53 protein-coding genes and 1 pseudogene (2 of these 54 cut by a window edge) are annotated in these 57671 nt (G+C 56.7%); 19 read left to right on the top strand and 35 right to left on the bottom strand.

What is annotated here, in order from left to right:
- Positions 1–127, top strand: partial view of an AAA family ATPase gene (locus Q0778_RS00550; RefSeq protein ID WP_298333269.1) — the 3' end only. Its footprint begins 419 nt before the window's first position; the window shows 127 of its 546 coding nt (coding positions 420–546); the start codon falls outside the window, past its left edge; its stop codon occupies positions 125–127.
- Here the strand turns inward: Q0778_RS00550 and Q0778_RS00545 are convergent.
- From Q0778_RS00545 to Q0778_RS00500, 10 genes are all read right to left on the bottom strand, one after another.
- Positions 124–387 carry a hypothetical protein gene (locus Q0778_RS00545; RefSeq protein ID WP_298302888.1) on the bottom strand — a complete coding sequence of 88 codons (264 nt, stop codon included), beginning with the start codon at positions 385–387 and terminating at the stop codon, positions 124–126. The genes Q0778_RS00550 and Q0778_RS00545 overlap by 4 nt on opposite strands.
- Positions 388–587: 200 nt before the next feature.
- Positions 588–2624, bottom strand: coding sequence for an acetyl/propionyl/methylcrotonyl-CoA carboxylase subunit alpha (locus Q0778_RS00540; protein WP_298302882.1), 2037 nt, complete (start codon positions 2622–2624; stop codon positions 588–590).
- Between the two features lie 15 nt (positions 2625–2639).
- On the bottom strand, positions 2640–3431 hold the full coding sequence (locus Q0778_RS00535) for a DUF3445 domain-containing protein (RefSeq protein ID WP_298333267.1): 792 nt from the start codon (positions 3429–3431) through the stop codon (positions 2640–2642).
- Position 3432: 1 nt separating this feature from the next.
- Positions 3433–4443 carry a biotin synthase BioB gene (bioB, locus tag Q0778_RS00530; RefSeq protein WP_298333265.1) on the bottom strand — a complete coding sequence of 337 codons (1011 nt, stop codon included), beginning with the start codon at positions 4441–4443 and terminating at the stop codon, positions 3433–3435.
- A 119-nt stretch (positions 4444–4562) separates the two neighbouring features.
- Positions 4563–6809, bottom strand: a complete 2247-nt coding sequence (scpA, locus tag Q0778_RS00525; protein WP_298333262.1) for a methylmalonyl-CoA mutase — start codon at positions 6807–6809, stop codon at positions 4563–4565.
- A 65-nt stretch (positions 6810–6874) separates the two neighbouring features.
- On the bottom strand, positions 6875–7672 hold the full coding sequence (locus tag Q0778_RS00520) for an enoyl-CoA hydratase-related protein (protein ID WP_298333260.1): 798 nt from the start codon (positions 7670–7672) through the stop codon (positions 6875–6877).
- Positions 7673–7790: 118 nt separating this feature from the next.
- A complete protein-coding gene (mce, locus tag Q0778_RS00515) occupies positions 7791–8228 on the bottom strand; it encodes a methylmalonyl-CoA epimerase (RefSeq protein WP_298333258.1) in 438 nt (145 codons plus the stop codon).
- Positions 8229–8244: 16 nt separating this feature from the next.
- Positions 8245–8472, bottom strand: a complete 228-nt coding sequence (locus Q0778_RS00510) for a hypothetical protein (protein WP_298333256.1) — start codon at positions 8470–8472, stop codon at positions 8245–8247.
- A gap of 210 nt (positions 8473–8682) precedes the next feature.
- Positions 8683–10215 carry an acyl-CoA carboxylase subunit beta gene (locus tag Q0778_RS00505; RefSeq protein ID WP_298333254.1) on the bottom strand — a complete coding sequence of 511 codons (1533 nt, stop codon included), beginning with the start codon at positions 10213–10215 and terminating at the stop codon, positions 8683–8685.
- 63 nt (positions 10216–10278) lie between these two features.
- Positions 10279–11304, bottom strand: a complete 1026-nt coding sequence (locus Q0778_RS00500; RefSeq protein WP_298333252.1) for an NAD-dependent epimerase/dehydratase family protein — start codon at positions 11302–11304, stop codon at positions 10279–10281.
- 61 nt (positions 11305–11365) lie between these two features.
- On the opposite strand from Q0778_RS00500, the gene Q0778_RS00495 reads away from it, so the two are divergent.
- On the top strand, positions 11366–12520 hold the full coding sequence (locus tag Q0778_RS00495; RefSeq protein WP_298333250.1) for an FAD-dependent oxidoreductase: 1155 nt from the start codon (positions 11366–11368) through the stop codon (positions 12518–12520).
- Here Q0778_RS00495 and gorA read toward each other — a convergent pair.
- From gorA to Q0778_RS00480, 3 genes are all read right to left on the bottom strand, one after another.
- A complete protein-coding gene (gene gorA / locus Q0778_RS00490; protein WP_298333248.1) occupies positions 12513–13868 on the bottom strand; it encodes a glutathione-disulfide reductase in 1356 nt (451 codons plus the stop codon). The two genes, Q0778_RS00495 and gorA, sit on opposite strands and share 8 nt — an antisense overlap.
- Before the next feature lie 62 nt (positions 13869–13930).
- Entirely contained in the window at positions 13931–14959 is a 1029-nt protein-coding gene (locus Q0778_RS00485; protein WP_298302846.1) for a hypothetical protein, read from the bottom strand.
- 123 nt (positions 14960–15082) lie between these two features.
- Positions 15083–16519: a DEAD/DEAH box helicase gene (locus Q0778_RS00480; RefSeq protein ID WP_298333246.1), complete on the bottom strand. Its 1437-nt coding sequence runs from the start codon at positions 16517–16519 to the stop codon at positions 15083–15085.
- Positions 16520–16814: 295 nt separating this feature from the next.
- Here Q0778_RS00480 and Q0778_RS00475 point away from each other — a divergent pair, with 295 nt between their 5' ends.
- Positions 16815–17102, top strand: coding sequence for a GIY-YIG nuclease family protein (locus Q0778_RS00475; protein WP_298333244.1), 288 nt, complete (start codon positions 16815–16817; stop codon positions 17100–17102).
- A 49-nt stretch (positions 17103–17151) separates the two neighbouring features.
- On the opposite strand, the gene Q0778_RS00470 is transcribed toward Q0778_RS00475, so the two are convergent.
- Entirely contained in the window at positions 17152–17520 is a 369-nt protein-coding gene (locus tag Q0778_RS00470; RefSeq protein ID WP_298302836.1) for a hypothetical protein, read from the bottom strand.
- Positions 17521–17537: 17 nt separating this feature from the next.
- Positions 17538–19100 (bottom strand): glucose-6-phosphate isomerase, encoded by a 1563-nt coding sequence (pgi, locus tag Q0778_RS00465; protein ID WP_298333242.1) that lies wholly within the window; start codon positions 19098–19100, stop codon positions 17538–17540.
- Between pgi and lepB the strand changes: the two genes are divergently transcribed.
- Genes lepB through era form a run of 3 tightly spaced genes read left to right on the top strand, consistent with a single transcriptional unit; the run spans position 19066 to position 21680 of the window.
- Positions 19066–20019: a signal peptidase I gene (lepB, locus tag Q0778_RS00460; RefSeq protein WP_298333240.1), complete on the top strand. Its 954-nt coding sequence runs from the start codon at positions 19066–19068 to the stop codon at positions 20017–20019. The two genes, pgi and lepB, sit on opposite strands and share 35 nt — an antisense overlap.
- Positions 20016–20711 (top strand): ribonuclease III, encoded by a 696-nt coding sequence (gene rnc / locus Q0778_RS00455; RefSeq protein ID WP_298333238.1) that lies wholly within the window; start codon positions 20016–20018, stop codon positions 20709–20711. Before lepB ends, rnc begins: the two co-directional genes overlap by 4 nt.
- A 42-nt stretch (positions 20712–20753) precedes the next feature.
- Positions 20754–21680: a GTPase Era gene (era, locus tag Q0778_RS00450; protein ID WP_298333236.1), complete on the top strand. Its 927-nt coding sequence runs from the start codon at positions 20754–20756 to the stop codon at positions 21678–21680.
- A gap of 10 nt (positions 21681–21690) precedes the next feature.
- Here the strand turns inward: era and Q0778_RS00445 are convergent, their stop codons facing one another.
- The 3 genes from Q0778_RS00445 to Q0778_RS00435 all read right to left on the bottom strand — a co-directional run bounded on the left by Q0778_RS00445 (position 21691) and on the right by Q0778_RS00435 (position 23221).
- The gene (locus Q0778_RS00445) at positions 21691–22113 is read right to left on the bottom strand and encodes a hypothetical protein (protein WP_298333234.1); all 423 of its coding nucleotides are present in this window, start codon (positions 22111–22113) and stop codon (positions 21691–21693) included.
- 143 nt (positions 22114–22256) lie between these two features.
- A complete protein-coding gene (locus Q0778_RS00440) occupies positions 22257–22763 on the bottom strand; it encodes a response regulator (protein ID WP_366519506.1) in 507 nt (168 codons plus the stop codon).
- Between the two features lie 128 nt (positions 22764–22891).
- Positions 22892–23221: a hypothetical protein gene (locus tag Q0778_RS00435; RefSeq protein ID WP_298302819.1), complete on the bottom strand. Its 330-nt coding sequence runs from the start codon at positions 23219–23221 to the stop codon at positions 22892–22894.
- 184 nt (positions 23222–23405) lie between these two features.
- Here Q0778_RS00435 and Q0778_RS00430 point away from each other — a divergent pair, with 184 nt between their 5' ends.
- The gene (locus Q0778_RS00430) at positions 23406–23573 is read left to right on the top strand and encodes a hypothetical protein (protein ID WP_298302817.1); all 168 of its coding nucleotides are present in this window, start codon (positions 23406–23408) and stop codon (positions 23571–23573) included.
- Positions 23574–23615: 42 nt separating this feature from the next.
- Here the strand turns inward: Q0778_RS00430 and topA are convergent, their stop codons facing one another.
- From topA to plsY, 4 genes and pseudogenes are all read right to left on the bottom strand, one after another.
- Positions 23616–26180, bottom strand: a complete 2565-nt coding sequence (gene topA, locus Q0778_RS00425; protein WP_298333232.1) for a type I DNA topoisomerase — start codon at positions 26178–26180, stop codon at positions 23616–23618.
- Positions 26181–26289: 109 nt separating this feature from the next.
- Positions 26290–27822, bottom strand: a complete 1533-nt coding sequence (locus Q0778_RS00420) for a vWA domain-containing protein (RefSeq protein ID WP_298333230.1) — start codon at positions 27820–27822, stop codon at positions 26290–26292.
- Positions 27823–27903: 81 nt separating this feature from the next.
- A pseudogene (gene dprA / locus Q0778_RS00415) lies at positions 27904–29033 on the bottom strand (DNA-processing protein DprA).
- Positions 29030–29626, bottom strand: coding sequence for a glycerol-3-phosphate 1-O-acyltransferase PlsY (gene plsY, locus Q0778_RS00410; protein WP_298333228.1), 597 nt, complete (start codon positions 29624–29626; stop codon positions 29030–29032). Before plsY ends, dprA begins: the two are co-directional and overlap by 4 nt.
- A gap of 105 nt (positions 29627–29731) precedes the next feature.
- On the opposite strand from plsY, the gene murI reads away from it, so the two are divergent.
- From murI to Q0778_RS00385, 5 genes are all read left to right on the top strand, one after another.
- On the top strand, positions 29732–30553 hold the full coding sequence (murI, locus tag Q0778_RS00405) for a glutamate racemase (protein ID WP_298333226.1): 822 nt from the start codon (positions 29732–29734) through the stop codon (positions 30551–30553).
- A 169-nt stretch (positions 30554–30722) separates the two neighbouring features.
- On the top strand, positions 30723–31943 hold the full coding sequence (hemA, locus tag Q0778_RS00400) for a 5-aminolevulinate synthase (RefSeq protein WP_298302803.1): 1221 nt from the start codon (positions 30723–30725) through the stop codon (positions 31941–31943).
- Positions 31944–31981: 38 nt separating this feature from the next.
- Positions 31982–32839, top strand: coding sequence for a TauD/TfdA family dioxygenase (locus Q0778_RS00395; protein WP_298333224.1), 858 nt, complete (start codon positions 31982–31984; stop codon positions 32837–32839).
- Positions 32840–32940: 101 nt separating this feature from the next.
- Positions 32941–33978, top strand: coding sequence for a hypothetical protein (locus Q0778_RS00390; RefSeq protein ID WP_298333222.1), 1038 nt, complete (start codon positions 32941–32943; stop codon positions 33976–33978).
- An 80-nt stretch (positions 33979–34058) separates the two neighbouring features.
- Positions 34059–34760 (top strand): nitroreductase, encoded by a 702-nt coding sequence (locus Q0778_RS00385; protein ID WP_298302797.1) that lies wholly within the window; start codon positions 34059–34061, stop codon positions 34758–34760.
- A 5-nt stretch (positions 34761–34765) separates the two neighbouring features.
- Here the strand turns inward: Q0778_RS00385 and Q0778_RS00380 are convergent, their stop codons facing one another.
- Positions 34766–35713 (bottom strand): carbon-nitrogen hydrolase family protein, encoded by a 948-nt coding sequence (locus tag Q0778_RS00380; protein WP_298333220.1) that lies wholly within the window; start codon positions 35711–35713, stop codon positions 34766–34768.
- Positions 35714–35920: 207 nt separating this feature from the next.
- On the opposite strand from Q0778_RS00380, the gene Q0778_RS00375 reads away from it, so the two are divergent.
- On the top strand, positions 35921–36304 hold the full coding sequence (locus tag Q0778_RS00375; RefSeq protein WP_298333218.1) for a hypothetical protein: 384 nt from the start codon (positions 35921–35923) through the stop codon (positions 36302–36304).
- Positions 36301–36987 carry a glutathione S-transferase family protein gene (locus Q0778_RS00370; RefSeq protein ID WP_298333216.1) on the top strand — a complete coding sequence of 229 codons (687 nt, stop codon included), beginning with the start codon at positions 36301–36303 and terminating at the stop codon, positions 36985–36987. The genes Q0778_RS00375 and Q0778_RS00370 overlap by 4 nt, the downstream gene beginning before the upstream one ends.
- Positions 36988–37076: 89 nt before the next feature.
- Here the strand turns inward: Q0778_RS00370 and Q0778_RS00365 are convergent, their stop codons facing one another.
- A complete protein-coding gene (locus tag Q0778_RS00365) occupies positions 37077–38282 on the bottom strand; it encodes a type III PLP-dependent enzyme (RefSeq protein ID WP_298333215.1) in 1206 nt (401 codons plus the stop codon).
- A gap of 169 nt (positions 38283–38451) precedes the next feature.
- Positions 38452–39027 (bottom strand): LemA family protein, encoded by a 576-nt coding sequence (locus Q0778_RS00360; protein WP_298302776.1) that lies wholly within the window; start codon positions 39025–39027, stop codon positions 38452–38454.
- 74 nt (positions 39028–39101) lie between these two features.
- Here Q0778_RS00360 and Q0778_RS00355 point away from each other — a divergent pair, with 74 nt between their 5' ends.
- Positions 39102–40151: a DUF3137 domain-containing protein gene (locus tag Q0778_RS00355; protein ID WP_298333213.1), complete on the top strand. Its 1050-nt coding sequence runs from the start codon at positions 39102–39104 to the stop codon at positions 40149–40151.
- Here the strand turns inward: Q0778_RS00355 and Q0778_RS00350 are convergent, their stop codons facing one another.
- From Q0778_RS00350 to Q0778_RS00340, 3 genes are all read right to left on the bottom strand, one after another.
- Positions 40152–41327 (bottom strand): carboxynorspermidine decarboxylase, encoded by a 1176-nt coding sequence (locus tag Q0778_RS00350; RefSeq protein WP_298333211.1) that lies wholly within the window; start codon positions 41325–41327, stop codon positions 40152–40154.
- Positions 41328–41392: 65 nt separating this feature from the next.
- Positions 41393–41779 carry a GxxExxY protein gene (locus tag Q0778_RS00345; protein ID WP_298302765.1) on the bottom strand — a complete coding sequence of 129 codons (387 nt, stop codon included), beginning with the start codon at positions 41777–41779 and terminating at the stop codon, positions 41393–41395.
- Positions 41780–41842: 63 nt separating this feature from the next.
- Positions 41843–43054 (bottom strand): saccharopine dehydrogenase family protein, encoded by a 1212-nt coding sequence (locus Q0778_RS00340; protein ID WP_298302762.1) that lies wholly within the window; start codon positions 43052–43054, stop codon positions 41843–41845.
- 215 nt (positions 43055–43269) lie between these two features.
- Here Q0778_RS00340 and Q0778_RS00335 point away from each other — a divergent pair, with 215 nt between their 5' ends.
- The 3 genes from Q0778_RS00335 to Q0778_RS00325 all read left to right on the top strand — a co-directional run bounded on the left by Q0778_RS00335 (position 43270) and on the right by Q0778_RS00325 (position 45263).
- Positions 43270–44244: a pyridoxal-phosphate dependent enzyme gene (locus Q0778_RS00335; protein ID WP_298333209.1), complete on the top strand. Its 975-nt coding sequence runs from the start codon at positions 43270–43272 to the stop codon at positions 44242–44244.
- 104 nt (positions 44245–44348) lie between these two features.
- Entirely contained in the window at positions 44349–44804 is a 456-nt protein-coding gene (locus Q0778_RS00330) for an MAPEG family protein (RefSeq protein ID WP_298302756.1), read from the top strand.
- 21 nt (positions 44805–44825) lie between these two features.
- Positions 44826–45263 carry an MAPEG family protein gene (locus tag Q0778_RS00325; RefSeq protein WP_298302753.1) on the top strand — a complete coding sequence of 146 codons (438 nt, stop codon included), beginning with the start codon at positions 44826–44828 and terminating at the stop codon, positions 45261–45263.
- A 36-nt stretch (positions 45264–45299) separates the two neighbouring features.
- Here Q0778_RS00325 and trxB read toward each other — a convergent pair whose 3' ends face one another.
- Together trxB and Q0778_RS00315 are read right to left on the bottom strand one after the other, a co-directional pair.
- The gene (gene trxB / locus Q0778_RS00320) at positions 45300–46265 is read right to left on the bottom strand and encodes a thioredoxin-disulfide reductase (RefSeq protein ID WP_298302751.1); all 966 of its coding nucleotides are present in this window, start codon (positions 46263–46265) and stop codon (positions 45300–45302) included.
- A gap of 63 nt (positions 46266–46328) precedes the next feature.
- Complete coding sequence (locus Q0778_RS00315) at positions 46329–47120, bottom strand: tyrosine-protein phosphatase (RefSeq protein WP_298333207.1); 792 nt, start codon at positions 47118–47120, stop codon at positions 46329–46331.
- A 161-nt stretch (positions 47121–47281) separates the two neighbouring features.
- Between Q0778_RS00315 and Q0778_RS00310 the strand changes: the two genes are divergently transcribed.
- Positions 47282–47740, top strand: a complete 459-nt coding sequence (locus Q0778_RS00310; RefSeq protein ID WP_298333206.1) for a response regulator — start codon at positions 47282–47284, stop codon at positions 47738–47740.
- Here Q0778_RS00310 and Q0778_RS00305 read toward each other — a convergent pair.
- The 5 genes from Q0778_RS00305 to Q0778_RS00285 form a co-directional block, all read right to left on the bottom strand.
- Positions 47737–49128: a trehalose-6-phosphate synthase gene (locus Q0778_RS00305; protein ID WP_298334825.1), complete on the bottom strand. Its 1392-nt coding sequence runs from the start codon at positions 49126–49128 to the stop codon at positions 47737–47739. The two genes, Q0778_RS00310 and Q0778_RS00305, sit on opposite strands and share 4 nt — an antisense overlap.
- Positions 49125–50921, bottom strand: a complete 1797-nt coding sequence (locus Q0778_RS00300; protein ID WP_298333204.1) for a glycoside hydrolase family 15 protein — start codon at positions 50919–50921, stop codon at positions 49125–49127. Before Q0778_RS00300 ends, Q0778_RS00305 begins: the two co-directional genes overlap by 4 nt.
- A 4-nt stretch (positions 50922–50925) precedes the next feature.
- Positions 50926–51669 carry a trehalose-phosphatase gene (otsB, locus tag Q0778_RS00295; RefSeq protein WP_298333202.1) on the bottom strand — a complete coding sequence of 248 codons (744 nt, stop codon included), beginning with the start codon at positions 51667–51669 and terminating at the stop codon, positions 50926–50928.
- Between the two features lie 77 nt (positions 51670–51746).
- Complete coding sequence (locus tag Q0778_RS00290; RefSeq protein WP_298333199.1) at positions 51747–54038, bottom strand: DUF11 domain-containing protein; 2292 nt, start codon at positions 54036–54038, stop codon at positions 51747–51749.
- Positions 54035–57671 carry the 3' portion of an isopeptide-forming domain-containing fimbrial protein gene (locus Q0778_RS00285; protein WP_298333197.1) on the bottom strand. The gene runs 1598 nt beyond the window's last position, so only the last 3637 of its 5235 coding nucleotides appear in the window; its start codon lies off the right edge, out of view; the stop codon is at positions 54035–54037. Before Q0778_RS00285 ends, Q0778_RS00290 begins: the two co-directional genes overlap by 4 nt.

Raw genomic sequence — 57671 nt, 5'->3', positions numbered from 1 at the left:
GCTGATTGGTCTCGCGCGCGAGCAATCACCGCGCATTCACGCGGGCATCGAATACGATTTGGAAGTGGACACACACTCAGAAACGCCCGACGCGTTGGCGCGCCGTGTCCTGGAGAGCATATCCTAGCTCGCTGGACGCGGCAGTTTCGTAACTTTGCTGGAAGTGTCCTCGCTCGACTCTTCGGCTTCCATCATCGCGTCATGCTCCGCAAAAAGCCGCTCGATCTCAGCACGCTTTTCCAAGAGCGTTTGAGCGATCCCGGGAGCCAAACTCTCGCCATCGCCGATTTGTCCGAGCAATCCAGCAATATCGCTCACCGTCGCCTCGCGGCCAGTTTTGAAGAACTGGCCTCGTCGGTCGAAATATCCAGTGCCCTTTCGTGCCACGACATAATCCCTTCAGTTTTTCCGCACGGTATAATCCCGAGTCGGAGATTGGATGATTCAACAATCGCATGAAGAGTGCCAGAACAACTGTGTAAAATTACATCAAATGACCTATTAAGGAACAACTGCTAGCGAAAAGTTTCCAGCAAGCCTTAGCTTATGTCTTTGGCACGAAGCTTGGTTGTCGTTAACGCCGAAAGCTATTCGAGCTCCAAGATGACTGCATCCACTGCAAGACTCTCGCCTTCTGCGGCGTTAACCTTTGCAATAACCGCTTCTTTTTCAGCACGAAGAATGTTTTCCATTTTCATCGCTTCAACCGTTGCCAGCGGCTGTCCGGGCTGAACCGTTTCGCCTTCGCTCACATGCAGCTTTACCAACATGCCAGGCATTGGGCAGATGAGCATTTTGGAAAGGTCAGGCGGCTGTTTCTCGATCATATGCCCTTCGTGGGCAGTAAGACGAGCAGGCAGCACCAAAGCCTGATGTGAAGCGCCGCGTGTGGTGATGCGCCAGCGTACGCCATCGCGTTCCACTTGGATCACCATTTCATTATCGCCAGTGACGTTTGCAAAGGTCTGACCCACGCTCCAATCCCAGGTGCCGTTCAACCGAACACCATCGACGGTAGCGCCGCCTTCTTCGAGCATCACGTCAAAGCTTTGGCTGCCGATCTTGACCATCCAATGCGATGGCGGATTGCCGACACCAGCGAGTTTTCCAGAGATCTTGCCCGCCCGCACTTGAGTGTCGAACTCGGCCCCCGCGAAGAGCGCGGCCAATTGACGCAAGTGCTCATCGCTCGCAGGGGCTCCTGTGAATCCTTCGGGATACTCCTCAGCAATAAAGCCCGTCGTGAGTTCTCCCGAACGGAACCGCTCATGCTGCATGATTGCGCTTAGGAAATCGACGTTGTGACCAAGCCCTTTAATGCGGAAACTATCAAGCGCTTCGATCTGAAGGTCAGCAGCCTCTTCGCGTGTTGGGGCCCACGTGATGAGCTTTGCGATCATTGGATCGTAGAACATCGATACCTCGCCGCCTTCAAAGACGCCGTCATCGACGCGCACGCTGCCATTACCACGCGCCACACCGCGGCGCGGCTTTCCAGCGACTTCACCATCGTCGCTCCAGCCTTCGATCGAGGGCGAATACTCAATTAGGCGACCGGTTGACGGTAAGAACCCGCGATAGGGGTCTTCGGCATAGACGCGGTTCTCAATCGACCAACCGTCAATGCCAATGTCGTCCTGCGTCATCTCAAGCTTCTCACCCGCTGCCACCCGGATCATCTGCTCTACCAGATCGACACCCGTGATCGCTTCGGTCACCGGATGCTCCACCTGAAGGCGCGTATTCATTTCAAGGAAGTAGAAGCTCTCCCCGGTCTTATCCGCACCTGAGACAATCAGCTCGACCGTACCAGCGGAATGGTAATCCACCGCCTTGGAAAGAGCGACACATTGCTCGCCCATGGCTTTGCGCATTTTCTCTGTGACAAAGGGCGACGGAGCCTCTTCGACAACCTTTTGGTGGCGACGCTGGATCGAGCATTCCCGCTCGTTCAGATAGAGCGTGTTGCCATGCTTATCGCCGAGGATCTGGATTTCGATATGGCGCGGGTTCTCGATGAATTTCTCAATGAAAACACGGTCATCGCCAAAGGAATTAAGGCCTTCGCGCTTCGTGGCTTCAAACCCTTCGCGCACGTCTTTCTCAGACCACGCCAGCCGCATACCCTTGCCCCCGCCGCCAGCGGAAGCCTTCATCATTACAGGGTAGCCAATATCATCGGAAATCTCGACCGCATGATCGGTGTCGCGGATTTCTCCGACGAAGCCGGGGACGACGTTGACGCCCGCCTCTTTGGCGAGCTTCTTCGATTCAATCTTATCGCCCATTGCGGCGATTGCGCCTGCTGGCGGGCCGATAAAGGCGATGTTCTCTGCCTCAAGCGCTTCCACAAAGCTCGCGCGCTCTGAGAGGAAGCCGTATCCAGGGTGCACTGCCTCAGCGCCAGTTTCCTTACACGCCGCGATGATCTTTTCAGGGATCAAATAGCTTTCCGCCGCAGGCGAGGCACCGATATGCACCGCTTCGTCCGCCATACGCACAAATGGCGCATTACGATCCGCGTCGGAATACACCGCAACCGTCGCAATCCCCATCTTGCGAGCGGTCTGAAACACACGGCAAGCGATCTCGCCGCGATTGGCCACCAGTATCTTTGAAAACATATCAGCCTTTGAAATTCATCTCTCTTGAACGTCCGCATAGCCGATTAACGCCTCCGCGTAAGCCCCCACACCGCGTCTTTCGCTCTCACCCCTTACGAGAGTGCCAACCGCCTCAGCCAAAGACTCAAGATTTGTAGCGTTCAGTGCCTTCAACGGTTCCACATAAATCCCGATTGTGAAGAGAATTGCGCCGGTTTGCGGGAGGCGGCGAAGGGTTTGCCTCTCTGAGCGAACAAACAGCGCGTCCCCCGCATTCTCGGCAGTCACATGGGCAAACTGCTCTTGCGGTCCACCGGCTGCGAGCCAACGGCGGTCACCGGTCGCAGCAATAAACCAATTGCAGCGACCGTAGATTGCGCCGGGTTTGAGCGTCTCCATAAAGCGGTCCACCCCGGTCGCGAGTTGTTCCTCATACCCGGCAATCGGAGCATGAAGCGCTCGCAAGGGGAGGCCAATTTTTTCCTTGGGATGCCAGTCCGAAGGCCAAGCCACCGCAGCTCCGATCAGCCGATATTGGTCGTCACCCACCGCCTTGGTGAGCAGGCACATATCTTCGTGAGATGCGAGAGCCGCCTCACAAAGCCCGCCTTCTATACCAAGCATTTGCGCCAATTCCTGGCCCGGAGCATCCTCCGCTGGAGTAAGCTGCACACCCCCAGGCCAGTCAGCGAAGCCTTGTGCCCTTGCTCCAAGGTTGGGATCAGGCTGAAGCCATTCAGCCTCGCTCAACCGATTGAGCCCCATCCGTAATTGCCCTCCCCCACGCGCGTTGGGGAGGAGGGCATTGACGGAGAAACCGAGGGTCATCCTATTCCGCCGGTTCTGCCTGCTTGCATGCCCGCGCGGGTTCTTCCTGTTGTAGAGCTGTCAGGCCCAGTTTCGCGAACAAAGCGCCATCGCTGTCGTCGCCTGCATTCGGCGCGGTCAGTAATTTGTCGCCGGTGAAGATCGAGTTTGCCCCTGCAAGGAAGCACAGAGCCTGCGTCGCCTCTGACATGCTCTCGCGGCCAGCGGACAGGCGCACCATCGACATCGGCATAGTGATCCGCGCCACCGCTACCGTGCGCACAAACTCAATATCGTCAATCTTGGCCATTGGCGTATCAGCGAGCATATCTCCCAGAACCGTGCCCTTCACCGGGACCAAAGCGTTCACCGGAACACTCTCGGGGTGCTCCTCTAAAGTCGCGAGCGTATGAACAAAGCCCACTCGGTCCTCGCGCGTTTCGCCCATGCCGATGATACCGCCAGAGCACACATTGATCCCGGCACCGCGCACATGATCCAGTGTATCAAGACGGCTTTGGAAATCGCGGGTTGAGATTACGCGCTCGTAATATTCGGGTGAGGAATCAATGTTGTGATTGTAGTAATCGAGCCCTGCTTCGGCCAGCATGTCGGCTTGATGCGGCTCCAACATGCCAAGGGTCATGCAGGTCTCCAGACCCATATCGCGCACGCCTTTCACGACCTCGACAAGCGCGGGCATGTCGCGGTCTTTGGGATTGCGCCAAGCCGCTCCCATGCAGAACCTTTGCGAACCTTGATCTTTGGCTTGGGCTGCGCGTTGCAACACTGCTTGCACATCCATCAGCTTGGTCGCTTCGACGCCGCTGTCCGCCTTCACCGACTGCGAGCAATAGCCGCAATCTTCCGGGCAACCGCCGGTCTTGATGCTGAGCAGCGTGCAAAGCTGGATCTGCTCGGGCGGGTGGTTTTCCCGGTGCACGCTGGCCGCTTGGAAAAGCAGCTCGGTGAACGGGAGGTTGAAGAGGTCCGCGATCTCTTCGCGGGTCCAATCGTTGCGGATGGGGGTCACTTCTTTCAAAACTCCGTACGCCCTGAGCCTGTCGAAGGGCCGTTTTTCATTGGGTCCGTTGCTCGAAGGAAGAGCGGTGCTTCGACAGGCTCAGCACGAACGGCTAATTTGGCTTAGAGTTACTCCGCAGCCTCATCAAGGCTATCCAGCGGCGGCATATTGTGGCCTAGCATGGTGAGAATATCGGCGGCACACTCTACAACGTTTGAGCCCGGCCCATAAATTCCCGACACCCCCGCTTCACGAAGGAAATCATAGTCTTGCGGCGGGATCACTCCGCCTGCGGTGACTTTGATATCGGGGCGGCCTGCTTCGCGCAGCAAACGGATGATCTCTGGGATCAACGTCTTGTGCCCAGCGGCAAGGCTTGAGCAGCCTACCACATCAACGTCTTTTGCCAACGCCATCGCACACGCCTCAGGCGGGGTTTGGAACAGCGGGCCAGAAACCACTTCAAATCCCATATCGGCAAACGCGCTTGCGATCACATTCGCGCCTCGGTCGTGGCCGTCTTGGCCCATTTTGGCGACCATCATCCGCGGTTTGCGGCCCAAGCGGCGACCAACAGCCTCCACCCCGTCGGTCACCTGAGCCCAGCGTTGATCGAACTCGTATGCGCTCTTGTAGACGCCAGAAACCGGCTTTGGCGTCGCATCGTGACGACCAAAGACTTCTTCCATCGCTGCCGAAATCTCACCCAAGGTCGCATCATGGCGCGCGGCTTCAACTGCCCTTGCAAGTAGGTTCACATCAGCCTGTTCTTCGAGCTCAGCTATTTGGGAGGGCGGTAGCGGGACTCCGCTGTCATCGCGCCCGGTTTCAACCGCCTCACGGTGCACTTCCGGGTTCGCGGTAGCTGCTGCCGAAAGCGCCTTGAGTGCAGCCTGACACGCTGCCTCATCGCGATTGGCGCGCACTTCCGCCAGTCGCTTGATCTGCCCTGCCCGCACAGCTGCGTTGTCGACTTCGAGCGTATCGATCAGCTCTTCATCCTCTGGCTGATACTTGTTCACGCCGACGATCACGGTCTTGCCCTGATCGATCATGGTCTGTTTCTCGGCCGCCGCCCGCTCAATCTCCGCCTTGGGAGCCCCGGTGCCAACGTAAGCAGTCATGCCGCCTGCCTCATCAACCTTTGCCATAAGCGCCCGCGCGTCTTCGACCAGTTTCGAAGTGAGCGCCTCAACATAATGCGAGCCGCCCAGCGGATCGACGACATTAGTGATGCCGCTTTCCTCTTGCAGCACCAATTGCGTGTTGCGGGCAATGCGGGCGGAGAAGTCGGTGGGAAGCGCAATGGCTTCGTCCAGTGCATTGGTGTGGAGCGATTGCGTGCCGCCCAGCACCGCCGCCATCGCCTCGATCGTGGTGCGGATGACGTTGTTGTAGGGATCCTGCTCCTGCAAGCTCACGCCCGAAGTCTGACAGTGGGTACGCAGCATCTTGGAGCGCTCAGACTTGGCACCCAGCCCGTCCATCACTTCGTACCAAAGCGTGCGCGCGGCGCGCAGTTTGGCGATCTCCATGAAGAAGTTCATGCCGATGCCGAAGAAGAACGACAGCCGTCCTGCAAACGCATCAATATCGAGACCGGTTGCCATTGCACGGGTCGCATATTCCTTGCCATCGGCAATGGTGAAGGCAAGCTCCTGCACTGCCGTCGCGCCTGCTTCGTGCATGTGATAGCCAGAGATCGAAATGCTGTTGAATTTCGGCATATTGGCCGAGGTGTAGCCAATGATATCTGAGATAATCCGCATCGAGGGCTCTGGCGGATAGATATAGGTGTTGCGGACCATGAACTCTTTTAAGATGTCGTTCTGAATGGTTCCGGCAAGTTTTTCCTGAGACACACCCGAACGCTCAGCCGCCACGATATAGAACGCAAGAACCGGGATCACCGCGCCGTTCATGGTCATCGAGACGGACATGGTGTCCAAAGGGATTTGATCAAACAGGATCTCCATATCGGCGACCGTATCGATTGCCACGCCCGCCTTGCCGACATCGCCAACAACGCGCGGGTGATCACTGTCATACCCACGGTGGGTGGCTAGGTCGAAGGCCACCGAAAGACCCTTCTGACCCGCAGCCAGATTGCGACGATAGAACGCATTCGATTCCTCGGCCGTCGAGAACCCCGCATATTGCCGGATCGTCCATGGGCGGCCTGCGTACATCGATGCCTTCACCCCGCGCGTAAACGGCGCAAATCCGGGAAGGCCGGGGTCCCAACCCTCATGGTCTTCGGCGGTGTAGAGGGGCTTAATCTCGAAGCCTTCCGGCGTTTGCCATCCAAGCTCGCGGCCTTTGACCTCTTTATCCGCAAGAGCCGCCCAATCGGTAGGAGTCAGTTTTTCAGTCATACGCACCCTCTAGAATCAAAAAGGGAGCGGCGCAAAGGCACCGCTCCCCCTTTTTCGAATGGTATTTACTGGCCTTTGAATTCGGCTTTGCGCTTCTCGAGGAAAGCCATGCCGCCTTCCATCGCATCTTGGCTTGCCCCGGCAAGGCGTTGGCCCTCTGCTTCGGCGAGGAAGACTTGCTCCAAGCTGCCATCTGCAGCGAGCGCGATGTTGCGCTTCATTGTCTTGATCGCCACCGTGGGGCCATTGGCGAGTTTTTCTGCCAGCGCGCGCGCTTCGGTCATCAGATCGGCGTCCTCGACACATTTGTATGCCAAGCCCCATTCCGCAGCCTGTTCGCCGCCGATTTTCTCGCCCAGCATCATCATGCGCGTTGCGCGCACACGGCCAATTGCGCGGGTGAGGAGCCAAGTGGAACCGCCATCAGGCACAAGGCCGATGTTTACGAAGGCTTGGAGGAAATAGGCGCTTTTGCCGACAATGGTGAAATCCGCTGCAAGAGCGAGTGAGCAGCCCACACCTGCCGCCGGGCCATTCACTGCGCAAATCACCGGGACCTCAGCGCGGATCAGCTGACTGATCGCGGGGTTGTAGTGCATAGTGAGCGCTTCGTGGCTGCCGCCTTTGGAGCCAAGCGCGCTGCCATCGCCGCGTGCCGACAAGTCAGCGCCTGAGCAAAACCCTTTGCCCTCACCCGTGATCAGCACTGCTCGGGCCCGATCATCTTCTGGGCCAAGGTCATAGAACGCCTGACCGATCTCATCGGCCATTTGCGGAGCCATAGCGTTCAAGCGATCCGGCTTGTTCAGCGTCAGGATCATCAGCGGTCCGTCGCGTTCCACTTTGATGGTTTGGTAGGTCACTTGGCTCTCTCCAGAATCTTCGATTTTGCGTTTCGTTTGGAAACGGTTTGCCTTGACGTTCGCGTCAACACAAGTCCGCAGGGACGCGCTACGTCACTTCTTGGCGTTTGAGGCCCGATCAGTGGGCTTCTTTGGGCGTTTCCATGATCTCGGTCAGCATGCCCTGCATATCCTTAGGGTGCAGGAAGAAGATCGGCGTGCCGTGGGCGCCAATGCGCGTGGGACCAAGGATGCGTTTGCCGATGCCCTCAAAATGCGCGCGCGCTTTGTCGATATCGGGCACTTCGAAGCAGACATGATGCTGACCGCCTGCGGGGTTCTTTGCAAGGAAGCCGTTGATCGGAGAGCTCTCGTCAAAAGGCTCGATCAGCTCAAGCTGCGTGCCGTTCATTCCGCTGTCTGTGGGTGTATCGATAAAGCAGACTTTGACGCCCTGCTCAGGCAGGTCAAAGGGCTCGGTGATTTGGCTAGCGCCCATCGTGTCACGATAATGCGCGATGGAATCGGCGATGGAGGGCGTTGCGATCCCGATATGGTTTAGGCGGCCTAGTTTCATTTGGTCATTCCATATCTCAAAGAAGAACAAGGTACCCTGTCATCGTGCACATGATACCAATGCAAACGAATATGCCGATGCTGGGCCAATTGTGAAAGCGCAGTTCCTTGGTTTCACCGTCGATATGCCAGTTTTGGGGGCTGCGGTAGATGCGGTAGGCAATGAATGCGCAGCCGGCAGTCGCGATGAGCATGGCAAGCGGTAGCAGCAATTCACTCATCACGTTTTCCAACCCATTCGTCATGCTGAACTTGTTTCAGCATCCATTGCGCAACCAAGACCCAGCTCCGCCAAACGATAGATGGACCCTGAAACAAGTTCAGGGTGACGCGGAAATGCTAGCTGCGTGCTATGGTGTTCTTGGACTAGACAGAACGAATGCAGTTAAGATCAGCGTCCCTACTGCGGTCCAAAAAGATACTCGAATAATCAGTTCCTTAGCTGTCATCAGGGCTCACAACGGAATATTGTCGTGTTTCTTCCAAGGGTTCTCCAACTGCTTCGTCCGCAGCTTCCTTAGCCCCAGCGCAACCCGCCGGCGCGTCGAGTGCGGGTGGATCACCTCGTCGATATAGCCACGGCTCGCCGCCACAAACGGATTGGCGAAGCGGTCTTCGTATTCCTTGGTTTTCTCCGCGATTTTCTCGGCATCGCCGCGGTCTTGGCGGAAGATGATCTCCACCGCGCCTTTGGCTCCCATCACAGCAATCTCTGCGGTGGGCCAGGCGTAGTTTAGGTCTCCGCGAAGGTGCTTTGACGCCATCACATCATACGCGCCGCCATAGGCTTTGCGGGTAATGATCGTGATCTTGGGCACAGTCGCCTCGCCGTATGCGAAGAGCAGCTTTGCACCGTGTTTGATGATACCGCCCATTTCTTGGGCCGTGCCGGGCAGGAAGCCGGGGACATCGACGAAGGTCACAATCGGAATATCGAACGCATCGCAGAAACGCACAAAGCGCGCGGCCTTCTTGGACGATGCAATGTCAAGCACGCCGGCAAGCACCATAGGCTGGTTCGCGACGACGCCCACTGTGCGCCCTTCAACCCGGCCAAAGCCGCAGATGATGTTCGCTGCATGCGCGGGCTGAATTTCGAAGAACTCACCCTCATCCAGCGTCTTTGTGATCACCTCATGCATGTCATAAGGCTGGTTCGCATTGTCGGGGATGATTGTGTCCAGCGATGGCTCCAACCGGTCCCATGGGTCATTGGTGGGAAGCTCTGGCGCTTCCTCGCGGTTGGACAGCGGCAGGTAGTTGAAGAACTCGCGTGTGGCGAGCAGCGTTTCAACATCGTTTTCAAACGCGATATCGGCAACGGAAGTCTTGGTCGTGTGGGTGATCGCCCCGCCCAGCTCTTCCTGTGTCACTTCTTCATTGGTGACGGTCTTCACCACCTCAGGGCCGGTCACGAACATGTAGGAGCTGTCCTTCACCATAAAGATGAAGTCGGTCATGGCGGGCGAGTAGACTGCGCCGCCTGCGCATGGCCCCATGATAAGGCTAATCTGAGGGATCACGCCGGAAGCGAGAATGTTTTTCTGGAACACATCCGCATAGCCGCCAAGCGATGCGACGCCTTCCTGAATACGTGCGCCGCCGCTGTCGTTAAGGCCGATTACGGGCGCGCCCACTTTCATCGCGGTGTCCATCACCTTGCAGATTTTCTCGGCGTGGCGCTTTGACAACGAGCCGCCGAAGACGGTGAAGTCTTGGCTAAAAACATAGACTAGTCGGCCGTTGATCGTACCCGAGCCTGTGACTACGCCGTCGCCGGGGATCTTCTGGCTTTCCATGCCAAAATCGACGCAGTCGTGCTCGACATAGGTGTCGACCTCTTCGAACGAGCCTTCGTCCAAAAGCACGTCCAAGCGTTCACGCGCGGTCAGCTTGCCCTTGGCGTGCTGTGCATCGATGCGCTTTTGCCCGCCGCCCATTTTGGCGGCTTCGCGGCGACGTTCCATTTCAGCGATATTGGCAGACATTAAGTGGTCCCTGTTCGAATGTTTGGCCGCTCGTTGCCGGAGCAAAGAAGACGCGTCAACGCTTCAGACTTTCACAACCCCATGTTCGATAAGGCTCTTGGCGCAGTCGATCACGCTTTCCTCAACTGGGCGCGTTTCCCAATCGAGCCGCTCTTTTGAATGGCTCACGTCGCCGTGACGGCTTTTGCCGAGCTCGCTTTTGATCGAGCGGATGCCTGCGTTGAACAGGCTGAGGATGCTCACAAGGAAGTTTGGCATGACCCGTGTTGGCACCTTTTTGGTTTGCTCGGGAGGAAGACCCTCTTTCAACATTTTTGCGACATCGATGAATTTGTAGAACTTGCCCGCTGCCAGGAAACGTTCCCCGCCAAGCCCCGGTTCCTCAAGACATTTGACGTGGAGCGCAGCCGTGTCGCGTGTGTCGACAATCGCAAAGCCAAGGTCAGGCGCCATAGGCACATCGCCTGCGAGGAGTTGTCGCACTATTTCAACGGATGGCGAGAAGTCGGGGTCATCGACCGGGCCCAGCACCATGGATGGATTGACCGAGACAAACTCCATATCGCCGCCCTCTGCGTCGATCCAGTCGCGCGCAGCACGCTCGGCGATAGTTTTGGATTTGACGTAGGGATAGGCATCGGGGTGGTCGATATTGGTCCAGTCGGCCTCGGACACGGTGTAGTTCTTTTCACTGCGGCCATATGCAACGGCGGCCATTGAGCTGGTTTGGACAAAGCGTTCAACACCCGCTTCTTTGGCAAAGCGCAAGGCGCGCAATGTGCCCTCGCGTGCGGGCACGATCATCTCGTTCTCGTCTTTGGGTGTCGAGGCGGCGATGGGTGAGGCGACGTGGGCAACATGGGTGCAGCCGGCAACCGCCTCGGCCCAGCCATCATCCGACATGAGCTCTGCCTCAAAGACTTTGACCTTATCTTGCGGCGGATTGCCAAGACGTTTGCGCAGCATCTCCTCGCTTTTGCCTTTGTTGCGCACTGTTGTATGCACGGTCCAGTCTCGGGCGAGTAACTGCCGGATGAGTTCGCCAGCGATGTATCCGGTGCCGCCGGTTACTAGTACAGTTTTTGCCATGATTAGACCCTCTTTTACGTTCCTTTGCGCTATGGCGTAGCCTCTTGGGGAGAGCGCAGCAATGGGAGGCGTTGAAATCACGACTGCAGATGTTCTTGTGATCGGGGCTGGCATAGCAGGCCTTTCGCTTGGCGCTAGGCTTGCGAGCGAGGCTAACGTGGTCGTGCTGGAGGCGGAGAGCGCACCGGGATATCATGCATCAGGCCGCAGTGTGGCCTTTGCGCATTTTGGGCTTGGCGAGCGGATTGTGCGCACTTTGACCGCAATGAGCATTGAAGAGCTTGCGGCCGATCCACCAGATGACAGAGCTCGCTATGCGCGCCCTCACCCCGCCTTGCACATAGCGCGAACGGATCAGTTGGAAGCGCTGGATGCATTGAGGCAGGTGCACCACGACTTTGGCTGCGATTGTGAGCTGCTTCTAGGTGATGCAGTGCAGAGCTTGGTGCCTGCGCTCAAGATCGGTTCCGATCATGTCCATGGCGCCCTACTCGACCATAGGGCCTTAAAGCTTGATACAGATGCAATGCTCCAAGGGCACTTTCGCGATCTACGCGAACGTGGCGGTGAGGTGATCTGCAGTGCACGGGTACAAGCAATCCGTCGCCTTGGTGGGCACTGGCAGGTCGAGACGAGCGCCGGGCCTTATACTTCCCCACTTTTGGTCAACGCTGCCGGTGCATGGGCCGACGAGATAGCGCGCATGGCTGGTGCCAAGCCTATTGGGATCGATCCGCGCCGTCGCACGGTGATTGCGTTCGAAACACCAAGCGACTTGGCCACGGCAAATTGGCCATTCGTGAAGACGCTTGGCGAAGGCTTCTATCTCTTACCTGAGGGCTCCTCGCAATTGCTCGCATCACCACAGGATGAGGGCAAAAGTGAGCCTTGCGATGCTGCACCCGAAGAGATCGATATCGCGAAAATCGCCCACCGGATTGAAGCGGCAACGGAGCTGAAAATCGCGCGGATTGCCCACTCATGGGCAGGCCTCAGGAGCTTTGCTCCCGACGAGTTACCAGTGGTGGGCTTTGCGCCAGACGCGCCCGGTTTCTTCTGGTTCGCTGGCCAAGGCGGGTACGGTTTCCAAACCTCTTCTGCCCTTGCCGAAATTGGCGAGGCGCTTGCACTACATCAAAACTGCCCGCAGCGGTTTGCAGAGCGGGGTCTGAGCCCCGCGCTGTTCGCACCGGATCGGTTTGTCAGCGCTATCTAAGCAGCACCAATTCCTCAGCCATCGTTGGGTGGATCGCCGTGGTCGCATCAAAATCGGCTTTGGTGAGTCCAGCCTTCACCGCAACAGCCGCTGCTTGCATGATTTCCGGGCTTTCTGGCCCGATCATATGCACGCCGACGATCTTGTCGTTCGCTGCATCAACGATCATTTTGTAAAGCCCACGCTCGCTGCGCCCCGCAACGACGTTCTTCATCGGGCGGAAGTCCGACTGGAAGACGCGCACATTGCCAAGGCTGTTACGCGCCTCGCCTTCGGTCATGCCGACCGATGCAATCGGAGGGTGGCTGAACACCGCACTGGGAATGCAGGAGTGATCGACAGCATAGGGTTTGTCGGGACCAAACACACTGTCGGCAAAGGCTTGGCCCTCGCGAATAGCAACTGGTGTCAGTTGTACCCGGTCGGTCACATCGCCGACCGCGTAGATATAATCGATATTGGTTTTTGAGTATGCATCGACCTTGATCTCGCCCTTTCGGCCGAGTTCGATGCCGACATTTTCGAGCCCCAATCCGTCGATATTGGGAACGCGGCCGGTCGCGATCATTACTTGATCATAGACCCGCTCTTCATGGTTGGTCATTTTGACCAATAATGTGCCGTCTTCTTGTTTGCGGACATACTCAAACTCGACGTTGAAGCAGAATTCGATGCCTTTGGTGAGGCTGATCTGCAGGAGGCGATCCCGCAAAGCTGGATCATAGGCGCGCAGGATCACATCGGATCGGTTCGCGATTGTGACCTTGCTGCCGAATTCATTGAAGATGCCGGCAAACTCATTGGCAATATAGCCACCTCCAGCGATCAAGACGCGTTTTGGCACTTCCTCTAAGTGAAAAGCCTCGTTGGAAGTGATGCAATGCTCATTACCTTCAAATTCAGGCATGTGCGGCTTCGCACCGGTCGCGATCAAGATGTACTTCGCGGTGATCACCTTGCCGCTCGCAAGTGTGATCTCATGATCGCCAGTAATCTCAGCGCGCTCTTCAAAAACCGTCACATTATGGTTCGACAGGGTTTCCCCATAGAGACCTTCCAGCCGCGTCACATCGCGCTGAACAATGTCGCGAAGCCGCACCCAGTCAAAGCTCTTGCCCTCGATGTCCCAGCCGAACTGCTTGGCATCTTCAAGATCTTCGGCAAAGTGCGCGCCGTAGACCAGCATCTTCTTAGGCACACAGCCCCGGATCACGCAGGTGCCGCCGACCCGATATTCTTCTGCCGCAGCTACTCGTGCACCATGCGCTGCCGCAACCCGGCTTGCGCGCACACCACCAGAGCCGATGCCAATTGTGAAGAGGTCAAAATCGTAAGCCGTGTCATCCATGCGGAAGCGCTCCTCCTGGGGTTCGGCTGCGATATGGAGGTCAGCTAGACAATTGCCAAGCTTTAGCTTTCGAGGAACCGCGCATAGTCTCGCAGGATTTCGAACGCCTTCATGTTTTCAAGCGTGATCAGTCCGTCATCGGTGATACCTGTCAGGCGATGGATCAGGCGCAGGATGGCTTTCTGTTCGACCTCGCCAATGTTCATTAACGTGATGAGCATATCGGGATTGTCATGTTCAAGCTCGTCAAAGAGCATGGCAACATTCATCGGGTCGAAGCCAAAACCGAGGAAGCCGAGGCGCTTGCCGCGGGACATTTCAGCACGCAGGTAAGAGCGGAATTGGCGGGACTTTTCACGCTGGCTGGCAGTGAAGATGCGCTTGGATAAAGCGACCATATTCTGCGCTTCCGTATCGCCCCAAGTTGCGCCGTTTTCCTCATCCCCCTGCCATGGTAACCGCCCCGCAACGCCATAGGGATGCACGATCCGAAGCCGCCCCGCGACCAGTTCCTGCGCCTCCTCAATGGTCATCCCAAAGGCGCGCTGAACCACCCAGGGGAGGTAATGCTCGATCGCACGGTCATAGTTGAAGCACACGATCGAAAGCTTCTCAAAACACTCTTCGGCTTTGGCGCGCGGGACGCCTTTGACGATCAGCTGTCCAAGCTGGAACAGCCAATTCTCTGTCCCACGCAATGGAAGTTCGTCAGCAGAGCGCGGTTCGACAGCGAGAGTCGACTTCGATTCCGCCTGAAGTGTATAATAGACAATCGCGAGCTTGCCCGCCGCCTGAACCGCCGGATCGTGACCATACTGCTCGAGGATCGCATCGATATTGGTGCTGACCAAAGTCGCATCGCGGATTGCCATGGCCCCTGCGACGAGTTGATCGTATGTCATGCCAAGCTCTGGCGCGACCCGTTCGAACAACTGCGCCAAGCTCACGAGATCGCGCGATTTGACCTCGGAGTTAAGCCGTTCAAACTCAAAACCCGATGCGATTTTGTTGAGGAGCTCAGGCCCATCGGGCATCTCAATTTCGCGATTGGCTCCGGCGCCGATAATCAATGTTGTGTCGGTGCGGATCATGCGCTTGCAAAGGCCCCTAACTGGTGTGCGTCCGATATGAGGCGTCAGTTAGGGGCCTTATGCTTAATTTCGCTTTAAGAACACGCGGTTTTTCAAAGAAAAGTCGGGTGTTTGGCAGGTGGGTTAGCCATTCGCCGATCGGGGACGACCGCCACCGCCCTGCCCCTTGCCGCGCCGCCTGCGATTGCTGCCGGGGCGCTGACCGCCTGGTTTGCCGTGCGGACGGCCTTCAACACCGGGGCGACCCGATGGTTTGCCCTTGCGCGCCTGATGCTTGGGCTTGGGTTTTCTGGACTTAGCCGCACCGTCGCCCGCACTTTTTCCCGCTGGCTTTGGTTTGACCTTCTTCTTGGACACCCGCGTCGCGCCGCGGGGTGCGGGCTTAGTCGGCCCCTCGCCTTCAACCACAGCGCGGAAGTTTTCCGGCAGATCGAGCCGATCAAGCTCCGCCTTCGTCACTTTCCGAATATCTTTGAGATAGGCGCGTTCATCCTCACCGCAAAAGGCGATTGCAATGCCGTCTTTGCCCGCGCGCGCTGTACGCCCGATACGATGCACATATTGCTCTGGCACATTCGGAAGTTCGTAATTGATGACGTGACTAACACCCGGAATATCAATCCCGCGCGCAGCCACATCGGTCGCGATCAGGATGTTGGTCTTACCCCGGCGAAACTCATCCAGCGCGCGCTGACGCTGGGGCTGAGATTTGTTGCCGTGAATGGCGTTGCTCTCAATGCCCCTTTGGCGCAGTTTCTTTACAACCCGGTCCGCGCCGTGCTTGGTGCGGGTGAAGATCAGGATACGCTCAAAATCGCCCGGCACCTTGTGACGGCCTGACAGGATCAGGTCGAGCAGCGACTGCTTCTCATCCTTTTGCACCATAAAGATGTATTGCTCGATCCGCTCAGCGGTCGTGCTTTCGGGCGTGACGGAGACCTGTACCGGATTGTTGCAATAATTGCGCACCAGCTCTTTGATCGCCTTGGGCATGGTGGCCGAGAAGAACAGCGTCTGACGCTCTTTGGGCACCAGCTCGTTGATGCGTCGGAGCGCATGGATAAAGCCAAGGTCGAGCATTTGATCGGCTTCGTCGAGGACAAGCACTTCAACGCTGCCGAGGTTGAACGCCTTCTGGTCGATCAGGTCGAGCAAGCGCCCGGGTGTCGCCACCAGAATATCAGTGCCACGGTGGAGCTTGTTGCGGTCTTTATTGACCGATGTGCCGCCCACAACGCTCTGCACTTTAAGGCCGGCAAGCGCGCCGTAATCCTTGGCGGAAACCGCGATCTGCTGAACCAGCTCGCGCGTTGGTGCAAGCACTAGCATGCGGCACGATTTGAACGGAATGCGATTGTCGCTTTCCCTAAGGCGGTCGATGCCAGGCAGCATAAAGGCGGCGGTCTTACCGGTGCCGGTCTGCGCAATACCGAGGAGATCGCGCCCTTCAAGAACAGGCGGAATAGCCTGTTCCTGGATTGGTGTAGGAGTGGAATAGCCCTTAAGGTCAAGAGCTTGAAGAATGGGCTGTGACAGCCCGAGATTATCAAAAGATGTCATTATGACTCGCAAAATGTGCGATGCGCACGCGCGAAAGTGAGCGGTGCGAAGCGCGGGTTCAAGGAACCGCCCGCGTGAATAGGGAAGCTGTTGGGGTTTGTAGTGAAACGCTTGGCCGGGGCGGGTTCAAATGAGAGCCGCCACTTCACGCTGCCTAAGGTGCGCGTTTCATGTTGGGAGCGCAGATGGGGGTTTTGGGGGCGGAAGTCAAAGCAATTCGCCTTTTTGCCTCAACCCCCAACTCTCGTTCGTCCTGAGCCTGTCGAAGGACGCGCACTCATGTTAACAACTAAAAATGCCCTTCCACGCATACATCCTTCGCTGCAACGATGGCAGCTATTACACTGGGCACACAGACAATCTCGAGACACGGATAGCCGCGCACAAAGTGGGAACGATCCCCGGCTACACGGCCGAAAGGCTACCGGTTGAATTCGTTTGGTGCGAAGAATTCCCGACCCGCGAAGAGGCATTGTTCAGCGAGAGACGGATCAAGGGTTGGAGCCGAGCCAAGAAGGAAGCGCTCATCCAAGGAGATTGGGAAGAAATCAAACGCTTAGCTCGAAATCGGCAATGCGGATAGGCTGGCGTGCGTCCTTCGACAGGCTCAGGATGAACGGGGACTGGAAGGCTTAAGACATTTCACGCTCTGGATCGCCCAACTTGAACACGATACGCTCATCCGTGTCGAGATTATGGGCAAAGATGTCGACTTTCGCTTGACCGAAGAATTGTTCTTCCATTGGAGACAAGAGGCTTTGTAATTCTTTCACTGCCTCGATCGGTTCATTACCGCGTTTTCGGAAATCTGCGAGGAAATAGACCCTTACTTCGTGGTGTTTGTATTGATTGCTGAAATCTACTCGTCCGTCCGTCACTTGTTCAACACGGTCGAACAAAGTTGCCATGGCCTTGCGGTCAAAAACCAAGTGGTCTTCCTTATCTATCACCTGGGTAGGAAGAGCCATGTAACCTCGCAACTCTATCATTTCTTTCTCCATGCAACGCGAGGCTCCACCTACCCCAGCCCAGCCGCTTCCATCAGCGCTTTGGTGCTCGCATCAAAGTCCCCCTCGCCGCTTTCCACTTCTTTCGCCATTTTCTTGCCGAGCTCGACGCCGAATTGGTCGAAGGGGTTGATGCCCATCAGGACCGCTCCGGCAAACACGCGGTGTTCGTGGAACGCGATAAGAGCGCCCAAGGTCGCTGCATCCAGATCATCGACCAAGATCGTTGCTGACGGCCGATCTCCCGCGAACCCGCGCGCCGGGTCTTTTCCATCCGCGCTCATATTGCCGCCTGCCATCAGTGCTGCGCCTTGAGCAAAGCAGTTGGATAGCAAAGCCTTGTGGTGCGCCGGGTCCAGCTCGTCTCCAGGCGCGATGCTGCCGATGAAGTCGACCGGGATGAGGTGCGTGCCTTGGTGGAGAAGCTGAAACACGGCGTGCTGTGCATCCGTGCCCACCCCACCCCACGTGATGGCGGCTGTGGGCGCATCCACGGGTTCGCCTGACACGGTCACAGACTTGCCATTGCTCTCCATCTCCAGCTGCTGGAGATAATCGGGGAGCAGACCCAAGCGCTCGTCATAGGCAAACACTGCGCGGGTCTGGCATCCACGAATGCGCGAATAGTAGAGGTCGCCGACGGCTGCGAGCAGTGGCCCGTTCGCCCGCCCCTCGGCCTCGCGGAAATGGGTATCCATCGCTTGCGCGCCTGCGAGGAATGCGGTGAAGTCCTCCATTCCAACTGCCAGAGCGAGCGGGAAACCAATGCTGGACCACAGCGAATAGCGTCCGCCTACGCTCTCCGGGAAAGGCAGGATGCGGGTTTCATCAACGCCCCATTCCACAGCTTTCTCAGGGTTGGCAGTCAAAGCCACCACGCGCCCACTGGGGTCATCAACCTTATTGTCAGCGAGCCATTTGAGTGCGCTCGCTGCATTGGTCATCGTCTCGGTCGTGGTGAAGGTCTTGGAGGCAACCGCAATCATGGTTGTCTCAGGATTGCATGCAGCAAAAGCCTGCTCCAAAGCGAGCCCATCGATATTCGATACAACATGGACGTCGACCAGCTTCAAATCCCGCGTCAGAGCATCGACCGCCAAATCCGGACCCAGAGCAGAGCCTCCAATGCCGATATGGATGAGGTGCTTGACCTCGCCAAAGGCACCTTCATGGATTGCTGTCACCAACATACCCATGCGCTGGAGCAGCTGATCCGCTTCTTCGCAATCGGCCTCCGTCCCGCTACCGCGCATCGCGCCGTGGGTGGCGGGGCGTCCCTCGGTTGGGTTCACAATTCCGCCGCCAAACAGCGCGTCACGTGCCGAGCCGAAGCCCATCACATCGGCCAGTTCTTCAAACGCAGAAAGCTCAGCATCACCCAAATGCGTCTTTGACCAATCGAGCAGCAGCCCCATCGGACCTGCCTCGCCAAGGTCAAATTCCAGCCGCTGGCTCATTGCCTCAACGCGGCGCTCATCGCCCGCAAACAATTCTGCCAGCGACTTGCGATCAAGCTTAGCGAGCTTATCCCAAATTGCCTTGGCGGCAGTTGATGAACTTGAGGGCATTTTCATTGGGCAAAACCTCTATGCGCAAAGGAATGGTGCGAGTAAGGGGGTGGCGATGGATGGTAAAGCCCATACACAAGAAAGCGCATCTTCGTCTTCCCTTAGGTCAATTGGGGATGGCGCGAATACGCCTGCAATCCCGGAAAAGAAAGAGACACCCAAGAGCTTCTCGATCTTTCTTGTGCAGTTGCTGATCGCGGTTTTGATCTTCCGGAGCTTTGTCTTCGCGCCCTTCTCCATTCCGTCTGAAAGCATGTTGCCGCGCCTGATGAATGGCGACCTGCTGTTGGCGGCAAAATGGCCCTATGGTTTTTCCAAACACTCGCTGCCCTTTGGTGCTCCGCTCATTCCAGGACGCGTCCTCGCCGGTGAACCAGAGCGCGGCGATGTGGTGATTTTCAAGCATCCAGTCGACGGGGTTGATTACATTAAGCGCGTGGTAGCCCTTCCCGGTGACCGTGTTGCAGTGGAAGGCGGTCAAGTGATCCTCAATGGCGAGGTCTTACCGCTTGAGCCGTTGTCCGATCTCGCCATTCCGATGTCGCCTAACACCGGTTGTGGCTGGGGTGGAACTGAAGAGCAGACCGCGTCCGGTGGGCTGATCTGCCGCTATACCCAGTATCGCGAAACATTGCCCGGGGGTCGCGAATTTGATGTGCTCGATTTTGGCCTCACGCCGGGGGATAGCTTCAGCCCAACAACCATCCCCGAAGGGCACATGTTCGTCATGGGGGACAACCGTGACAACTCACGCGACAGCCGCTTTACTGCACGGAGCGGCGATGCGGTGGGAATCGTTCCCCACGACCTGCTTGTAGGGGAAGCGTCGATCATCTTGTGGTCCAGCGAGGGCAGTGCGGTTTGGTACAACCCCATCAGCTGGTTTTCTACGGTGCGCTGGGGCCGGATTGGAACCTTGTTATGACTGATCTCCCCTCTGAAACCGTTGCATGGCTTGGGGCCTCTGGCTTTACCGTCAAAGATGAAGCGATCTGGCTCGAAGCGCTAACTCACGGGAGCTTCAACTCGGGCAGCCCGTCCCAAGAAAACCATGCCAAGGATTATCAGCGCCTCGAATTCCTCGGCGACCGAGTGCTTGGATTGGCGGTTGCCAGTTGGCTCTACCGCGCCAGTGACAGCCACGAAGGACAGCTTTCACAGCGCCTCAATGCCCTCGTCAGCGGAAGGACCTGTGCACGGATTGCACGCTCAATCGCCATGCCGGACCATTTACGCCTGGGCAAACAAGCGCGCGAGGATGGTGGTGCGGACAGCGACAATATCCTTGGCGATGTGATGGAAGCGCTGATTGGCGCAAGCTTCCTCGACAATGGCTTCGATGTGACCCGTGACGTGATCTTTGCACTGTGGGCGAGCGATCTTTCGGGCGATGCCGGTAAGGCCAAACACCCCAAAAGCGCACTGCAAGAATGGGCAGCGCACAACAAACGCGCGATGCCGCAATACGATGTGACATCAAGGCAAGGGCCTGACCATGCCTCACGCTTCACAGTTCAAGTGAGCGTCCACAATGTCGGCAAGGCGGAGGCAACCGCCACCAGCAAGAGTGAGGCGGAGAAGCTCGCGGCCAAGGCCTTTTTGGATGAATTTGGCTGAACTACACTCCGCGCCTCCGGCGAATGAGGGCCAATAGGATTTATGACCGAGACACAAACATCTGAAACGAAATGCGGCCCTGAAAAATGTGGGGTTGTTGCCGTGATCGGCGCGCCAAATGCGGGTAAATCGACACTTGTGAACCAACTGGTTGGCCAGAAGGTTGCGATCACGAGTTCCAAGGCCCAGACGACACGCGCCCGCATGCTTGGGATTGCTTTGCTTGAACAGGTGCAGATGATCCTAGTCGACACGCCCGGCATCTTTGCACCCAAGCGCAGGCTCGATCGGGCCATGGTCAGCGCAGCTTGGGAAGGCGCGGAAAGCGCGGATGCGATCCTGCTAATCGTCGATCCTATCAAACAGCGCCGCCACGAATTGGAGCCCCTGATCGAAGCGCTGGAACACCGCAAAGAGCGAAAAATCCTCGTCCTCAACAAGGTCGACAAAGCCAAGAAAGAGCCGCTGTTGGAGCTCGCTCAAGAGCTCAACAGCCGTATTCCGTTTGAAGAGGTGTTCTTCGTTTCAGCGCTTACCGGGGACGGTGTGTCAGAGATGAAATCCGCCCTCGCCGCGCTGATGCCAGAAGGCGTGTGGATGTACCCTGAGGACCAAGTCTCCGACGCGTCCGAACGATTGCTGGCCGCAGAAGTCACCCGCGAACAGCTTTACAATCAACTCCACGAAGAGCTTCCCTATGACAGCGCCGTGCGGCCTGAAAGCTATCAAGAGCGCCCCGACGGGAGCCTCGAAATCCACCAGCAAATCGTCGTCGCCCGCGAAAGCCAGAAAGGCATCGTGCTTGGCAAGAGCGGTTCACGGATCAAGGAGATCGGAGCCGCAGCGCGCAAGGAACTCTCAGAGATGCTCGGCGTGAAGGTTCACCTTTTCCTCCATGTGAAGCATTCGGAGAAATGGTCCGAGGACAAGGAAGTGTTCGAGGAAATGGGGCTGGATTGGGTGAAGTGAGTACTTCGCGTCAGATCTGCTTCGCCAGAAATTCAGCGATCATCGGGTCGGTGAACTCTTTTATCGGATCGGTTGAACGCCCAAAATGGTCATGCTCTCCTGCATCGAAAGCTTCGTAAACCTCTGACCAAAGCATCGGCCAGGATTCAGCGACGCTATCAGGCCAAACGAAGGCGAACAGGTGGTTTAGCTCTCCTTCAAAATCGTTCGCCAGCCAGTCGGCCGTTTCAAAGTCGATCTCATTGTTGTGATACCTCCTAGCAAGGATCATGGCCAACTGATCGTACACCGCCACGGCGAATTCGCGACTGCGCTTCAATGGCTCAACACGCGTGACGGAGGTACCTCCGAACTCCAATAAATCCGACTTCACGCCTTCGAAGTATGCAAGCGCAATTGCCGCCACTTCGTGGTTGTTACTAATTTCGCTCATCAAAAAGATATTAGCAGGATTGAGCCGCACGGCCACCGTCATCCCGGACGTGATCCGGGATCTAGAGCGGCAAGGTTTTGTGTCTGTCAGGCTTGGCGCTGCACCGCTCCGGATTCCAGCTCACGCTGGAAGTACGTGTGCGTTCAAACCAGTCCCAGCCGCTCCAGCTTCGCCCTAAGCCCCGCTTCGTCGAATGGCTTCACAATGTAATCATCAGCCCCTGCCTGAATGCCAGCCTGGACATCGGCGGGTTTGTTTTTGGACGTGCAGAACACCACGGTGGGAGCCTTGGGAGTGGGGATGGCGCGCAAGTGACGAACGAACTCGAGCCCGTCCATCTCGGGCATGTCCCAATCGGTCAAGATCAGCGCAGGCATGGCTTTCTTGCAGCGAGCGAGCGCCTCAATGCCATCTTGAGCCTCAATCGGGACATATCCCAAGCTACTGACGATCTTGCTTGAAACCTTGCGGATCACGCGGCTGTCATCGACGATAAGACAGGCCTTTGCCGCAGCCTGCTGAACTTCAGCCGGAGCCGTTGCATCGCGCATCGCCTTTGCTGCTTGAACCAAAGCGTCGACATCTTGGGCTTCCTCTGGTGGTTGTTCGCTCAGATCTGTCGCACGAAGCGGATCCACCACGTGCTTCACATCTTCAGGCGCTTCGATGGGCGATCCATCGGGGATATACGGCTGAGAAGCGGCATGGGCGTTCCCGTCTGATAGCGGATTGCCATCAGTGCTCTGGACCTGCTTGTGCTTGCCGTTTGTGCGTTTGATCAGATTTTGAATGGCTTTGACTCCCCACCAAGCTCGGCAAAAGCATCTTCGCCGCTCAGGTCATGCGCCTCGTCTTCATCGATAGCCGCGCTGTCATTGGCTGCATTGTCTGGCTCCAATCCCTCTTGAGGGGTCAGGCAGATATGCAAGTAAGGCACCCAAACATCGCCAAAGTCGGCTTTTTGATACCACACATCCAAGATGTCATAACTTGCCCACATCCCATCGGGCTCGCGCAAGCGCAGACCCTCTCCAATTCTAGGCACCGCCGCAAAGCGGATTCTCTCTTGAGTTTGGCGAGTCTCGTTCTGGACTTCAATTTCGATCACAGCATTGGTCCCTGGTCTGTGAACGAAGCCTAGGGGACAATGCTAAAGGAAGTACAAACAGCACGGGGCTTAATGATTCGCTCCGTCAAATGACCTAGCTACCCTGAGCTAGTCGCTCTGACTGATTATACTAAATCATTAGTTCTCATACGCTTGGCTCCTCATCAGCAAATGGAGAACAGCAATGAGCAACATTCTTGAACTGGACGCACGCGATATCACTTCTGTTGCGGGCGGCAACATCGTCGATGAACTCGAGCGACGCTTCCCCTTCGGAGAGTGGGACGGATCCAGCTTCTGCCCTTACGGCTGCCCAAAAGGTGACGGAACTGACGGCACAGAGCCATACTAAGTAAGGTTCGGCGCTGCGTTTCGGCGCAGCGCCACCTATCCGCTACTTTTCCGCCGGTGCCTTTTTCTTGGCTGCTGGCTTCTTGGCTGTAGCCTTCTTGGCTGGGGCCTTCTTCTTAGGTGCGGCCTTTTTACGCTTCTTCTTTGCAGGTCCCTTGGCTGCGCGCGCGTCGATTAGCTCGATTGCCTTTGCCGCTTCGATGTCCTCCGGCTTAATATCCTTGGGGATCGTCGCATTGGTGGTGCCGTCGGTTACATAGGGCCCATAGCGACCCGGCATGACCTTGATCTCGCCGCCCGACGTAGGATGCTCACCCAAAGTCTTGATCGGCTCCGCTTTCGCACGGCCACCTTTGCGGTTTGCTGCCTCAGCCAGAAGCGTGACAGCGGCATTCATGCCCGTTTCAAACACATCGACCGTATTCTTCATATTGGCGTATTTGCCGTCGTGGCGCAGATACGGACCATAACGGCCAATTGCGGCCTCAATGTCTTTGCCCGTTTCGGGGTGCGGTCCAATGATGCGCGGCAAGTCGAGCAGCTTTACCGCCCATTCAAGATTGAAATCATCCAAATCCTTGGGGATCGAAGCACGGGATTTCTTCTCCTCGTGCTCCATCTCAACATAAGGGCCAAAGCGCCCGGATTTGCGGTGGATTTCTGCGCCCGTATCGGGGTGAGTGCCCATCACGCCATCTTGCGAACCATCATCGCCACCCGGTTGCGCAAAGCGGCGGGTGAACTTGCACTCAGGGTAGTTCTGGCAGGCGATAAATGCACCGAACTTGCCGCCACGAAGTGAAAGGCGACCATTCTCGCGCCCCTCTGTCTCACACAATGGGCAATGACGGGCGTCCTTGCCGTCTTCGCGCGGTGGGAAGAGGTAGTCGGAGAGATATTCGTCGAGCGCCTCGGTCACTTCCGAAGGCAGCTTCTCCATAACCTCATCAGCCTTGGGTTTGAAATCCTGCCAGAACTTCGCAAGCAGCGCCTTGTAATCCTCCCGCCCGTCGGAAACCGTGTCGAGCTCGTCTTCCATCCCGGCGGTGAAGTCATAAGCGACATAAGTCGGGAAGAACCGCTCGAGGAAGGACGTCAAAAGCCGGCCAGACTCCTCAGCAAAGAACCGCTTGCTTTCCACGCGAACATAGTTGCGATCACGCAGTGTCTGAATGGTCGAAGCATAGGTCGATGGACGGCCAATGCCCAGCTCTTCCAAACGCTTGACCAGCGAAGCTTCTGAGAAACGCGGAGGTGGCTGGGTGAAGTGCTGCGTTGCTTCGACCGACTTCTTGGCAGGCGTGTCGCCTGCTTTCAGAGCCGGGAGCAAGCCATCCTCGTCCTCTTCTTTGTCATCAAAGCCCTCTTGGTAGACCGCAAAAAAGCCTGGGAAGACCACGACCTGACCCGTCGCACGCAGCTCGTGTTGACCTGTCGCATCAAGCATGGACACGGTGGTCCGCTCCAATTGTGCGGTTGCCATTTGGCTCGCCATCGCCCGCTTCCAGATCAGCGAATAGAGCTTTGCCTCATCGCCGCTGCCAACGCGATCTTTCGAGAAATTGGTTGGACGGATTGCCTCGTGCGCTTCTTGAGCGTTCTTCGCCTTGGTTGAGTAAAAGCGCGGTTTTTCAGGGCAATAGGCCGCATCATACCGATCACCGATTTCATGGCGACACGCATCAATCGCGCTGCCGTCCATCTGCACGCCATCGGTCCGCATGTATGTGATTGCACCAGCCTCATAGAGGCGCTGCGCTGCGCTCATGGTCTGGCTTGCGGAAAAGCCAAGCTTGCGAGCGGCCTCTTGTTGCATGGTCGATGTTGTGAACGGAGGCGCTGGATTGCGTTTGAGAGGCTTTTTCTCAGCGTCTTCAACCGTAAAGCGGCCGCCTTCAACAGCGGCTTTCGCCTCCATAGCGATGCCTTCTTCGCCAAGACTGAGCTTTTCCAGCTTCTCACCTTTGAAACGCACCAGCCGTCCATCAAACTCGGTCCCGGCATGCTCCAACTTGGCAAGCACCGACCAATATTCGTCGGGCTTAAACGCCTCAATCTCGCGCTCACGCTCAACAATCAGGCGCAAAGCCACCGATTGCACACGGCCAGCCGATTTTGCACCGGGAAGCTTGCGCCAAAGCACCGGAGACAAGGTAAAGCCGAAGAGGTAGTCGAGCGCGCGTCGGCCAAGATAGGCGTCGATCAACGGCTGATCGAGTTCACGTGGCGCTTGCATCGCCTCGGTCACGGCTTTCTTAGTGATCGAGTTAAACGTCACCCGGTCGACCTTCGTAGGCAGCGCTTTGCGTTTCTTGAGCACATCCATAACGTGCCAGCTGATCGCCTCCCCCTCACGGTCAGGGTCGGTCGCCAGCACAAGGCGCGAGGCGTCTTTCGCTGCGTCAGAGATCGCTTTGACCTGCTCGCGGTTACGCTTGTCGGAATAGACCTCCCAACTCATGGCAAAATCATCATCGGGCACCACGCTGCCGTCCTTAGGCGGCAAATCGCGGATGTGACCGTATGAGGCGAGGACCTTAAAGTCGCCGCCCAGATATTTCTCGATAGTCTTCGCCTTCGCGGGCGATTCAACAATGACAAGCTGCATGAGAGAGGGTTCGATTTCCTTACACGTGTGCGTATACGCGTGCGTATACGCGTGCGAGCGTAATCGAGATCATCACCCGCCCGTCAAGAGCGATTTTCGCTGTAATGAGTTATTGTTGGCCAAAATCGGGGGGCAAAACGCATTTGCCAGCTTCATACTGGCCAACTGTGCGGATCACCTCAGATCGCTTGGGCTCAATCCGCCTGCCGGAAATCTGACTGTCGATTACGCGGCGCAGCAATTGGTCCAGCCGGGTGACCAGATAACAATCGATTGCCGGTTCGGCATGAGGGTTCCCGATACCGCTATCGTCAGTCAGGAAGGTATAGCGGGACTGAGAGACCACCGCCATTGAGCGCATGACGTACTCGGCCAGGTCAGCCACTCCCGATGCGCCAACCGGGACGATGTGCACTCGCTTTGCACGTAGATGTTCGGCCGCCTTCCAGGTAAGATCGACCTTGTTGTTGTGCGGCGGTGCGTCGGCTACCAGCAAAAGCGATTTGACGGAATCATCTCGCCACTCAAGCCCTGCCGCGCGGATCAGAGCCTGATCCATTGCCTCAGGATAGTCTCCACCACCGTTGGCCTCCTGAGCAGCGATGCGGGCCTGAGCAGCGTTCATATCTTCGTCGAAACCATAGGTTCGGGTGATGTATTGATCGGTCGTGTCGCGATAGAATGTGAGGCCCACTCGGATGTCGAGATCCTTGTGGCGTTCCTCGAGCGCTCCGACGATGGTTTTGAACTCCTCGGTCAGATAGAGCATCTCATCAGCCATGGACCCGGTGGCATCAACCACCAACGCGAGGTCGAGCTTGGTCACTTTCGGTGCGCTGCTCCGGCTGGTGATCTTTACACTCTGGCCACCTCTCTCATTCGACAATCGCAGGGACCGCCAATCGCTGCCAGCAGCCCGAACCCACACGGTCTCGGACAACCGATCCAGTTCCGGAAAAAACACCACTTTGCCGTCGGCAACGGTCTTCAATTTGATTGAGTTGCCATCCGAACAGCGCAGTTCAACCTCCGCAAAGGGCACCGCACGGCCTCGCCGGTCTGCCACCGAAACCGTCAGCAGGCGCGATGTGTCCAATTTGGGTAATTGCATCTGCATCTGACCAAGGTCGCTCTTACGCACATAGTCAGCATAAAGCTCTGGATTGAGCAGATCGTCATGCTCTCCGGCCGTCAGCAAGCCCGACTGTGGTCGGGGTTGAGGCCGGTCTGGCGGGGGCGATGGCATAATGCCCGGAGGTGCGACACGATCGGCGCTGCTGCTCCCTTCTTCTGCAGAAACGCTGGAGACAGCCACGGGCGAATCATAAACGGTTTCTTCAACGCGAGAACCAGTGACAACAATCGACATTCCGTCATCATCCGCCGCGACATCGGATGTCGAAGGAGGTGGTGGTGGAGGCGCTGGCGAAGCAGGGGTGGGCGCCGATCGCTCGCGTTTGCGCGTCTCAGTTTGTTGCTGGTTAAATTGAGGCTCTTCACCCAAATCAGGCAGGGCCGAAGGGGTTCGACAGAACCCTCCTTCCGGCGCAGCGATGCGGGTTTCAGCCCGGCTTGGTGTCGGATTTGAGATCGATGAAACCAACCCAAAACAGGCAAATACAGCGACAGATTTTCTGAACATGTTCACAGTCCCCTTGCGAATTATCGTTCAATTTAGGGGGTTAGTTTGAACATAGCCTGACAGCTTTGTTGGAGACGTTTTCTAAGCGGTGGAGACCATTCCGCCGTCGTGGCGCTCCAGTTCGCCTGAAAGCTCTAACTCCAAAAGCACCATCTGCACCGCAGCCGAACTTGCGCCCGATTGGCGGATGAGCTCGTCCACTCCAATAGGCGCCTTGGTCAGTAGGCGAGCAATCGCATCCGCCTCATCGCCCGATGCCTTGGCCTCTCCCCATTCCAGCCTGCTCAGCTCTTCATAGTTAAAGATCGTCGCGTCCTCGGCGACGCGGTAGGTCGATCGGGCGCACCTGTGAAGGTCTCCAGCAGCTCGATCACATCCTCGGGCGACGACACCAATACAGCGCCATCACGGATCAACTGGTTGCAACCGCTGGCGCGCGGATCGAGCGGCGAGCCAGGGATGGCCATCACCTCCCTACCCGCCTCGCCCGCCAATCGCGCAGTGATTAATGAGCCTGAGCGTGGTGCTGCCTCAACCACCACAGTGCCACTCGCAAGGCCTGCGATGATCCGGTTGCGGCTTGGAAAGTGGCGGCCACGTGGTTCGGTGCCGGGGGGCTGCTCCGCAATCAACAGGGCTTCGGTTGCGATCTGCTCCTGCAGCTTTTCATGCTGAGGTGGGTAGGTGATGTCGATCCCGCTGGCGATCACGCCGATGGTTTTGGGCATTGCACCTTCGTGCGCAGCTCCATCGATACCACGCGCAAGGCCGCTAACCACGGAGAGACCCGCCTCGGCGAGGCTCTTTGCGAACTCTCGTGCCAGCTTTGTTGCGGCACCGGATGCATTGCGCGCGCCCACCATGGCGACGCAGGGTTCGCTAGCGAGAGCCAGATTACCTCGGCAGGTGATGATTGGTGGCGCGCTATCAAGCTCGGCCAGAAGCGCAGGATAGTGATCCTGATCGTGAAAGAGGTAACGTGCACCAGCTGCGATAACGCCCTCGATCTCGCGCTCGATTTTGTCTGTGGGCGCGGGGCGGTAAGCTTTTTTGCCTCGTGCAGTCAGTTCAGGCAGCGCCTCAATCGCCGCAACGGCAGTGTCAAAACGCGCCAGCAATTGGCGATAGGAAACCGGACCAATATTGGGCGACCGAAGCAGGCGAATACGGGCAAAGGCCTCTGCCTGCGAGAGCCCCGTGTCATCGCTCACTTTTTGCCGCCCACCTTCGGTTCTTCACCCTTCATCAGTCGCCCGATATTCTCACGGTGGAGATAGATGATAAGGCCCGCAATCGCTGCCAAAACCGGAAAGTATTGCGGGAATCCAAACAAGGGAGCCGCCGCTGCCGCCGCGACAACCGCGCTCATCCCGGCAAGGCTTGAGATGCGAAAAACACCCAACATAGACAGCCAGATCAGCGCGTATGCACCGCCGATGGCCCACGCCAAGCCAAAGCTGACACCCGCATTGGTCGCAACACCCTTCCCACCTTTGAAGCCCAACCAAACCGGATAACAATGCCCAATAACTGCGCCGCCCGCGGCAAAGGCCTTGGCGACATCGCCCGTATCCCCGGCCCAGATGAGACCGGCCGCAAAAACCGGCGCAAAGCCTTTGAGCAAATCGAGCAACAAAGTGCCCGCCGCCAGCCCCTTATTGCCAGTGCGCAGCACGTTGGTTGCGCCGATGTTGCCCGATCCGATATCGCGCACATCGCCCATGCCAGCGGCCCTTGTGAGCAAAAGACCAAACGGGATTGAGCCGCAAAGATATCCCAAAATAGCTGCGAGAATAGGTTCCAAATCAATAACTCCGCTCGTGCTGAGCTTGTCGAAGCACTGTTCTTCTATTAGCGAACGGGCGCAATAAAAAAAGACAGTCCTTCGACAAGCTCAGGACGAGCGATTTTGAACAACGTTGATCCATCCTCCCCTATCCTCTTGCTCGACACCGGCGTTGGCGGGCTCAGCGTGCTGGGCGAGGTCCGCAAATGCCTGCCCGATGCGCCAATCCTCTTCGCTGCCGATTATGCGGGCCAGCCCTATGGTCAAAAGACCGAGGCGCAGGTGGCGGCCCGGGTTGCCGGTTTGCTAGGCCGGATGACGGAGCGTTACCGCCCTCGCCTTGCCTGCATTGCGTGTAATACAGCGAGCACGATTGCGCTTGGGATGGTGCGCGAAGTGCTCGAAATTCCAATTGTAGGCACGGTCCCGGCGATCAAACCGGCGGCCGAAAACACCCTGACGGGCGTGATCGGATTGCTCGGGACGGCGGGCACTATTCGCCAAAAATATGTCGATGATCTTGAAAGCGAGTTTGCCAGCGGCACCACTCTGCTTCGCCACGCAGCGCCAGAACTGGTTGATGAAGCTGAGGCCAAACTGCGCGGCGGAACTCCGGATCGCAAGGTTTTGGCCGCAGCGCTCAATGCCCTTTCCGAGCAGGATGAGGCGATCGCGATGGATCAGGTGATCCTAGGCTGCACCCATTTCCCCCTTATCCGCGATGAACTGGCGGATGTGGCCATGTCCGATCTTGGTTGGTCGCCGGATGTGCAGTTTATCGATGGCGCCGCAGGAATTGCACGACGCATTGCGCATCTTCTGGACGGTCACATCTTTGAGCGAACCGGCCCAGACCGCGCTGTAACCACGGGTGATGTGGATCACTTTTTCTCGCTCGAACCCGTGCTATTGAGCTATGGAATCGATCAGATTGAACAGTTTTAATCGCGAGTTATTCGCAAAGATGACGGGTTTTATTCCGTGCATTGCCTGTTAAATAGAGCGCCTGAAACCTTTGGACCATTGACGGGTTATATGGTCTGCAAAAGTGAGATTTTGGGCACTATGAGATCCGCTCAAGCGGGCAGTCCGTTGGGATAAAGACACCTGTCATATGAATTACGATCAGATTTTTGATTCAGCGATTGACCGGCTGCATGAAGAAGGCCGCTACCGCGTCTTTATCGATATCATGCGCAACAAAGGCGCCTATCCCAATGCGCGGTGCTTCCACGGACACAACGGGCCAAAGCCGATCACTGTTTGGTGCTCAAACGACTATCTTTGCATGGGTCAGCACGACGTTGTCATCGGCGCGATGGAAGACGCGCTGCACGATGTTGGTGCGGGATCTGGCGGCACGCGCAATATCGGCGGCAACACGCATTTGCATGTTGAGCTTGAGAAAGAGCTGGCTGAGCTGCACGGCAAAGAAGGCGCGCTGCTGTTCACCAGCGGCTATGTCTCCAACGATGCGACGCTTTCAACGCTCGCCAAACTGCTGCCCGGCTGTGTGATTTTTTCGGACGAGTTGAACCACGCGAGCATGATCGCAGGCATCCGAAATTCGGGCTGTGAAAAGCGCGTGTTCCGCCATAACGATCTGGCGCATTTGGAAGAGCTTCTGGCGGCAGAAGACGCCAATACGCCCAAGCTAATTGCGTTTGAGAGCGTCTATTCCATGGATGGCGATGTCGCGCCGATCCATGCGATTTGTGACCTGGCTGAGAAATACAACGCCCTCACCTATATCGACGAAGTGCACGCAGTTGGCATGTACGGCGAGCATGGCGGCGGCATTTCAGAGCGCGATAACGCGGCGCACCGCATCGACATTATCGAAGGCACTTTGGGCAAAGCGTTTGGCGTGATGGGCGGTTACATCACCGCCAGCACCAAGGTGATCGACTGTGTGCGTTCCTATGCGCCTGGCTTCATCTTCACGACCTCGCTATCACCGGTTCTGGTCGCAGGCGTCCTTGCCTCGGTGAAGCACCTCAAGTCCTCGAACGTAGAGCGCAATGCGCAGCAACAGGCGGCCGCGACGCTCAAGCTGCAATTTGCTGAAGCCGGCCTTCCGGTGATGGATTCGGTCACGCATATCGTGCCTCTGATGGTAGGCGACCCCGCCCGCGCCAAGAAAATCAGCGACATCCTGCTCGCCGAATACGGCGTTTACGTCCAGCCGATCAATTACCCCACCGTTCCGCGCGGAACCGAACGCCTGCGCTTCACCCCCGGCCCGCATCACACCGAGGCGATGATGAGCGAACTGACGGAGGCTCTGGTCGAAATCTGGGACCGGCTGGATATGGAGCTTGCTGCGGCGGCTTAGTCGAGGCACACTCCCTCTTAAGAGAGGGAGAGACACGCATGGCCACCACATTTGATCGGGCAAAACTCGACACAGGCGCGCTGGATATCAAGCCAATGACACCGGCGATTGGTGCCGAAATCCAAGGCATTGACTTGGCCGCTCCTAACACGCCTTCGCGTATCCCTGACATCCGTGCGGCTCTCCTCAAATATGGTGTGATCTTCTTCCGTGATCAGGATTTGACGCAGGAACAACACATCGCCTTCGCAAGGCATTTTGGTCAGCTTGAGGTCCACCCGGCAACACCCAAAAACCAACCCAATCCTGAAGTCCTGCGCATCGCTCACGGGCCAAAAAGTCGAGGGCAAGAGAACAATTGGCACTCTGACGTGACATGGCGCGAGGAGCCGTCTTTGGGTTCTATCCTTTTGGCGCGCGAAGTGCCCGAATGCGGCGGCGACACATGCTTTGCCAATATGCACCTCGCCTATGAGCGCCTCAGCGAGCAGATGAAGCGGTTTTGCGAAGAGCTAACCGCGTTGCACGACATCGCCCGCGTCTTCGCCAAGCGCCTCGACAAGGCACCAGCGGACCTTCACGAAAGATTCCCGCCCAAGCGCCACCCCGTTATCCGCACCCATCCGGAAACGGGTGAGCGGGTGGTCTATGTGAATACCGCTTTCACCAGCCACATCGAAGGGATCTCGGCCAAAGAAAGCGAGTGGCTGCTCGATCACCTCTATGCGACAGCTAAAGACGTGGAAATCCAATGCCGCTTCCGCTGGCAAGCAGGTTCAATCGCCTTTTGGGACAACCGAGTGTGCCAACATCTGGCTGTCTCAGACTATTTCCCAGCGCGCCGGGTGATGGAACGGGTCACTATTGCCGGCGATAAGCCTTATTTCTTGTCCTAATATCGGGTAAATTACTTAGTATCTACAGAGTTTTCTCGCACTCTACTTGTGTGCTTCTTTGTGTTCTGTATGCAGAGCCCTAGGGTAGTAAAGAGGGTTTCATGACAATTCGGGACAGTTTCGCGGCGAGCGCGCTCGCCTTGGCTTTAGTTGCGTGCGGTGGAGGTGGAAGCAGTCCGACACCCACAAGCGGCGGAGGAGTTGTTGCGGCCCCCGCCCCCGCGCCGACTCCTACTCCTACTCCGACACCTACTCCGCCGCCTTCCCCCACATATCCGAGTTTTTCTGAGCTCACTGGTGAGCAAACTCTCGACACGGTTTGCGGTGGACGCGAGCTAGTTAGAATAGACAATGGCTCGATATTTACTGACATCGAACGATCAATTATCACGCCGTTTGGAGCAGACATCCCGCTTGTCTCAGACCGTGATGAGCCAAACTACACTTTCTGGTCACAAGCTGACGGCTTAACCGCATTCAACGTTAGCTTCGATCAATCAGACAGAGACCTCAACCGAGTAAGTTCTGAAATCTACCGTCGAGAACTACCGGGAACCGGTGGATTAGAAGCTTTCCTCAGATTCGCACCCCCATCGGTCAATTCTCAACCATTGATCTATGCGCAGTACGCTTCTCTCAGATACTTGACCGACGACAACATCTTTGTCGATTTGCGCTGCGCCCTGGGTGTGCCGACGTTGCTAACGGATACCCCCAGCAGTGTGATCGAGTACAGTGCCTCAGGGCCCTTTGAACAAATTGGGGCGTTCATCCGAGCAGAGATACGAGAGAACCCTGGCCTTTTTACCGGTGGTGTTTCCGCGGCAATACTGCCAGCGGTGGCACGCTTCGATCCAGAATCGGGAGAAATCACTCTAAATTTTACGGTGAGTGCCCAGACCAGCGATACGTCAGATGACGTGACCGAAATCGCCACTTTTTCTGCGTCCGCTGTATTTGACGGCAGTGAAACAAATTTTTCCGGCGTCATACTCGACGAGCCTGGCTCAGAAGTTGGAGAATTCAACGGCTGGTTCTTTGGTCCACAGGGTGCTGAACTCGCTATTTCGGTCAATATCGAAACGTCTTTTGCCAATGGTGACGAGCTATTCGTAACAGGTGTTGCGTTCCTTCGTTGATCCCTTTTCCGTAGCGTCCTTTGCGCGGAGGCAAAGCTGCGCTAGCTCTCCCCGTCAAATACGGAATCAGGAGAACATGCGTGGCCATCAAATACGGCAATGAAAACCAGACATTCGCTGAAGTGGTCCACGGGCGGCGTTCGATCAGGGGCTATCTCGATAAGCCCGTACCACGCGAGCTGCTCGAAGAGGTCTTGGCGATGGCCATGCGTTCGCCCTCTTCGATGAACACTCAGCCTTATCATTTCCATGTGATTACCGGCGAACCCTTGGATCGCATTCGCAAGGGCAACACCGAGCGCATTTTGGCCGGCGAACCCGACAGCCGCGAGTTTCGCAAAGGCCACCCTTTCCAAGGCAAGCACCGCGACCGGCAAGTGGGCTGCGCGATCCAGCTGTTCGAAGCCATGGGAATTGGCCGCGATGACAAGGAAAAGCGTCAGGACTGGGTCCTGCGCGGCTTTCGCCAGTTCGACGCTCCCGTGTGCGTGATTATCACTTACGACAAGGAGCTGTCCGATGCCGACGATACAGTGTTCGATTGCGGGGCCGCCACCACAGCGCTAGTCAATGCGGCATGGTCAAAAGGCCTTGGTTGCGTGATCAATTCCCAAGGGATCATGCAGTCACCGGTGGTGCGCGAGCATGCCGACATCCCGGACGATCAGGTGATAATGAAAGCCGTTGCGCTGGGTTGGCCCGACCCGGATTTCCCGGCAAACCCTGTAAAGATCGTGCGGCGAGAGGTGAGTGAAGCGGCACGCTTTGTAGGGTTTGACTAAGCGCGCTAATCTGCCGGATCTGACTGCGCATTTGACACAAACTGCACGCCTGCACGCGGTGTCTCATCTACGCGCAGCTCAAAAATGTCGGGACGCGAATAGTGCCCAACCACGTCGAAATCATAGCGCGCTCGGGTTAGCTCTTCGCGGTCAATCTCGGCTTTGATTAATGCCTCTCCCGTCTCGGCAGGCCCGGCCAAAACATCGCCAAGCGGCCCTGCAATAAGACTTCCCCCAGAGATCAGATCGCGGGTCTCTCGCCAACCATCGGCCTTTACACCAAGCGCCTCAGGGCTCGGCTGAAACTGGCAAGCGCTCGCGAGGAAACAGCGCCCCTCATGAGCGATATGACGCATGGTTGCTTGCCATACATCACGGTGATCGACTGTGGGGGCGCACCATATGTCTACGCCCTTGGCATACATCGCCGCACGGAACAGCGGCATATGATTTTCCCAACAGATCGCCGCACCAATCCGCCCAAAATCGCTGTCGATCACTGGCATGGTGGAGCCATCGCCTAGCCCCCATATGAGCCGTTCAGCGCCCGTTGGCATAAGCTTGCGATGTTTGGCGACCAGCCCATCATCAGGTGCAATGAAGAGCGCAGTGCAATAGAGCGAATTGCCGCCTCGTTCGATCACGCCGAGAACGATGATGGTGCCAAGGCGCTTGGACAGATCGCTGAGCTCTGCAATTTCCGGCCCATCGAGATCAACGGCGTTGTTATAGTATCGCGCAAAGTCCTCACGCCCCTCTGGCAGGCGATATCCCAGACGCGTGCCGAAATCGGACCCTTTGGGATATCCGCCCAGCAACGCCTCTGGCATAACAAGGATGTCTGGCGAAGCAGCTGAAAGTTCACTTTCAAATGCCAGGATTTTGGCGAGAGTTTCGGTTTTCCCTTGAGGGTGGGAACCGATCTGAAGGGCTGCAAGCGTGGCTTTGGTCATGGGTGTTGAATGGCCACGCATAGAACAAAGAGCAAGTTTCAATCTGGTTCGGCTTCGCAATCGCTAGCGACGCTATACAAGTTTCTATAAATAAGCCCCGTGCCCGCAGAAGAAGCCGAAAAGCGGACCGTCAGCTCACGACCCAGTTTCAGTCAATCCATTTCCGGATCCTCGACTTGATCAGCGGCGCACAGTAAGAAGCGAAGGATGAGCTCCTCGATCTTTTATGGTGCAGCCGCGCTGACAGCACTCGTAACCTTCTTCGTGCATGTGATTGCGGGTGGGCGAGCCTTTGTCAGACCATTCCAAGAGGTCGACATGGACCCTAACTTGAAGTGGCTTGCATACTACAGCTGGCACATTGCCTCGCTTGTCATAGCGCTCATCGCTCTCGCCTTTTGGGCGGCATGGGCTTGGCCAATCAGGTCACACTACGCGATGGTTGCGACCAGTGTCACGGTTGCATTGGTGGTCCTTGCGATGGCTGTATCAGTCAAGGGCGAACTGCGCTGGAGAGCCTTTCCTGGGATCCCGCTTTTCAGCGTCATATCGCTATTGGGATTAGTGGGGATCGTTGGAGAGTTGATGTGAAAGTCACACTGATTGGGCCTTCGATTTCGCCATTTGTGATCAAGGTGAAGGCAGCGCTCACGTTCAAGGGTTTGGACTTTGAGCATCGTGAGTATGTGGGCATCTCCGAACTGCGAAAACTCAATCCTCAGACGGGCAAAGTGCCCATTCTATTGATCGATGACGAACCGATCTTCGATTCAAGTTTGATCCTTCGGCGAATTGAGCAAGCCAAGCCCAATCCTTCTTTCTACAGCGGTGAAACGGACACCGCAGCCAAACAGAGCCTGCTCGAAGATTGGTCTGATGAATCGCTCTACTGGTATGTCCAAGCATTGCGCTGGTGCGAAAAGAATGAGCCATGCACGATAGCTGAGAACAAACAGTTTGTGCCCAAACTGCTCCGCCCGTTTGCCAATACTATTTTGAGGCGGCTTGTTGGTCGGCAGCCTCTAGGCCAAGGCTTCGGACGATTGCCATACGAACTGCTTGTTTCCGAGCTTGAAGCACGGATGGAAGAGCTTGGTTCAGTTCTCGGCAACAAGCCCCACTTCTACGCCGACAAACCATCTGTTGCCGATTTCGCGATCTATGGAGTGGCATCGACCGGTCATTCGGGCGCGACACCCGAGTTTGCTGATGCATTCGCAAAACACGCGAACCTCGTCGATTGGCGAGGTCGGATGCGTTCCATTTGCCAGTAAGAGCTCTGGTCGCGCCTAGGTCCACTTCCACCCCCAGATTAAGACGCTAACCAATCGTTCTAATCGCCCACAAAGCAGACGATCGCGCCCTACCTCAAGCTCACCACATTGTCCGCTCCGGGCCGCGCGCGTGAGCCGTCGAAGAGGCTCATCATCGGCTCGTCCGCCGCGGTCACAACTTCGGCATCACCAAAACCGTTGAAGCCGGTTTTCATAGCGGCGCCATATGCGCCCAGCATGCCGACTTCGATATAGTCGCCTGCTTGGATATCGGCGGGCAGCGCGAATGGCCCCGCCATATAATCCGCATCGTCGCAGGTCGGGCCGTAGAAAGCGAAATCCTCCAAGGGCTGGATCAAATCATCTTCGAGCGCCACAACCGGGAAACGCCAGCCCACATGCGCTGCGTCATAGAGAGCCCCGTAAGCGCCATCATTGATATAAAGCTCGTTCCCACGACGCTTGTCGACGCTTACGATCATGCTTGAATATTCGGCGCACAGCGCTCTACCCGGCTCACACCAGAGCTCGGCGTTGTAAGCAATCGGCAGCGCTTCGAAGTGCTTGGCGATCAGCGCGAAATAGTCCTCGAGCGGAGGTGGCTCCATGCCCGGGTAGATGCTGGGGAAGCCTCCACCCACGTCCACCATGTCGATCACCACGCTGGCTTCGGCGATGGCAGCACGCGTGCGGTCCAAAGCTTGCACGAAGGCAAAGGGCGTCATCGCCTGGCTACCGACATGGAAACACACGCCCAGCCAATCGCAATGCTGTCGAGCCTGTTGGAGCAGTTCAGGCGCTTCGGTGAGGTCGCAGCCGAATTTGGCAGCGAGGCTAAGTTCTGCATATTCGCTTGAGACGCGCAGGCGCACACAAAGCCTCAGGTCCTGCGCCGGTTCGCCGGTTTCGCGATCCGCACAGGCCTCGACGATCTTTTCCAGCTCTTCCAGGGTGTCGAGGCTAAAGGTGCGCACACCATGCTCATGATAAGCCTCAGCAATCGCTCGGCGGCGCTTGATCGGGTGCATGAAGCACATGTTCGCCTCGGGCAGAGCCTCGCGGACCAAACGCACCTCAGCAATGGATGCGACATCATAGTGGGTGATGCCCCCCTCCCACAGAACCTGCAAGAGGTCGGGCGCGGGATTGGCCTTGACAGCGTAAAGCACTTTGCCGGGGAATTTATCGACAAAGAACCGTGCTGCGCGGCGCGCTGCGTGTGGGCGATTTAGGATTATGGGCTCATCGGGCTCTAGGGCCCGCGCTACAGCCTTTGCGTCAGGATAGATGTACAACTCAAGGGACCCCCTTAAAACGGTTCGCAAACCGTAAGCGTTTCAACAGGGCTGCCTTGCGGTAGTAATCGTCCCTTGGGGCAGCGAGGCCGCGGCATTTGCACAAAAATGCCGCGGCCTGCAATCAAAATCGTGACTTGCCGGGAAGTTCCCGAAAGCGACGCGGTGTTTATGAAAAGGCAACCTTGGGCGCCTGGTCCACCGTCCCACGCTCTGAATGGTCAAGCGTGTTGAAGTCGGCCTCTTTGAAACCAAGCATGCTGGCGAACATAACCGCCGGGAAGGCTTCGCGGGCTGAGTTGAACTGCGCAGCAGCCGCGTTCAATGCACGGCGGGCAGCGGCCAGCTTGTCTTCAATGTCAGAAAGCTCTGATTGCAGCTCCTGAAAGTTCTCTGACGCACGCAGGTCGGGGTAGTCCTCACCCAGAGCCAGCAGATTGTCGAGCGCGATCTTGAGACCTTGCTCGCTTGCGCTATCGGGTTCCCCCTGCGAAGCCGCGCTGCGCGCCTTGATCACATTTTCCAGCGTTGATTTCTCATGGCCCGCATATCCCTTAACCGCCTCAACGAGGTTGGGAATAAGGTCATGACGCTGACGCAATTGCGCGTCGATATCCGCGCGTCCCTGGTTCACATTCTGGCGCAGACGCACCAGCGAGTTGTAAATGGCGATCACTGCGAACAGGCCGCCAAAGACGATCACGAAGACCGCCGAGGTCCAGAACCATCCGAGAATATCTACCATTTGTGCACTCCATCTTTACCTGATGCCTCTATTCTTAGCAGGCAATAGTTAAGAGATTAGGGACCTTTAGGACGATGCAGGCGGATGTTCAGGGATTGATGCGTGGGGAGCTTGGCAACTGGCTGGCCGAGCAAACATCCATGCGCGATGCTGCCAAAAAGAAAGCGTTCGACCGCTGGTTTATCGGAGGCATTGCCCTCTTGCCGCTCGTGAGTTTTCTGTGGTTCGTGCCGCTTGCTTTTCTGTTTGATCTCAAACTCTTCATTGCCGGCGCGGCGCTGCTTGGCGTCGCTGCTTGGGGCTATAAGCCAATCCAAGAGGCCAAGCAGACTATCAAGGTCGGCATCAATGAGGCCATCGCGCGCGATCTGGGTATTGGATATGACCCAGAGGTCGAGCCCGGCGTCGAATTCCACAAGGCGCGCTCATACGGCCTAGTGCCCAAATACGACCGCGACGAGTTCGAAGACTGCTGGTTTGGCGAGCTGGCCAGCAACAAATTCAACCTTTATGAAGCGCATCTGGAAGAGCGCAAAGGCTCTGGCAAAAACCGCCGCTGGGTCACGGTTTTCCGCGGTGCGATCATCTCCGTACCCTTTGGTCGGGAGTTTCGCTCCACCACCCTGCTCCAACGCAAGGGAAAGCACGATAAGTGGTTTGGCTTTGGCAGCGTCAAGGACGTAATCGAGCTAGACGGTCACCGCATGCAATATGTCGATCAAGTGCATCCGGCATTTGAAGACGTTTTCGAAGTCTTCAGCGACGATCAGGTCGAAGCGCGGGTTTTGATCCACCCTTCTTATGTTGAGCACTTGATCGCGCTCGAAAAAGCCTTCCACGGTAAATCGATCCGCGCCCTGTTCGTCGACCAACACTTGGTGGTCGTGGTTGAGAGCGAGAACATGTTCGAAAGCGGTTCAATGAAGGCCGAAGAAGACAATCGTCGCGCGCAGGAAACCGCCGATCAATTCGCAGCGCTCGCCCGGTTGATTATGGCAATCAATCAGACCGAGCGAGGGAAAGCTCAGGCAATCAAGCATGAGCCTCAGCACCCTGGCATTTCTGACTACGCCCGCGAAGCAACCCCGCGCCGCGTTGGAGGATTTGGCCGCAAGGGCCTTTGATCAACTCAGCCGGTCGCGGAAGTCTTCGTATTCGAAGCGTTTGACGCATTCGAGCGCGTCTGTGTCTGAGTCCCAGAGGTAAATGCTGGGCAGTTGCACGCCATTGAAGGTGTTGGTCTTCACCATCGAATAATGCGCCTGGTCGAGGAAAGCGAAGCGCGCGCCGGGCTCTGCGGGGACTGGTAGGCGATAGTCTCCAATCACATCGCCTGCGAGGCAGGATGGCCCGCCAAGTCGGATAGGTACGCTGTCGTCCTGCAGTTCGCCGAGCATTGCGGGGCGATACGGTGCTTCAAGCACATCGGGCATGTGGCAGGTCGCCGACACATCTGCGATGCCGATGGGGACTTCGTTGAAGCCTGTGTCGAGCAAGGTGCCAACGAGAATGCCCGCATCCAGCGCGACCGCTTCGCCGGGTTCGAGGATGATCTCAGCGCCGGTGTCTTCGGCCGCATCTTTCAGGAATTCGATCAGCTCATCGCGCTCATAATCAGCGCGGGTGATGTGGTGGCCGCCGCCCATATTGATCCATTTGAGCTGGCCAAACCACGGTTCAATCGCATCGAATACGCGGTCCCATGTCTGGCGAAGCGGCTCAAACGTCTGCTCGCACAGATTGTGGAAGTGGATGCCCTCAACCCCTTCCATATGCTCTTCGGTCAATTGATCGATCGGAAAGCCAAGACGCGAGCCCGGAGCGCTGGGGTCGTACTTTGGCACTTCGCCCGTTGCGACCATGGGGTTGAGCCTGAGGCCCACTGAGGCATCGCCGCCGGTGACCGCTGCGTTATCAAGGATCAATGCGGCACGCTTCATTTGAGCGGGCGAGTTAAAGATCACATGGTCGGAGAGCCTGCAAATCTCGTCCAATTCCTCAGGCTTAAAGGCGGCGGAATAAGTCGCGATTTCGCCGTCGTAAAACTCGGACGCAAGCCGTGCTTCCCACAGGCCGCTGGTTGAGATCCCGTCCAAATACTCACCCATGATGTGGGCTACCGAGTGCATGGAGAACGCCTTGAGCGCGGCAAAGACCTTGCACCCAGCCTCATCGCGAATATCGGCGAGGATCTGGCAATTGCTGCGGATTTTCGCCGCATCCACGACGAACGCGGGGCTGTCGACCCGGGTGAGGTCGAATTGGGCGAAGGCGCCCGGATTTCCGGCTTGGGTTCGCATGTTGGGACTTTGTCCTTTTTTTGTTTCTCGCAGAGGCGCAGAGAAAAGAGAGGCGCGAAGAAGTGTCAGCGCGAGTTGTACTCGTTGGCGACTCGACGGATGCCGTCTTTCATGGTGGCGTGGTTGAAATTCAGGAGAAGCCCTACGGGCTGTTTGAGAAGACGCAAGTAAGTGAGCAATTGGCGGATATGGGTCTGGCTCAGGCGCTCAACTGCCTTGATCTCGAGGATCAGTTGATCTTCTACTAGGATATCAAGCCGGAAGGCAGAGCCGAAAAGCTGACCATCAAATTCAACCGGAACCGCCAATTGCCTTGCAACTTTTAGTCCGCGCGCCTCCAACCGGCCTGCAAGGACGGCTTCATATACATTCTCAAACAAGCCGGGGCCAAGTTCGCGGTGGATGGCGATGCATTCGTCAATCACGATGCCCGTTAGCTCATCAATCTCCAAAACCGCTCCCCTGTCCTCTCACGTCTTCGCGCCTCTCTTTTCTCCGCGTCTCTGCGAGAAACCCTAAAACTCAACCGGCCCATCAAGTTCCTTCACCTGCCACGGCAGGCCATGAGCATTGAGCATGTCCATGAAGGGATCAGGGTCCATCTCTTCCATATTGAAGACACCGTCCCCTGACCAAGTGCCCTGCACCATCATCGCAGAGCCGATCATCGCAGGCACGCCAGTGGTGTAGCTTACCGCTTGGTTGCCGGTCTCTTCAAAGGCCGCTTCGTGAGAGCAGATATTGTTGATGTAGAAGGTCTTTTCGCCAGACCCATCAAGCGCCTCTCCGGTGGCGATGCAGCCGATATTGGTGTTGCCCTTGGTGGTCTCGCCCAAGGTCTCGGGCTTGGGAAGCACGGCTGCGAGGAATTGCAGCGGGATGATTTCCTGGCCCTGATATTTGATCGGCTCAATCCCGGTCATGCCCACATTCTGGAGCACTGTGAGGTGCTTGATGTACTCGTCGCCAAACGTCATCCAGAAGCGCGCACGCTCAATTTCTGGGTTGAACTTGGAGATGCTCTCCAGCTCCTCGTGATACATCAAATACGCTTGGCGTGTGCCGACCTCGTCAAAGTCAAACGGGGTTGAGACTTGCATCGCAGGGGTCTCCACCCATCGCCCATTCTCCCAGTGGCGCGCCGGAGCGGTCACTTCGCGGATGTTGATTTCCGGGTTGAAGTTGGTCGCAAATGCCTGTCCGTGGTCTCCGCCATTGCAGTCCAAGATATCCAATGTGCGGATGGTTTTGAGCTTATGCTTCTTCAGCCACATGGTGAAAACGCTCGTCACACCGGGGTCAAAACCGCTGCCAAGAAGCGCCATAAGGCCCGCTTCCTTGAAACGGTCATGATAGGCCCATTGCCAGTGGTATTCGAACTTCGCCTCATCCTTGGGCTCATAATTCGCCGTGTCCAGATAATGTGCGCCAGCTTCAAGACACGCATCCATGATCGGCAAATCCTGGTACGGCAATGCAAGGTTGATCACATGGGTCGCGCCCAAACGCTTTATGAGGTTGACCATCGCGGGCACTTCCTCGGCATCGATTTCGTAAGTTGGCACGACCACGCCGGTACGCTCTTTCACTGAGGCGGCAATCGTATCGCACTTTGACAAGGTACGGCTAGCAAGGTGAATTTCCGGAAAGATTGCGGGGTTAAATGCCATCTTATGGACGCAAACAGAGCTAACGCCCCCTGCCCCGATCACCAATACCTTCGACATACTCACAGCCTTTCAAATTCGAATCTTGCCAGCCCCCTACTTCAATGCATTTGGGTGCTCAAATGATCCTGCGCATTTCCTACTTAAGCGGGGCACGATATGGATTAGAGGATGTCCACCTCGCGCCCTCTTTCCTGCTCGATTTTTCGGCAAAATCGCCGGTAAAGATTTTTTGCCTTTGAACAGTGTCTCAAGTGTCTCAAACGGAACCTCACATGAGTAAAATTTTTCCGAATCGCCAAGGCGTTATCGCTGCGGCCAAGAGCATTGCAGAGATTCTCTCTCCAACTCCGCTTTTGCCGGTCGAAATCGGCGGGGTGCGGGCGCATGTGAAGGCGGAAAACCTTCAACCCATTGGCGCTTTCAAGATACGCGGCGGCTGGTGGCGACTTTCCAATCTCTCTGAGGAAGAACGCGCGGCAGGTGTGGTCGCGGTCTCTTCTGGCAATCACGCTCAGGGAGTCGCTTGGGCAGCCAAGCGATTGGGCATCAAGGCAACCATCGTAATGCCTCGCAATGCGCCAGAGGTGAAATTGGCGAACACTCGGGCCCTCGGAGCCGAGGTTGTGCTCTACGAACGCGCTCCCAAAGAACAGGGGGGTGAAGACCGCGATGAAGTGGCCGCAAAGTTGATCGAGGAACAGGGAGGCTTGCTGGTCCATGCCTTTGGCGATCCGTGGGTGATCGAAGGTCAAGGATCGGCCGGTATCGAGGCGACCCAACAACTGGATGCGCAATTGGGCACTTCACCCAGCCGTTTCATTGTGTGTTGCGGTGGCGGGGGACTGGCAGCTGGTCTCGCACTTGGCTGTCCCGATTCAGCCGTGTATGTGGTCGAGCCCGAAGGGTGGGACATGGTCGGGCAAGCGATTGCCACAGGTGAAATCGTCCAAGCGGCTTCGGATGCGCCAAATACAATTTGCGACGCGCTCCAGCCCACAGCGACCAAGGCGCTGAACTTGGACCTCCTAAGAACCCGTGCTGAGCCCGGTGTTACCGTTACTGACGACGAAGTGCGTGCGGCGCAGCGCTTGGCCTTTGCCGAGCTGCGCATGGTCATCGAACCCGGTGGCGCGGCTGCCCTTGCCGCGGCGCTTTCTGGCAAAGTTCCAGTGGACGAAGGCACAGTGATCATGCTGACAGGAGGCAATGCCGACCCACAGGCGTTTGCTGAGACGATAAGGGCATGATTTTCCTCTGCGGCGCACTTGTCCCGACGAAGCATGCCCGCGCGTTTGACAATCGACTGCGCCTCACACAGGGTTGCGAAAAATAGGGAAGAGGGATCACTTTCATGCAAGCCCAAATGCTAGCGCCAGCCGCTGTCCTGGTGGTCTGGACCTTGATCGTCCTGCTATGGATTATACCTTCGCGTTTCGGTGCGATTGCCAAGCTTGAAGATAAATCCGTATTGTCCGGAAAGCCGGGCGGACGCGGCCAAGATTTGGAAGGGGTTATCCCTGACAAAGCCAATTGGCCGTCGCACAATCATACGCACCTGCACGAAGGGCCGACCCTGTTTTATGCGGTGAGCGCAATTTTGGCGATTGTGGGCGCTGGTGCGTTCGATGTGATGCTCGCGTGGATCTATGTGGCTTTGCGGATCGCGCATTCCTTGTGGCAGATCCTTGTCAATAAGGTCACCGTTCGCTTTGCCTTGTTCCTCGCCAGTTCGATTGCTCTTATCATATTGGCGGTACGCGCGGTGATGGCGACCGCTTTTGCTGACCCCAGCATCGCTCCGCAGTAAAACAGTTTTGAGGGATCAAACATGATCGGAATGGAAATTCTCGCCCCAGCGATCGCGCTGATGATCTGGACGATGGTGATGTGGGCGTGGATGTATGCAACCCGCATCCCCGCGATGAGCAAGTCACCAGATATTGAGGCTCCCGCTAGCCTCGTCGGCTCAACCGGTGCAGACCTGCGCTCCAAATTGCCGGCCAGCGTCAATTGGAAAGCGGACAATTACAACCACCTGCACGAAGCACCCACGCTCTTTTATGCGGTGGCGATTGTGCTTGCGATCCTGGGCCAAGGCGACGGAATGAACGCGTTCCTTGCCTGGATTTACACCGGGCTACGCATCGCGCACAGTCTCGTTCAGGTCACCGCGAACCGAGTGATGGTGCGCTTTGTGCTGTTCGCTTTGTCGAGCGTGGTGTTGATCGCTCTAATCGTGAAAGCAGCGATGATCGTCTTTGCGTGATGAAATTTGGGGCGGCTCGGATGCCGTCCCAAAACTCTATTCTGCGGCTTCGCGAGCGTCTTCGAGCTCGGCCAGGAAACGTTCGCCATCAAGCGCCGCCATGCAGCCCATGCCAGCGGCGGTCACCGCTTGGCGATAGACATGGTCGGTCACATCACCGGCAGCAAAAACGCCGGGGATCGGGGTCTTGGGCGTGCCGGGCTCAACGGACAAGTACTTGCCCGAATGCATTGGCAGCTTGCCTTCAAACAACTCAGTCGCAGGAGCATGGCCGATTGCGACGAAAGCGCCGTCAACTTCGAGGGTCGAGGTTTCGCCAGTCACCGTGTCTTTGAGGACCAAGTGGCCAAGAGAACCATCTTCGCCCGCTTCAAAGCTTTCAACGGTCTTGTTCCACATTACGTCGATCTTGTCTGATTTGAAAACACGGTCCTGGAGGATCTTCTCAGCGCGGAACTCATCCCGGCGGTGAATGATCGTCACATCGTCGGAGTGGTTGGTCAGGTAAAGCGCCTCTTCAACAGCAGTGTTGCCTCCGCCGATCACTGCAACCTTCTTGCCGCGATAGAAGAAACCGTCGCAGGTCGCGCAGGCCGACACACCCTTGCCGCCCAGTGCTTCCTCACCCGGAATGCCCAGCCACTTCGCCTGAGCACCGGTCGCAATGACGATGGTGTCGGCGATAAACTCATCCCCGCTATCGGCGACAGCCCGGAATGGAGAGCCGTTTTCGAGATCAACTTCGGTGATGATGTCATACATCATCCGCGTGCCGACCGCTTCCGCCTGGGCCTTCATCTCTTCCATCATCCACGGCCCCTGAACCACATCGCGGTAGCCGGGATAATTCTCAACATCGGTGGTTATGGTCAGCTGACCGCCGGGTTGAAGCCCCTGCACGACGATCGGCTCAAGCATAGCTCGCGCAGCATAAATCGCAGCGGAATAGCCGGCGGGCCCGGAACCAATGATAAGCATCTTTGTGCGATGAGTGGTAGCCATGGTTTGTCTCTTAAAACTCTTTGCATTTTGTTGGAGACGATATGGGGTCGCGTGCCCACAATGTCACGTCAGCAGACGCTTTCTGAGGCGAGCTTTCCTTGCCTCATCCACACCTAAAGTTTGCGCGAGGTAGTTATCAACTGAACCATGATCGCGCGTCACCTCTTGCCAATAGGTTCCGATGTATTCCTCGCGCACGCCCATCAAATTGCGGATCGCCTCTGGTTCGATGTACCCATAGTGCGCTTCCATGCGGGGTAGTGATTGCCGTTCCAGGATATGTTGGGTGGGCGCATCGTTGGTAAGCATGAACTCCGCAACAATGTCATCATAATGCACGCCCAGCACATGGAGCAGAAGGCTTGCGCCAACCCCTGTGCGGTCCTTCCCGGCAAAGCAATGGATGAGACTACCCCCGTCCCGTTCGTCCAAGGACCGGAAATAACGTCCGAACATATCGATCATAGCAGGGTTCACCGGCATTCGCGTGTAGACCGATATCATCCGCTGACGGCCCTTCTCTGCGGTCATATCGGTTTTATCCCATCCCCCTTCGTGCGGCGGAGAGCTGGTCGTCTCCCCTTCAAACGCGATCACATCCGCGGCAAATTCTGGATGGCGCGAGCAAGGAAAACTCGTTCTCTCACTTTCCCCGCGAAAATCGATGATGGTTTGAATATCGAGGCTTTGGACAAGCTCCAGATCCGCCTCGCTTGCCTCCATATGTTGGCCAGAGCGGAACAGAAGCCCCGATTTGACCTTCGTCCCATCATCAGCTGCATAGCCGCCATAGTCGCGCAAATTGTGTATGCCGTCGGTTGTCAAAAAGGGTGCTGGGAACGGTTCTCGAATCATAACTGTAGGCTGTGGCAGCGCTGCGTCTCGGCGGCAAGACGCGAGGCTCCGGAACCGTAGGTAGTGGTTCGGAGGCCCTCTCAAACGCATCATTTGTCTGCCCAAGCCTAAACGTCAGAGCCTGAGAATCCGCCCCCACACACTGAATGGTACCCAAGCCCATGTCCTTTATCCTTATCGCCGATGATGACGAGTTAATCGCCGAGCTTGCGAGCCAAGCTCTAATAGATGCAGGTCATGCCTGCGGCTGGGTCACAAGCGCCGAGGAATGCTTGGAACTCCTCAAAACTCGCCGCCCAGATGCGGTCCTGCTCGATCAGGATATGCCAGGAATGTCTGGGTTATCGCTGTTGAGAAAACTGCGCCAATCAGCGGAATTCTATGATCTGCCCGTTCTGATGTTTACTGCGATGAGCGGGGCTCAAGATGAAACCCAGGCCATTTATGCAGGGGCTCAAGGATTTATCCGAAAGCCCTTCGATCCCAGAGGCCTCACAAACCGCATCAGACGCGTGCTCGCCAAACGCAAGGATCAGCCTCGTCACAAGGATTTGCAGACCTATCTGGAGCAAAGCGCCGGGATCACAAACGATGTGGTGGGCCCCCGCAGAGTGCTTTAACCAGACGCCAGATCATCACAAAAGTGCGAAGTCCACTCGCCCACACTGTCGTCGCGCACGGTGGCGATCATCGCTTCATAACGGCTTTTCCGTTCTTCCAATGGCATCTCGAGCGCCTTGCCAATCGCCATCGCTAGCGCATCGGGGCTGTGTGGATTGACCAACAGTGCGCCTTTGCCATCGCAGTCGAGCTGGAACGCAGCGCCCGCAAAATCGGAGAGCACGAGAACGCCGGGATCCTCCGGGTCCTGAGCCGCGACATATTCCTTGGCGACCAGATTCATACCATCGCGCAACGGGGTGACGAGGCCAATCTTGGAAGCACGGAAGAAGCCATAAAGCTCGGCATGGGTGTATCCGTGATTCACATAGCGAATGGGGACAAGGTCCACCTCCGAGCGCGCGCCATTGATCTGACCAGTCTTCTGTTCGAGAAGCCCGCGGATTTCCTGGTAGCTTTGCACGTCTTCGCGACTTGGCGGAGCAATCTGTACAAACACCAGATCGCGCACGCGCTCGGGATGCGCATCAAAGAAGCGGCCGATCCCGTCGATCCGTTCAGGCAAACCTTTGGAATAGTCCAGCCGATCCACGCCGATCATGCCCGTCCGTCCACGGATCGATGCGAGGAAGCGTTCCTCGGCTTCCTTCGCTTCGTGTTTGGCACCCTCTGTTTGGAAATGCTCCCAATCGATCCCGATCGGATAGTCCCGCGCAATCGTAGTGCGACCCTCATGGGTGATGCGACCGGTCTCGTGATCAACTTCGGCACCAAGCTCATTCTCGCAATAATGCACAAAGCTGGAGAGCCATTCGGGCGTTTGAAAGCCGATGAGATCATAAGAAAGCATTGTCTTCACCAGCCGTTCGTGAAACGGCAGTGAAGTCAAAAGGCGCGTGGGTGGCCACGGCGTGTGGAGGAAGAACCCGACACGGTTCTTCACCCCGCGCGAACGCAGTCGTTCACCCAATGGTATGAGGTGGTAGTCATGGACCCAGACAAGGTCCTCTTCCTCAATCAGGGGCATAACGCTTTCGGCGAAGCGATCATTGACCCGCTCATAGCTTTCGCCGGTCTTGTTCTCGAACCGGGCCAAATCAATGCGGTAATGGAATAGCGGCCACAGCGTCGAATTGGCGTACCCGTTGTAATACTCATCGATATCGCGGGTAGAGAGATCGACTGTCGCAGTCGTCACCCCATCAGTGCGCTGGAGATCCATATTGCCAGCCCGGTCTTCGCTCTCCTGACCCGACCAGCCGAACCAGACACCGCCGCGATCCCTAAGCGCGGCGTTCAGAGCGCCTGCAAGCCCCCCTTGCGCACCAGCGGCGCCACGCGCTTTGGGCACGGCGACCCGATTTGATATGACAACAAGACGGCTTATCGCACTTCACTCCATGGTTTGGACAACAGCCCAGCACAGTTGATCACTCCAACTAGGGAATAAGTCTGAGGGAAGTTCCCCCAAAGTTCACCCGTCTCATAGTCAAGGTCTTCGCTCAACAAACCAGATTGCGTAGTATGGCTCAGCATAGTTTCGAAAAGGGTGCGTGCTTCGTCGCTACGGCCCGCCAAATGCAAAGCTTCGATCAACCAGAAGGTGCAGACATTAAACGCAGTCTCAGGCGCCCCAAAGTCATCCTCGGCAGCATACCGGAGCATGTGATCACCACGCCGCAGATGCTCTTCGACGGCAGCAAAAGTCTGCTGGAACCGCTCATTTTCAGGTGACAAGAATCGCAGCTCAACCATTTGGAGCAGAGAGGCGTCGAGATAGTCGCTCTCAAAACTTGCGCCATAGTGACCGGTATCGCCGGTTTGTTTCCAGGCCTTCTCTTCAATCGTTGCAGCAATCCTGTCAGCACGCTCGCGCCATAGCTGCGCGCGATCCGTCTTACCCAGATGCTCTGCGACATTGGAAAGCCGATCGCACGCCGCCCAGCTCATTACAGCTGAGTAGGTGTGGACTTCCTCACGGGTGCGGAATTCCCATAGTCCTGCATCGGGTTGGTCGTGCATGTTCCACGCCATCTCACCAACTTCTTCAAGGCTTGCGAAATCTGTGTCATCCGCTGGACGAAGGAGGCGCTGGTCAAAGAATCCCTGTGCGCTCGGCAGAACGATTTGGCCATAGCAATCGTGCTGAATTTGTTTGTAGGCTGCATTCCCGCGCCTCACCGGACCCATGCCGCGATAACCAGCCATGTAGCTTGCTGTGGTCTCATCGAGCTCGCTCTCACCCATAACAGAATAGAGCGGCTGGATTTGACCACCGCGCGCGCCGTCGACGATATTGCGCAAATATCCGAGATACTTCTCCATCACATCAAGCGCGCCAAGGCGGTTCAACGCCTGGATTGTGTAGTAACTGTCGCGAATCCAGCAATAGCGATAGTCCCAATTGCGTTCCGAATGCGCTGCCTCGGGAATCGAAGTCGTGAGCGCCGCAACAATCGCTCCCGTCTCTTCATGCTGACACAGCTTGAGCGTGATCGCGCAACGGATCACCTCTTCCTGCCATTCGAGGGGGATAGCGAGCATTCTGACCCATTTCTGCCAGTATTTGCGCGTCGCTTGCTCCATCGAACGAACCGTTTCACGCAAGTTTCCGACAAAGGGTTCGTCCGGCCCGAGGAAGAAATGCGTGTCGCTCTCAATCCGAAAGGTGCGGCCTTCCATGATGTATCCCACAGGCGCATCAGTAGAGAGCCGTAATGCGGTGCCGCCAGCAAGATAGCGGATATGGTTGGTGCCGTTGGTCGTCTCGGCCAGCCCCGCGCCGTAATTCTTGGTTGGCTTCAACACCACCTTGATTCGCGGATGACCGCTTATCGGGCGCACAATGCGGGCATAGGAGACCGGGCGATACATCCGGCCAGAACGCTCGTAGCGCGGACAAAAATCGAGCACTTCCAACGCGCTGCCATCTTCTGCCTCAAGAGTGGTCACAAGGATTGGCGTGTTACGGATATAGGCCTGGCTCGATTTGTTCTGCCCCTCCAATTCAAAGCGCCAAATGCCGGCATCGCGCTGTTCGCCGTTGAGGAGTGCCGAAAAAACCGGATCACCATCCACTCTGGGCACACACCCCCACACAAGAGCGCCAGTGTCATCGATCAGCCCGGAGACTTGGCAGTTTCCAATCGGCCAGAGTTCCAAATTCGGTTTTTGCGCCAAGCTCTTAAATCTCCAGCCATGTGTGGACAGATGAAACGTCGGGAAGACGGTATTGCGCGACAGTCTCTTCGCGCGTTCCCACAAGGACCCCCGCGCCTCCAAGTTCTCTGCACGCGGCAAAGCCAGCCTCATCGGTGAGATCATCTCCAATGAAGAATGGCCGAGCGCCTTTGAAAACACTGCTCGCCATAAAGGTGTGAACTGCGCTTCCCTTGTCGCTTTTCCCTGCAACAATCTCGATAACGCACTTGCCGCTTTGTGCCTTCCAGCCGTGCTTTTGAGCAAGATTTCTTGCAAAGGCCTCAGCAGACGCACCTTGGCTCGGATTGCGCCGATAATGGAGCGCGCCGCCATGGGGCTTGTGCTCGTAATCGACATCCCTCTCGGCGGCGAAGTTGCGCAAAGCCGTTTCAATCTCCGCAGGTAGCGGGCAAGCGCCATCGCCCAACGATGCTCCATTGGCGCTTCTGATATCGGATCCGTGCGATCCTGCAATTGCCATGTTCAAGGGCCCAACATGACGCTCAATATCGTCAATCGAACGCCCACTCACCAACGCGCATCGGCCTTCTAAGCGATCAGCAAGATTTGCGCATCGACTGGCGAATTTCATAATTGGAGAAATCGCGTTGGGCCTGGGAGCAAGCTCGACCAAAGTCCCGTCAAAATCGAGAAACAGCGCTATCCCCTCGCCCGTCAGGAGAGTGGCCAACGCTGGAGGCGCGCCCAGTGCGAGAGCGGAGTGCATGGCAATAATGTGTAGTGAAAACACCCGCGCGGTCAACGGTCTTGCTGCACTGCAGCAACGCGCATTGCTATGCGCGGCTACTCTATTTCGTAACGCACAGTGATCGTAAAATTCCCACCGCCCGCAAATTCGCCGCTCGGGTTCACCCGGAAATCGGTGATATTGGTGTCGCATCCCGTTCCATCGTCGACAGGAATGTACGCAAAGCTCGTGCCTCCGTTACTTGAGAACTCGAGATCATCGGTCGTCACGCCCAGGTCAGCGGCCACATCTCCCGGACCGCCATATTGATAGGTGAGATCGGAGTTTCCACCGGGATCGCTAAAGATGACTGGCCCTCCATTGCGATCAATCAGACACATCTTCGCATCCGCAGGGCCATTGTCGAGAACGCTGACGGTGTTCTGAAACACAGAATCGCTCCCAATGTTGGTAACCGTGATCAGATACTCGACCGTGGCACCGGGGATAGCCTTGGGATTGGTAGTGCCATTGATCGGATCGGCGATAATTGAGCTGATCTTGCTCACCGTCAAATCGACATCAGGGGAACAGACAAACAGGTCATGCAAGCCGATGCCTTGCTGACCAGGGTCAGCTGGAGCGGTGGTGTGGTTGCCATAACGGAGGACGATCGTGTCAACCGCTTGCGTGAAGGTCACAACAACATTGCCCAAAGCGGCATCGGCATCAGACGTGCCATCGCCAATGATCTCATTACCGCTGATAAAGTTGACATTGCCATTGGTGAGTTGGGGGTTGACGATCGCACCGCCATCCAAGCCCTCCACCTCGAGCCTGTCCGCAAATTGGTTCACCCCGAAATCAACGTCAAAGACTGAGAATTGAATACCGGTGAAGGAACGTGGCAGGGTGATAGTAATGACAACTTCGCCCGCTTGACTGGACTGGTCTGCGACCACTGTCAGGGTATCCTCAACCGGGTTCAAGCCACCAGTGAAGAAATTAAACACTGTCGGGTTTTGCCCGCCGAACGTCGCGCTGTTCAAATAGGTACCGTCATTAGTAAGTTGAAATCGAATGTCGCCAAGCCCCGCAAAATCATAAGTGTTGTCAGTTGAACCAGCGGTCCAGCTGGGGATCGCATCCCAATCGAAAATCGAAACGCCCGCAGGACACGAGAGCAATGGTGGGATGCCTGGGGCACGCCCACTTTGAACGGTGAAGCTCGCCTGAGCGTAGTCGTCTTCTGTCGTCGCACCATTGCCGACTGTGGAGTCAAAATCCGGCTCATTTGCCGCGATAATCTCAGCAATGTTGGTCACGGTAGTGCCAGTTGCTGCCGAGATAGTCCCACTGAAATTTATGCTCGCGCTTTCGCCCGGGGCAAGATTGGGCACAGTCCAATTGCCACTCGTCTGATCGAATGACCCATCGCCGCTTGAAGAACTGAGTGTAAAGCTGCCTGGGAAGGTCTCGCGCACGATTACTCCCGTTGCAGTCTGGGTCGAAATGGCGTTGTTTGTAACTGTGAGACGCCAATTCGCGATCCCACCTTGTACTGGAGGCGAGCCGATAAGAGACTTGGACAGCGAAAGGTCTGCGCCCGGGGCAACGGTCGCCGCGTCATAGGTCAAAGTGGATAGCCCCACAAACTGTGCGCCCGGGTCTCCTGTGCCGGTATAAGTTCGCATAACCACCCGAATACGCTGAACTTGAGTAGTGTTGAAATCAAAGGCGATATCACCGTCAGTCGTGAACTGACCCGAAGGAGCTGTTCCGCGCCAGCCGTTGATAATCGCATCATTGGTGCGAGTGACTGAAGGTCCCGCAGTCCACAATGCGTTATTGTTTGCTGCGTTAGTGAAGCCACCGATCAGATCGTCATCATAAAAGACCTCAATCCCATCAATCCCGCCGCCATTGTCGACATCGCTAAGGATGAAATTGAAGTTCTCAACCGAACGACTGAGCACAATGTCATAGGTGACGAAGTCGTCTGGATCGAATGATGAATTGTCCATATTGAGCAGCAGCGGACGGGTGCCCGCGCCTATCTGACCGCTGAAATAACTCAGAAAATCATCAGCAAAAAAGGCTGGCGTGAATGTCCCACCATCCGTTGTGACGACCCTCGTGACGGTTGCTGTGGTATCGTCCGAGCCGGCAACGACTGTGCCGCTGGGGAAAGTGCCTTGACTGGGTTGGCCTGCATCACCCCAATCGATATCCTCACTTTGTGCAAGAGCAACGCTCGGCACGAGAATAAGTGCAAGCAGGAAAAGCCCCGCATACGCGCCCACAGTTCGGAGTGATTTGCCCAGTCCAGCGCACATGGTTCTGGCATAAGAAAAGTTGGTAAACAGAGTATCTACCATTTTGCAATCGTTACGAAATTTCGCACTCATCGGCCCAGACCCAAAAAGTCAAAGCTGCTGGTGTCGAACTTCAATCGAACGGCTGCGAATACGCCCTTGTCGGTGTTACGCGCTTCTGAGAAGTCACCGTCGCGGAAGCCTTCAACATTGTAGCCAACGGTAAGGAGCATGCCTTCGACCGGCGTAAAGCCAATGGTGGGGCCGTATGAGAAACTGGTGACATCATCGTCAAGGTTTGCGCGAACGGTCGCACTTGCGCCGATCTCGAACTTTTCACCGATGCCAATGCGGGCATCTGCACCAACAAAAGCGGTTGTGCCTGAGAATTCGGTGCCCTCAAACTCGTCAAAGTTGTAGCGTCCGCCAAGGAACAGACCGAACTCATTGCGACGGGTTTGGCGTGCGATGCCGTTCTCGTCCTCGTCAAAATCGCGCGGGCTCCAATTGGTAGACCAGCTCGCAACCAGACGGCGCGAAAGTGCATCGCCGTCGACGATTAGCGCGCTTGCACCCGCTCCGCCCGCCACGCCAGCGATACCACCGGTCACCTCATCACTGCGATATTCGAGTTTGCCGAGCATGGCGATTTCAGAAGCATCTGGACGGTGTGCGAAAGCGATCGCCGCGTCGAGAATTTCGACCTCAGGACCGTTTTCGTCTTCAGCGCGTGTCCAAGTAACGCCAGACCCGACAATGCTGCCCTCTCCCAACTGGCGGATCGCGCCGAATGTTGCGCCCATCCGATCGGCAAGCTCACCATCGCGATATTCACCGCGTCCCGTCACGCTCCAACGATCCTTACGCCATGCACCGCCAAAGGTGACAGCGGTGAAATCTTCAAACAGCAGACCGTTGGTCAATTGTCCGCCCGAAGCAACCGGTTGAAGCGGGTTCACAACGTCAGTGACGCTTGGCGAGCCATTCAGGGTCCGGTTACCGTCAATTGTCGCATCGAGCGAGAATTCCGGCGAAATTTGCAGCGTTTGGGCAAGACCAAAGGCAGCAAAGGTGCGATTGCCAAGCTCACCAATGGTTTCCTGACCGACAGAAGTAATCACCTGGCCACCCTGCCACGGCGTGAGTTCGATACCGCCGCGCAACGTGCGCGCATCAATGTTCTCGCCATCGGCGATCTCATAGGTTCCCACAAGGCGAACGCCGTTCGAAATCGCATAGCGTGCGCCAACACGATGACGGGCGGGCAGGTCCACGCTTTCCGCTTCTTCAAGCGCAATCGCGGTGGACGCAGAAAGTTCAAGCGAGTTGTCAAACAGGCGTTTGGTCACACCACCTTCGAGCACGGTCGAAGTGTTGGTGATGCCATCAACGAGGCGGTCGTTGAAGTGCGTAAGACCCACGCGGAAGTCAGTGTCTTGACGCGTCAGATTAAGTTGAGCTTGCGCGGCACGACGACGTGATGAGTCAACGAGACTGTCGTCCTGCCATGCGCTGCCCAGTACGCTTAAGTGGTCATTGAGGAACACACGGCCGTCCAAGCCAAAGCGACGACGGCCAAGATCGACACCGTTTTGTTGACCAATACCATAGTCTTGATCGAGCTGGCGCGCATAGGCAAGGAGGTCGACCTTGCCGGTCTGGTGCTGCACTTCGGCAAGCCAACCGGTTGCATTCTCGCCTTCGCTGCGGCTGAGTGCGACTTCGCCGCGGATCTCAGTGCTCGTGCCAAGCTCAGCGCGCAGGTCCAGCGTGCCAATATCTGTGCGAGCACCTTCGCCCTGATCGGTGATCGCATTGGCGCCGATACGGATGCGACCGTTGTCGCTGGTCCAATCAGTGCGAAGACCAGCGTTAAGCCTACCATTTCCAAGACCGTCGGTTTCGAACTCAACCACAATAAACTGCGGGTTGAAGTTCTCATCGCGGCTCAGCACAGGGCGTGCAAAAGTGATAGTGCCGCTCAGAAGGTCGATATCATAGTCAATGAACCGTGTAAGCGTTTGGCTAGAAACAATAAGTTCCGAACGGAAACGATCACGCACTTCCAGAGTTACGCGTTCGCTGTTCGCCAAAATACGGCGGCTGCCAAGTTGATATGGGCCGGTGATACCCTGTCCCTGAATTTCCTCGCGCTGTAGTCTGGTCGAGATATCAGCCGCAAAGCCGCTTGCCTTAAACTGACCGAGGCGAGCCTCGCCGCGAACTCCGGTTGCGGTGCGATTGTAGCGGGCAAGGCGCGTTTGATCGAACGATGTCTCAAAGTCACCATAGAGAGCGTAGAAAGTGGCCGTTTCAATCCTGACGTACAGATTCTCACGGCTCGCAGCATCAAAGCGGCGCGAGGACGCATCGGCAAAGACAGTATAGTACGCATTGGGGTCGAGCTGACCCAAGACACGCTGGTCCTCGCGCTGTTTGGCGCTGTCATAAGCGATCGTCGTCAAGAATTTGCCGAGGATACGTCCCTTGGCGTAGAGCGCGACGCGGGCATTATCACCAAAGTCACTGGCAAACCGACCCTCGCGTTCCATGTTCTCGGCTACGGATTTTGCGCCAGCTGTGCCTTCCGCAAGGCCAACGATAGTCCATTCGATATCGCCAGGCACGATCCAGGCTTCAAGCTGCTGCTCTCGTACAAGCTCGCCATCATTGAAGTCAAAGTCGAGACGCAGTGAACCCGAAACCATGGTCGGAGCCAGCTCGATCTTCGCGATACCGTCGGTGCCTTCGACGACCCAGCGCGCTTGACTTGGAGTAAACCCGGTGAGCTGATTGAGTTGCTGACGATCAACCTGTTCCGCGCTCTCATAGGGCGCGTTCAGGGTGAAATTGCCTGACACCCCTTCGCGCAATGGACGATTGTTGCGGTCGAGTACGCGGATCGCAACAACCGGGCGTGTGCGACCATCGGCGACAAGGCTGGACTGCTCTGGCACCAGTTCAACGCGGGTCGGCGTCGTGGTGAAGAACACCTCTCGAGTGAAGGTCTTGCTCACTCCGCCAAAGGAATTGATCACATCTGCTTCCAGTACAGTGCGCTCGCCTTCGAGTACGATACCGCGCCATGTGCTGACCGCGAAGCGACCTTGTGCAGGAGTTAAAGTTCCATCAAATGAAAGGCCGTTAACCTCTTCATTATTAACACGAAGTCTTATTGACTGACCACGGCGGTGCCGGATGGCCACACGGATCGCAGGAGAACGCGGATTTGCGGTCACACCTGGAGTGAGGAAGCCGTCTTCGCCGTCACCCAATGCGATCCAATCGGTGTTTGGCGCATAGCTTGGTTGAGCGCGTTCCGCCGCTTCGGCGGTGCTTTCGAGCACGCCTGAGCGGATCAGGTTGTCCGCAGAAACGGGCGGCGAAGCGCTGTCAATGCTGGGACGGCCTGAACCACCGGCAATCGCGTTCACCGCGCGCGCGCCAGCGCTTTCGGGACGGGTTTCGCCAAACAGCGCTTCGAGTGCCTGTTCAGCAGAAGAAAGTTGGCTCGGTGGGAATGCAATATGGAAATCTGCAACCACGAGGCTTCCGCCCTGGCCGATCACAAAGCGCGAACTTGCGCTGCCAGCATTACGGGTATCGAGGTAACAGTTAACCAATTCCGCACCCTCTGGCACAGTCATACGAGCCACCGCCACGACATGGGTGCCGGGCACAACACCTTCAAAGTGATAGCGCCCGTCAGCATCAGTGATGGCAAAG

This window comes from uncultured Erythrobacter sp. (genome assembly GCF_947502395.1).
GTDB lineage: Bacteria > Pseudomonadota > Alphaproteobacteria > Sphingomonadales > Sphingomonadaceae > Erythrobacter.
The sequence above is the reverse complement of the archived record's forward strand: the minus strand, read 5'-3'. Positions and strand labels throughout refer to the sequence as shown.

What these genes read in the sequence shown, in the direction of transcription:
- Q0778_RS00540 (WP_298302882.1), bottom strand. Translation starts at nt 2,624, where the DNA reads ATGTTTTCAAAGATACTGGTGGCCAATCGCGGCGAGATCGCTTGCCGT.
- Q0778_RS00535 (WP_298333267.1), bottom strand. Translation starts at nt 3,431, where the DNA reads ATGACCCTCGGTTTCTCCGTCAATGCCCTCCTCCCCAACGCGCGTGGG.
- scpA (WP_298333262.1), bottom strand. Translation starts at nt 6,809, where the DNA reads ATGACTGAAAAACTGACTCCTACCGATTGGGCGGCTCTTGCGGATAAA.
- mce (WP_298333258.1), bottom strand. Translation starts at nt 8,228, where the DNA reads ATGAAACTAGGCCGCCTAAACCATATCGGGATCGCAACGCCCTCCATC.
- Q0778_RS00510 (WP_298333256.1), bottom strand. Translation starts at nt 8,472, where the DNA reads ATGACGAATGGGTTGGAAAACGTGATGAGTGAATTGCTGCTACCGCTT.
- Q0778_RS00505 (WP_298333254.1), bottom strand. Translation starts at nt 10,215, where the DNA reads ATGTCTGCCAATATCGCTGAAATGGAACGTCGCCGCGAAGCCGCCAAA.
- Q0778_RS00500 (WP_298333252.1), bottom strand. Translation starts at nt 11,304, where the DNA reads ATGGCAAAAACTGTACTAGTAACCGGCGGCACCGGATACATCGCTGGC.
- Q0778_RS00495 (WP_298333250.1), top strand. Translation starts at nt 11,366, where the DNA reads ATGGGAGGCGTTGAAATCACGACTGCAGATGTTCTTGTGATCGGGGCT.
- gorA (WP_298333248.1), bottom strand. Translation starts at nt 13,868, where the DNA reads ATGGATGACACGGCTTACGATTTTGACCTCTTCACAATTGGCATCGGC.
- Q0778_RS00485 (WP_298302846.1), bottom strand. Translation starts at nt 14,959, where the DNA reads ATGATCCGCACCGACACAACATTGATTATCGGCGCCGGAGCCAATCGC.
- Q0778_RS00480 (WP_298333246.1), bottom strand. Translation starts at nt 16,519, where the DNA reads ATGACATCTTTTGATAATCTCGGGCTGTCACAGCCCATTCTTCAAGCT.
- Q0778_RS00475 (WP_298333244.1), top strand. Translation starts at nt 16,815, where the DNA reads ATGCCCTTCCACGCATACATCCTTCGCTGCAACGATGGCAGCTATTAC.
- Q0778_RS00470 (WP_298302836.1), bottom strand. Translation starts at nt 17,520, where the DNA reads ATGGAGAAAGAAATGATAGAGTTGCGAGGTTACATGGCTCTTCCTACC.
- pgi (WP_298333242.1), bottom strand. Translation starts at nt 19,100, where the DNA reads ATGAAAATGCCCTCAAGTTCATCAACTGCCGCCAAGGCAATTTGGGAT.
- rnc (WP_298333238.1), top strand. Translation starts at nt 20,016, where the DNA reads ATGACTGATCTCCCCTCTGAAACCGTTGCATGGCTTGGGGCCTCTGGC.
- era (WP_298333236.1), top strand. Translation starts at nt 20,754, where the DNA reads ATGACCGAGACACAAACATCTGAAACGAAATGCGGCCCTGAAAAATGT.
- Q0778_RS00445 (WP_298333234.1), bottom strand. Translation starts at nt 22,113, where the DNA reads ATGAGCGAAATTAGTAACAACCACGAAGTGGCGGCAATTGCGCTTGCA.
- Q0778_RS00430 (WP_298302817.1), top strand. Translation starts at nt 23,406, where the DNA reads ATGAGCAACATTCTTGAACTGGACGCACGCGATATCACTTCTGTTGCG.
- topA (WP_298333232.1), bottom strand. Translation starts at nt 26,180, where the DNA reads ATGCAGCTTGTCATTGTTGAATCGCCCGCGAAGGCGAAGACTATCGAG.
- Q0778_RS00420 (WP_298333230.1), bottom strand. Translation starts at nt 27,822, where the DNA reads ATGTTCAGAAAATCTGTCGCTGTATTTGCCTGTTTTGGGTTGGTTTCA.
- hemA (WP_298302803.1), top strand. Translation starts at nt 30,723, where the DNA reads ATGAATTACGATCAGATTTTTGATTCAGCGATTGACCGGCTGCATGAA.
- Q0778_RS00395 (WP_298333224.1), top strand. Translation starts at nt 31,982, where the DNA reads ATGGCCACCACATTTGATCGGGCAAAACTCGACACAGGCGCGCTGGAT.
- Q0778_RS00390 (WP_298333222.1), top strand. Translation starts at nt 32,941, where the DNA reads ATGACAATTCGGGACAGTTTCGCGGCGAGCGCGCTCGCCTTGGCTTTA.
- Q0778_RS00380 (WP_298333220.1), bottom strand. Translation starts at nt 35,713, where the DNA reads ATGACCAAAGCCACGCTTGCAGCCCTTCAGATCGGTTCCCACCCTCAA.
- Q0778_RS00375 (WP_298333218.1), top strand. Translation starts at nt 35,921, where the DNA reads ATGAGCTCCTCGATCTTTTATGGTGCAGCCGCGCTGACAGCACTCGTA.
- Q0778_RS00360 (WP_298302776.1), bottom strand. Translation starts at nt 39,027, where the DNA reads ATGGTAGATATTCTCGGATGGTTCTGGACCTCGGCGGTCTTCGTGATC.
- Q0778_RS00355 (WP_298333213.1), top strand. Translation starts at nt 39,102, where the DNA reads ATGCAGGCGGATGTTCAGGGATTGATGCGTGGGGAGCTTGGCAACTGG.
- Q0778_RS00350 (WP_298333211.1), bottom strand. Translation starts at nt 41,327, where the DNA reads ATGCGAACCCAAGCCGGAAATCCGGGCGCCTTCGCCCAATTCGACCTC.
- Q0778_RS00340 (WP_298302762.1), bottom strand. Translation starts at nt 43,054, where the DNA reads ATGTCGAAGGTATTGGTGATCGGGGCAGGGGGCGTTAGCTCTGTTTGC.
- Q0778_RS00335 (WP_298333209.1), top strand. Translation starts at nt 43,270, where the DNA reads ATGAGTAAAATTTTTCCGAATCGCCAAGGCGTTATCGCTGCGGCCAAG.
- Q0778_RS00330 (WP_298302756.1), top strand. Translation starts at nt 44,349, where the DNA reads ATGCAAGCCCAAATGCTAGCGCCAGCCGCTGTCCTGGTGGTCTGGACC.
- Q0778_RS00325 (WP_298302753.1), top strand. Translation starts at nt 44,826, where the DNA reads ATGATCGGAATGGAAATTCTCGCCCCAGCGATCGCGCTGATGATCTGG.
- trxB (WP_298302751.1), bottom strand. Translation starts at nt 46,265, where the DNA reads ATGGCTACCACTCATCGCACAAAGATGCTTATCATTGGTTCCGGGCCC.
- Q0778_RS00315 (WP_298333207.1), bottom strand. Translation starts at nt 47,120, where the DNA reads ATGATTCGAGAACCGTTCCCAGCACCCTTTTTGACAACCGACGGCATA.
- Q0778_RS00310 (WP_298333206.1), top strand. Translation starts at nt 47,282, where the DNA reads ATGTCCTTTATCCTTATCGCCGATGATGACGAGTTAATCGCCGAGCTT.
- otsB (WP_298333202.1), bottom strand. Translation starts at nt 51,669, where the DNA reads ATGCACTCCGCTCTCGCACTGGGCGCGCCTCCAGCGTTGGCCACTCTC.
- Q0778_RS00290 (WP_298333199.1), bottom strand. Translation starts at nt 54,038, where the DNA reads ATGAGTGCGAAATTTCGTAACGATTGCAAAATGGTAGATACTCTGTTT.